Here is a 54,261-nt window from a genome sequence, read left to right as displayed (position 1 = left end):
AAGAATCACCATTACATGAAAGATCCTGTGAATTATCAGTGCTTTCGAAATATAACCATTCCAATAAGCATTGGAATTATCATAAATAACCCTACTGTTAATGTTGGAATTGTAAACTTAGGTGCAAATATCGCACCTATTTCCCCAAGAAAACCAGCAAAAATGAAAGGGATTGCAGTCGTTGCTTTATTCGCCCCTTCCTTGGCATAATACCAAGCATCCCATACGGCATAAGCATAGAAACCAGGATAAAAAAGCATAAAATCATAAACAGTTATATCTAACGCCGCTTGATGATATCCATTAAAATCCAAATGAATAGCTTGGTTTATTTTCCCCAAAATATTATCAAGGTGCTCCACTATAACGAAAAAAACACCTTTCATAAAATAACCATTATATATCTGCCCAAACCCGGGCATTAGCAATGAAAATAGTGCCGCAATATTTCTCATAGGTTAATTTCCTTTATTTGTAATTTAACGTTATTATTATATTATGAAATACATTTTATACTTTAAAAGCAAATTCCTTCACACAACATAAAAAAACGACTAGGAATTAACCCAGCCATTACAATTAATCTAAAAATTATTCTTTCAAAATACTTAGTGCATCATCTAAAATTACGGTTGAAAGTTCATGATCGTGTATGACATGAGGTACTTCTGATGGTTCAACCCATATTCGTGTGATCGACTCATGTTCACGTAGAAAAGGGAAACATTCCGTCACATCCATTCTATAGAAAGCTTGATAAGCGACTAGTGGGTATTTTCCATTAGGATCAAAAAATGGATTATCTTCATGACTAACTTTAATCAAACCAATATATTGCAAAGTTCCTATTACATATCCCTCTTCATAAGTCTCGCGAAGTAGAGCATCTTCTATTTTTTCACCAGGATTAATATGTCCACCAGGATAGTTAAATCCCCTGTTTTTTATGTGTGCTAATAATACTTTTTCATCTTTCATGCATATTGCATGAACACTCGTAATCTTAGTAGATTCTGTAATTCTCATACGAGGAATCCAGGTAAGTTTTAATCTGTTTCTTCCCCAATTAGCATATACCGTCTTCATGTTACTCCCCCAACTTTAATTCCTTCTCAAACATCACCATGTCCATAGCTCTAATTCCATTTTCAAAAATAGGTTGTGGGTAATGGAGAAAAAAATCCTTTTTTACCCCAATTATTCTAAAACCAGCTTTTTGATAAAATGCCAAATTTCCAATACTGGAATTCGCTGTGCCAACAACCATTTTATGCATTCCAGCATATTTTTCATATGCTTCTAGTAGAACTATCTTCCCTATTCCACTTCCTCGGAAGTTCCGATCTAAGCCTATATTTTTTAATTCAACAACCTGATTTTGATGTAATGTAAATAACACGACACCTGCTATTCGATTTTCATAATGAATGGAAAACATGTCTCCATCATATACATACTGTTTTACTACTTCCTCGCTTTCATCAGCTAAAAGCAGGTATTTGAAAAAATCCATTCGATTCTCTTTTTCTACCATCTCTAAACGAACCTTCTTCAATTGTCAAAAATCCCCCATCTTACCTTTCTTTGAATATTAATCATTCACTTTTGACTAAGATACAACATATGTTAATGCTCCACCACGAGCGAGACTTTGTGCTACACATAGACCTATTCCCGAAGTACCACCTGTAATGAGAGCTACTTTATTTTCGAAACTCAATGGATAACCTCCCTGAAAATTATTAAATTTTCCTGATCACTCTGTCTCCAGACACTCAACTTTCCGAGGCATTCTTTTTTAGTATCAAGTGGTAAAACATAATTTGTGTACTTTGAACAAATGCGTAAATTGGAAAGGACCAAAACATGTTATACCCTTTGTCATAATGGAAAACGCCAATCTTCACTCCAACCCATTCCATTACAAGAGATAAACAACACCAAATAAAGATATAAAGTAGATTGTAAAATCCATGTATGTTCAACCGAACGTACAGGTATATAAAAAAATAACTAAATGGTCCATACATAGCATAGCTCAAGACATCTATAATTTGATAAGAGGAGTTATCATTAACATCATAAAAATCCCATGGCTTAGTGCTTAACGTATGGTCGAAAAACATTCCCCAAAAAAAACCAAATACAAAGTAAGCGATACTTTCTATAACAGAAAATATTTTTGGAGTAATCCATATAAGAGCAGCCGTAACAACGAAGATAATAATTACAAACCACTCATTTAAGTCAAATGACTCTTCATAAATTACTTTCATGTTGTATTCCTTCCCAATCTCTAATACATAGTAATAACTTACTAATTCCAAATCCTACAATCATGTAGCCAACATTGACAATCAATGCAAAGAATAAATTCCACTGAATCCATTCCACGATATCAAAGTAAATGAAAAAAACATCAATAAATAAAAATGAGCCAATTGCTCCGATAAAAATTATCATTCTTCTGTATCTAAGTTCCGTTTTCATAAACAAATTCAAAAATATGACTACTAACATGGGAATCATGATATCACGATATATTAGAAAGCATACGAATAATGTAGAATCTTCCGTGCTTTTTAAAAGTTTTAGTTCCATAATCATGATTGTAAAATAATTTTTGGTAACAATTGCAATAACCATAAACAATATAGCATTATGCAAAAATGAAAAGTTCTTTTTCATAAAGAACGCAATATATAATGTGAAAATTGTTAGAACAATAGATATTGGTAAAGCCATATTAGAGCTCCCTTGCTTCTTTTAATTTCCCCCCTTGACCTTTATTCATTTAATAAATTTCTTGTAGTATAACAATAAGATTGAAAGCAATATTGGATCAATAACTGCGGAATACCATATATTCCACCATCCATAATTAAAATATCCCCAAGGCTCAGGTAGTAATGTCAGTAACTCATACATGGTTAATGCTATTACCCAAAAAACGAAGTATTGTACTTGTTTTCGTAATGCACCTTGAAAAGGATACCAATTTAAAAACATCATATTTACTGGTGGAATTAATACAGTATGTGTTGGTAAATCTGCCCAACTAATCTCTTTGTTAAAATACCAATAAGCATGATATTTCACATCAATAAAATTATCGAAACTCATTTGGAATGCGATTGTAAATGCCCATATATGTGCAATTTGTTTTGCTGAAAGTTTATTTGTTTTGAATGCTACAAAGTTAAATACAATAATAGCAATAAGAAGTCCAACCATCAGATAGTCCTTTTTCCTTTTAGTATGACCATTTACCGATGGAAAATCCTACTTATTTTGGAAATCAAGACAAAAAATTCGCTACTTCCAGATTCGTTCGTATTTCACTCGAAAGTTTTCACATTTCAATACATATACATCTGGGTTACTTAACTTCTTCCAATCCTCAAATTCGAATTCATTATCAAAATGTTTAAGTAGTAACGACATAATATTTCCATGAGTTACCATTACTGTATTTTCACTACCACTATTAAATATTTCCAAAACAACTTCTACAATTCTGTTCATCGCTTCCTGACTTGACTCTCCACCGGCAAACTTCACATGCACATCCTCATATGTAGTTTGTAGTTTTTCCATCCAATCAGGTAGATTCTGATTGCTAAGTACACGTTCCTTTAATCGATTATCCAGTTCCACTTCTAGATGACTCTGGTTTGCCAATGGCTGTATTGTCTGGATTGCTCGTTGAAATGGACTCGAAACAATCCGGTCAATTTTTACAGAAGAGAAAAAATGACATAATTCCAGTGCTTGTGTTTGGCCCTCTTCTGTAAGTGAAGCTTCGGCTGGCTGCCCCTCTGCTTTACAATGCCTCACAATGTAAATCCTTTTCAACCTAATCACTCCTAGACTACATCTACTATCGTTTCCTCTTTTTCAATCCTAGCTTTTAATTCTGCTAGCAAAGCATTTATTTTTTCACTTCGTTCTTCTTGGGGAATTTTTTTATGTAGAACAGAATATAGCATGATATCTCTAAGCCGGAAAAACAAACCTATTTGGTTCTTCCATTGTTCTGGTGGTTCATTTTCTGTTTTATACCCTTCCATAAATGATTGTATAAATTCGATGGCAAACTCATTTCTTATTTTCCTTTCTCCTTGTGGATAACGATACAAGACGGAATAATATAATGGAATAGCTATATCAGAACAAAACCAATGGTAGCAACAATCATCAAAGTCAAATATGTGAATTTCACTACCATCAAAAAAGAAATTACCTGAATGGATATCTGTATGAAGCAATCCGAAATTCTCTTTCGTTTGTGGTAATTCGATGAGTTGATTGATTAACTGTTTGGTATTTTGAATTACTGTCTCCTCTTCCTTTGAGATGTAATTTTCAATAGGGATCAAATCGTCTTCATGCCAATACGGTCTTCTTGTAACTTTTTCATTTCGCACATACGTTTTTGTTGCATAATGCATTTTTCCAATTGCTTTTCCCCATGCAAAAAACAATTCACTATTAAATCGTTCGTCATTCACACGAATTGGTTCTCCTTTTGCTTTTGAAAATAAACTACAATAAAAAAAGCTTCCATCCTCTGCTGGGATCGTCACAACATGTAATCCGTCTACAGATTCATAAGTTCTTGGCACGTTCACACCTGCTCTGTACAAATAATTCATCCAGTCCAGTTCTGATATAACCTCTTCCTCACTACGATGAGAGCTGTGCGTAATTCGTAAAATATATGGAGTATCTTTCTTGTAAACTTCAAATACATAATTTTCAAAGTCTCCTAGTTTTTTATATTCCTTTTGCACAGAAAATCGATCAATTGCTTGATCCATTACTTCTTTTGTAAATACTTGTTCCACTATTCTTTCCACAGTAAGCGCTCCTTCTAATAATTAATACGTTTTGTTTTACAACATATCCATATACGATAATACATGCTTTTTAATTTCATCTTTCTCATCTTCTGATAGATTTTCTTCGTCTGGTAAGTATTCTTCCTGGAATATTTTGATGGTGTCTTCTTTTATTAGAATAGTTGATGGTTCTTGAATTTCTTCTGTGAGGATGTCCCCTTCCTCAACATGTTCAACTTTTTCCGTATCGCCACATGCACTCAGGGTAACTATTGACAAAGTAAACACACACGTTTTGATAAACATCTCTGTTATGTCAGTACTCATCAATTCCAATAACTCTCCTTTATAACTATTCAAATAAATATTAACATAATATCCCATTGATCGTTATGCAAAATCAAATTTTTCCGAAATAGTAGACAAAAATAAAAGACCGCCTACAAAGACGATCTTCTAATAAATGTATTCACGTTTAATAAGGTTTCGTATACGTTTTTATATGTTTATAGCTAACGACCTCACCACTCGTATTTACAACAATCTCGTCTATTCCATAACTATTATGCGGGCCATAATAAGGAAAGACTTTTAACGTTATCTCATACAATCCACCTACACCATACACCTGTTTGATGTGAAGTAATTCCGTATCATACGCATCCCAATTAAGGTGACTTGGTGCATCCTCATCATCTTTATAAATCTCAGAAATAGCTGTATCCACAGGTTTTCTTAAGCTACTAATCAACGCAAATACTAGTGTATCATTTAGTTCTGTTTCGGCATCGTTTATTGGTTCTGCATATACTGGTATAAAATTAAACAAATAAATTGTAATAGCCAATATTATTGTTATTTTTTTCATATTATCACCCAGTAATAGTTTCGTTAAGAGTGGATAAATTTATTCACTTATTTCCCATACTATCTTTTAGCTTCATACATTTCATACAGTCCAAATCCGTTTAGTTTTTACTAACTCTGTTTTTGCAAATGTTAATGCATAAATATCAGGCATATCAAGTTCTTTCCAAAAATAAAAATCAAAACTAGAGTTAAAATAATTCATCATTAATACCATCAAATTTCCATGTGTCCCGATTACAACGTTTTTCCCTTCGTATGTTTCCAACGTTTCAAAGATTGCCTGTATTCCTCTATTTTGTGCAACAATATTAGATTCTCCACCTGGCCAAGCAAACGTAAAATCTTCCCAAACTTTCGTGATAGCAGCATCGAAATCATCAACCGCTGCTTCTGATAGCCTTCGTTCTTTATAGTCTTCTACATGAATAACGCCTTTTCCAATTGTATTTGCGACTCCCTCAACAGTTTGTACGGCCCTCTTGTAAGGACTCGAAAGAACAACATCTATATTCTCATTTGCTAAAATTTGCGTAACTTTTTTAGCATCAGTTAGACCTCTTTTTGATAAAGGTCTATTCCATTCATCCGGAGTATAAACAGAATGCGCATGCCGCGTTAAATATAATTTTGTTACCATATCTTCTCCCCTTTTAGGTGCCTGTCACCCGTCGAAATTTGTCGGTGACAGGCACCTTGTTATTCTTCGTTCCAGAATAGGGCTAGGGATCCTTCGCCACCGTGGACGATTAGGGATGAGCTGATTTCTCCGATGATGATGTCTAGGTTTGGTACTTGTTGTTCGATGCGTTGCTTTAGATCTTGTGCCTTATGCAGCTCATTTGCATGCATAATTCCAACTTGTTTTACGCTGTTTTCTTCGCAAGATTTTCTAAACAAGCTAACTATTTTAGTCGTCGCTTTTTTTTCTGAACGAATCCGCTCCAATAACCCCAGTTCACCTTCCTCGTTAATCGAAAGGATCGGTTTTATTTTTAAGAAGTTACCTAGTAAAAATTGCGCTCCAGACATTCTTCCACCTTTATACAGTTGTTCTAAGCTACCAAGTAATATCAAATTCCGAGATTGTTTTGCCGCAGCTCGAAGTTCATTGGCTATTTCAGTCAATTGTACGTCCCTTTCAGCTAGTTCCAAGCCTTTTTGGATTAATGTTGTAATCGAAAAGGAAAGAGAGTAGGAATCAATTACTTCCACCTCAAAATCCACTTGATCTTTTCCAGATGTTGAGCTTGAAATGGTTCCACTTAGTTTATTGGATACATGGATTGCAATTGCGGCATCGTAGTTTTCTTTAAGCAATTCATATAAGTCTGTAAATCTACCGACGGAAGGCTGTGAGGTTTTAGGCACTTCTTTCTCGTTACGTATAATTTCATATAGCTGTTCTGAAGATAAGTCGCCCCCATCCTCATACTCTTTTCCGTTCGAAATAATTATAATTGGTACTACATAAACATCCGGATGATTTCTTAATTCCTCCGTTAAAAAAGCCGTACTGTCTGTCACAATTGCAATTTTCTTTTTTACCATGCTACCCCACCATTCTGTTATCCTCTTATTACATATAATTATACAGTTAAATGCAGATTATACCAAGTGTTAGTAATAGGTACTAATCGATGAATGCAAATAATTCATGTAATATACAATTTTGACAATATAATTTATAATTATAAGGAACAAAGTTGAATGAGAAGTATCTAAGGAGAGTAGGTTTACCATGCTTTTGATAATAAAAATAATTAGAACGACCAGTATATTAATCGGTATATTTATCGTGATCGTTGGTTATTTTTTTATCTTCCACAGTTATAATGATGACCAGTATACATCGTACGTTGACAACTCTACACAAATGGAGAACCAATTCTCCTTAACTAGTGATACTAATAAGAATGGGATTACCAATGAAGTAGAAATTACATCAAATGCGAGAGACCTCGTTGGCACGTTGTACGATCCATTGAAAGGAAGTTTCTACGATATCGGTGGAAAAATGGGGTTCATTGTTTGCATCGATGTTCCTCGAATTGTATTTGGGCAAGCAGGAATCTCCCTTGCTCAACTTTTAAGAGATGATTTCGAAGAGTCCCCTGAACATTATGAAACCGATGAAGGCTCTAACACGCCAGATACCCCATTCTTTTACAGACGGGTTAGAAATGTTTATGATTATGCGAAAGGAAACGATTTGTTAATCAGGCAAGCAGATACACCGCAAATAGGAGATATTGTCTTTTATGGAAGGTATCATGCAACACTCGTTACCTACGTTCATGAAGATGGAACATATGATGAAGTCGAGGCACATCCAAAGCTTATCTTTGTAAAGGAACATAAGAAAAAAGAATGGCAGCCACGTGATGTTGCAAGATTATTTAAATAGCAATTCGCAGTTGAATAGCCGGTTTTCTTCCCATAGAAAATAGGCTATTTTTGTTCTATTTTCTAAATATTTACGTATCAGAACTTTTGGCACTACAAGAAAAGAAGGTGTGGGCCATATTATGGAAATAGGTATTATTTTTTGCTTATAGAGAATCACTAATTGAAAATGTTCAAGAATTTGTTATAATAAGGTGTTCTTAAAATTATTAAGGGGGAACTTTCTTGTCAATCGAAGTAGGCAGTAAGGTAAAAGGTAAAGTAACAGGAATAACAAATTTTGGTGCATTCGTAGAATTACCAGGTGGCACAACAGGACTTGTGCACATTAGTGAGGTAGCGGATAGCTATGTAAAGGACGTTAATGACCATCTTAAAGTTGGAGATGAAACCGAAGTAAAGGTTATTAGTGAAAGTGAAGGTAAAATTGCACTTTCTATTAAAAAAGCTATTGAAAAGCCGGAAGGACAAACATCTTCGTTTTCTAAGCGTCCATCACACAAGGGAGATAAACGCTCAAAAGACTTTCGTTCGAAAGGAAATTTTCAAAAGAAGGAAAGCTTTGAAGATAAGATGAATAAATTTTTAAAGTCTAGTGAAGAGAATTTATCAACCTTAAAACGTAATACAGAAGGAAAACGCGGTGGTAGAGGCGGTAGACGTGGGTAATCACTACTGTTTGTTGGTACTTCTTATATAAATGAAGGCAAACCTGGTTAAACAGGCTTGCCTTTTTTGTTGCCTGCACTATCGTTTTTTAGCAATGACCTATATAATAGATTAGAATGTACTTTAGAAGGAAAAGGTGTTTTTTCATGAGTTTACTGACAGTTAAAAACCTAAGCCACGGATTTGGAGATCGTGCAATCTTTGATGACGTGTCTTTTCGGTTATTACAAGGAGAACATATTGGGCTTATTGGTGCCAACGGTGAAGGTAAGTCTACATTTATGAATATTATTACAGGTAAATTAGAACCTGATGCCGGAAATATTACGTGGTCTAAACATACTCGCATTGGTTATTTAGACCAACATTCTAATTTGAAGCAAGGTATGACAATCCGTGATGTTTTACGTACTGCCTTTCAATATTTATACGATATGGAAGAAGAGATGAATCTTTTATTTGCAAAAATGGGAGAAGTAGAACCAGATGAATTAGAAACACTTCTCGAAGAAACAGGACGGATGCAAGATTCTTTAACCAACAATGATTTCTATACAATTGATGCTAAAGTAGAGGAAGTTGCCAATGGACTCGGTTTGGATGACTTTGGATTAGATCGTGATGTACATGACTTAAGTGGTGGTCAACGTACAAAAGTATTGCTTGCTAAGTTACTTCTAGAAAAACCAGATATATTATTACTAGATGAACCAACAAACTATTTAGATGTAGACCACATTGAATGGTTAAAAAATTATTTATTAGTATATGAACATGCGTTTATTCTTGTCTCTCATGATATACCATTTTTAAATAGCGTCGTTAATTTGATTTATCATATGGAAAATCAAGAACTAACCCGCTATCCAGGGGACTATAATGAATTTCTTCGTGTGTATGATATGAAAAAGCAACAGCTAGCAGCAGCTTACAAAAAACAACAAAAAGAAATCGCCAACTTAAAAGACTTTGTAGCTAGAAATAAAGCCAATGCTGCAACGAGTAAAATGGCAATGTCCCGTCAGAAAAAGTTGGATAAGATGGACGTTATTGAATTAGATGCGGAAAAGCCAAAGCCGGAATTTCGATTTAAACAAGCGAGAACACCAGGAAAATATCTTTTTGAAACTACAGATCTCGTTATTGGTTATGATGAGCCCCTTGCCAAACCGCTCCATTTATCAATGGAACGAGGACAAAAAATTGCTTTATACGGAGCAAATGGTATTGGTAAGACAACACTACTTCGAAGTATACTTGGTGAGATTCCAGCATTATCCGGTACTGTTCAGCTTGGAGAGCACTTGCACATCGGATATTTCGAACAAGAAATTAAAGTATCAAATCAAAATACGTGTATTGATGAAGTTTGGGATGAATTTCCTCATCTGACTCAATATGAAGTTCGTGCTTCCTTGGCGAAATGCGGTCTTACGACGAAACATATTGAAAGTAAAGTCCAAGTATTAAGTGGTGGTGAAAAGGCGAAGGTCCGACTCTGTAAGCTAATCAATCAAGAAACGAACTTACTTGTCCTTGATGAACCCACCAACCACTTAGACCAAGACGCAAAAAAAGAACTAAAACAAGCACTAAAAGAATACAAAGGTAGCGTTCTCCTCATCTCACACGAACCAGACTTCTACGAAGAAATCGTAACAGATACTTGGAACTGTGAAAACTGGACCACAAAAGCCTTTTAAACTTCTTCCTGGTGCCTGTCACCTGTCGAATTTTGTCGGTGACAGGCACCTTCTTTTTTCTCTTGTCCGTGCATATACATTAATACGAGCTTGTGATGGAAAGGGGGAAGAATGATGAGAGCGTCTTTGTCTTTACTTGGTTTACTAGGCATTTTTGTTCTCGTTGGATTTCTAGAAGCGCCTACTGTATCTGATCGTGATGAGAAATCAAATTATTATACGATACATGATGAGACAGAAAGTGTGAGTTCCATAGTAGACGAACCTTCTCTTCCCGATTCTACCCAATATGTATTGGAAGAAACGAGAGAAGAAAAAGGTGAGATCTTAGAAATTTACCGCGAATATGAAATTTACAAAGATGAAAATGGAATTGTTACAAATAGAGTGCCGACTTCAAACTATGAATATCTCCGTTACAATACAGAGGAAAATGATAACAACGTAGCGGATTTTGAATATGATACGGAATAATCATCACTTATTTACTAAAATAACCCAGTTCCTTGAACTGAGTTATTTTTACATTACATACAATTATTTTTCACTATATTATCTATACGGTTGTTGCAAACATTGCTTTGACAAAATTAGTAACCTTATCAACTAACCGCTTCTTCAATTTCCCTAGCAATCATCCATCTTCCATTGGTATATAGCCAGTTTTCTATCGTAAAGAGTCTTGCTAATGTCTTTCCTTCTTTTTCTATTACCTGTTCATAGAACACTACCGCATTTCCATCATCTCTTAAACGAATAACCCTATTTTCAAATTTCTTCTTAGCACCTAATAATTGATGGACAGATTGTTTCATCCCACTAACAGCCTCTTCCCTTTGAAACATAGTAGGTTGATCATGTACACCCCTAAAAAAAGCAACATAATAATTTTCAGTCATTCTCTCTAATGTACAGGTTTCTCCAGAATTCATTGCTTCATTCCAATTACGAGTAAATTGATCATGCATAATTGTAAACTTTTCTAATTGATTATTAGACTCCATTAGCTACATCCACCTCCTATTTTTGTAAGCTATCCAGTTGAAAAACGCATTACTTAGAAATTGCTTTAATGATTAAAAATTGGGGGTTTTTTAAAAGGTGTTCATATTTTTCGGGTGCTCGTTCCTTAAAATTCAAGGTTGGTTGAGGTTCTATGACTTTTTCGATCGAAAAATACTTCAGAGTTGTATTTAATATAGTGTGAAGTGGTCTTCGGTAAAAGGGAACCTCATATGTTTTCCCATCTTTTTTCCATACATCAGTAATTAGTTCGGTTGAAAAATAACTTGCATTTTGAAGTAATCTAAGATCTGTAAAGGGATGATGAACAGAAAACAATAACATTCCATTTGGTTTTAATATTCTTTTAAATTCATTAAAGGTTACCTCCCAATCCTTAACATAGTGAAGGGTAAGAGAACTTATTATAATATCAAACGAATTTTCTTCAAATGCCATTTCTCCTTCTAAATCCATGCATATAACCTTAGCTTTATCCCCAACACGTCTTTGAGTAGTACGAATCATCTCTGGACTAACGTCAGTTGCAATGACCTTTGCTCCTCTATTGACTAATTGATGGGTATACCACCCTGCGGCACATCCGGCGTCAAGAACATCTTTATGCAACAAATCTTTAGGTAATTGTTCTAACATAGTAGGTCTTTCATATTCACTGTTATATAAACCTTCCGTATCTATCGATTTTTCATACACGATAGCAAGCTGATTAAAGGTATCTATCACTTTTTCTTTCATAGCTAACCTCTTTTCCATTAATCATAAAATTAGGTTACAGGATCTACCTTCATACGTTCGCACCTATGAACCTATTCCCGGATAGGCTTTCCACATCTTACTAATACGTGCCACAACAATTTCAATTCCTGAAGCACCACCTCATAGCTTCTTCGATCGCTCCAAGAATCAGGATTTTGCTTTAAATCCATAACAGCCGATCCAATTAAACTAGCATTGATATGATTATTAGAAGCATATAACTAAACAGTCACACGAACTAAATAATGCAAAAATGTTAACGGTAACCCTTGCTTGGTAGCATTTCGTTCAAAAATCCTAGATATATCTACTAAATTTTGCTCTTTCAAGAAGTCATATATTTGTGGAGGCTGACCAAAACAACGTAACTTTAATACATCCAAAGGAGACTGGAGGTATTCTGTACTGTTTACAGATTCGATATCTATACTTTTAAATCTACTTAAATCGAGTTTGCGTCTAACCGCATCTAGGATAGGACTGCCATTCGAATCCTCGAAGAGATTTGGAAATAAAATAGGTAATTCTTTCCCTAAATCATCACCAGGATGTAGACCAAGAATATTGCCACCCTTTTTTACTACTTGTTCAAGAAGTGGGTAGGAAGATGTCGGACCTTTACGAATATACGCGCAGTCAAATTCATCTTTTTCAAAAGGGAACCCATATTTGGTACTTCCTTTAACAAAAGTAACATTTGGCTGATTATTTTTTTCTGCCATTATTATGAAATCATCTGTCACATCAAAACCAACTATTTCTTCCGCTAACAAGCTACATTGAATGGTATATTCTCCATGTCCACAACCAACATCTAACACTTTTTTATTTACTATCATTCTAGCAACTTCTTTATCAAATATAGATTCTCCATTGGGGTCTACATAACTAGTGTTCCACGTATATGCGTATTTACCTTGTAACTTACTAAGTTGCTCATACCATTCAATGGAGTGTGGTCTAAGCCATCCTGAAAGCGTCGAAGGGTTTATTAATCCCATGTCTCACCTCTACTCATAAGAACTACAAACCTAAAATTCGATCTATTACCACTTGACTTTCATGACCATCTTCAATAGTCGGTAAGTTCGGATCTTGTTTATGATGAGCAATATAATCATAAACTTTTGATAAATATGGATAAAATGCATGATAATAAGATTGTGCCCTCGATGAAAGTGTTGATGGGCCAGTCTCTTTTTCTGGAACAGTTACTTCTCCTAATTGTTCTGTTGCTTTCCCAAGACTCAATTCTTTATCATTCATTAATGTTATCGTTCCTTCACTACCATAAACCTTCAAACTAGAGCCCGAACCATGATTTACACCAGATAAAAATTGTAGGGAAAAAGTAGAATTTTTCTTAAACACACCATGAATAAAGAATGCATCATCTGCATCTCTTACTTCTCCTCCACCTTCTGGAACATGAGTATGTAATAATCCATTCACGGTCTCTATATCGTCTGTAACAATCCATCTCATATAGTCAATCATATGCGATCCTAATGCGCCTAACATACCTCCATGTTTTTCTTTTTCACCCAACCAACCACGTTTAGTGGACTTTAATCTTTGGTATTGTGGGTTTGACACATGATACTCAAAATGTAAAATATCACCGATTTCATTTTTATCAATTATTTCTTTCACTTTTTGACGACCAGGAACATATCGCCATTCAAAATCTAGTATAACTTTAGCATCGTACTGTTTAGACAGCTTTAATAGTTGTTCCGATTCCACTTGATTACGAGTAAAAGGTTTCTCGCAAACTATATTTTTGATTCCATGTTCCAATGCATACTTAACCATTTCATAATGATAAATTGGCATGGAACTAACAAATAAAAGATCGATTTCTTCATTATTTATCATTTCTGTCCAATTCTTATAATGAACTGGAAGTGTATCCCAACTTGATACTTCCTCTGGTAATCGATGACGTTTCATCGTACTAACTGCCGTAACTGTCATATTAGGGTGTGAATTTATAATAGGTGCTTGTACATTCAATCCAAATCCTCCACCGATTATTCCTACTTTCATCATATATTTCCTCCTCCAAAACTGTTATTAATATATTCTAACATTTTTAACTACTTGAATGACACTTACCTTGCTTTTCTCCCTCTCTTAAACAAAATAATAATTAATCCAATTACTAATACGGCTAATACCGCATATACCACTCGAGAGTAGACTCTTAAGTTATCTACAATCACTTCCCAGGAAGCACCAATTGATGCACCTAAGTAAACTAGAACAACGTTCCATATCAATGTTCCAATAGTAGTGAAAAAAAGAAATAATCCAACATTCATATGGGACATACCAGCGGGAATAGAAATTAAACTACGTATTAGTGGTACGAAACGACAAAAGAATACTGTCCATGGACCATATTTATCAAACCACGCATCTGCTTTATGTATATCCTGTTTTTTCATACGAAGAATGTGACCCCATCTATGAACAATTTTTTCTAACCTCTCAACATCTAATTGTAAGCCAATTATATAGAGAACAATTGCGCCAACTACAGATCCTGCTGTGGAAGATAGCACAACACCAATAATCGTTAAGTTTGAAGTGGTTGTCATATATCCACCAAAAGTTAATATCACTTCCGACGGCACAGGAGGAAAGATATTTTCAATCGCAATAAGTGCCATGATGCCCATATACCCATATTCATTCATAATTTCTATCAACCAATTTTCCATCTTTCACCTCCAAAATAGTCGGACCAATAATTAAAACAGATGCTATTCTCATGTATGAATAGCACCCGTAAGAAATAAATTTAGTTTATACTTTTTCGTTATCTGTTCCCTCATCTTCTGTAACCTCTGGTTGCTCGTTTTCTTCCTTGGTAACGGCAACTTCATACTCTGGTTCTCTTACATTTTTATTCCTTCCACGTGATACATAAGTTTCTAGCATCTCTTTCATATCAATCCCCGTTGCTTCCTTTAATGATTCTTGAATTCCTAGCATCGTAGACGTCACACTATTTGCTATTTTGGCAGAACCTCCCTGTGAATTAGAGCCACCCATATCAATAACCTTCATATCTTTAATTTGTGATAAAGGAGCAGATACTTTTTCAGCGTATTCTGGTAAAACATTGATAAGCATTTCCATAATAGCTGCTTCACCATATTTTTCCATCGCTTGTGCCATACGCTCTTTTGAATCGGCTTCCGCAATACCACGCTGACGAATAACTTCTGCTTCTGACTCCCCTTTGATGCGCTCTTTTTCCGCTTCTGCTTCTGCTTCCTTCGTCGTTTTATATGCTTCCGTATCGGCAATAGAACGGCGACGCTTGTTTTCTTCTTCTTCAAGCTCCACTGCACGACGTTTTTCAATAAATTTAACTTTCAACTCTTCTTCTTTTACTTGCTGAGCTAATTTCTGCCGTTCTAGCTCACCAGCTTGTTCTGCTTGTGCCCTAGCTTTATTCGCTTCTCTTTCAAACTCAGCCTGTTTGATATCTTTTTCATTCTTAGATTCAGCAATCTCAATATGACGAAGGTTTTCTTCCTCTTTCGCTTCCTGTTCATTCTTGGCACGGTAAATCCGCGTTTCTTTTTCTGCATCGGATTCAGCTTTATTTGCTTTTTTCTGAACTTCTGCAATGTGAGGACGACCTAATGCATCGATATAACCATTTTCTTGATCAACATCCTCCACATCGTTCAGTGCAAAGGAAGTTATTTCAAAACCCATTCCTTTTAAATCAGATTCTGCAATCTTTTTCACCTGTGTATTAACTTCTTTAAAATCATTATAAATCTTTTCAATAGGTAGGGAAGCAATAATGGAACGAAGATGTCCGTTAAGTACATCTTTTAATTCATCTTCCCTTTCCTTTTGCTTTTTCCCTAAGAATTTTTCGGCGAAATTTGCCATAATTTCTAACTCACTTCCGATACTTATAACGGCTGTACTCTTAACTCGTACCGGAATACCTTCTTTTGTATATGCTTTGTCCGAGTTTACTTGTAGCTGAAAGGAAGTTAAGTCAATCGGTGTGGACGTTTGGAACATACGAAGGCGATACCCGCCACCACGAATAATTTTAACCGAACGACCGTTTTCATCCTGGAATACATTTCTCTCTTTTTCTGGATCCCCTAGATTAGGTCCAGTAACAATAAGTGCTTCATTAGAACTAGCAGTCTTATAACGGAATCTAAAAATAATTAACGTAATTAAACCTCCAATAAGTACGATTGCACCTACAACAATCAGTATCACTAAGAATAAAGCATCCTGTAACACGTATTAATCCACTCCTCTTTAAAAAATTGACCCCAATTGGTTGGTCTCATTATTACATAACGATTTACACCTGCGAAAAGTTTCATTATTATGAAATTTGTTAATATAGACTTTTAATAAGAAGTTAGTACTAGTTTTAGAAATCGCTAAAAGTAGTAGAAATGTCAGGAGAAATTTATACGATTAATCATTCCTGGAGCGTTATATTTTCCTAAACCAGTCCAAAACATTTTATACTACAACATTAATCCTTATTGTCATTTTTCTCCCCACGTTTCCCCTCCTTTTTGTAAAAATTGACGATATGGATTGTCAATGAAAGTTCCACATTAATCATGTTAACATATTTTACTAGACAATAAATTAAATTTTTCGAATTATATTATTGTACGACATCTCTTTATGTACAATACGGAGATACTCTTTATATTGAAATTATCGCTACTCTATATGGAGGAAAAACAAACATCCATATTTTTTACGAATTATATTTCAATTTCCTTCATAACTTTTGCTGGGTTTCCTCCTACGACTACATTATCAGGTACATCTTTTGTTACTATGGCACCAGAAGCAATAACTACATTGTTTCCAATAGTAATTCCCGGATTTATAACTGCACTTCCACCTATCCAAACATTATTACCAATTGAAACAGGCTTTGTGAATTCAATTCCAGATATACGCTCCTTTGGGTTTAAAGGATGTGTAGCTGTATAAATATGTACACCCGGAGCAAGCATACAATTATCCCCTATTCTTACTTCACAAGCATCCAAAATGACACAATTAAAATGGGCATAAAAGTTATCTCCAACATGGATATTATACCCATAGTCACAACGGAAATCTGGCTCCACGAACAAATTGCTACCAGTAGATCCAAAGAGGTCTTTTAATAATTGTGCACGTCTATCTTCCTCCGTTTCTAACGATTGATTAAACAATCGATTTAACCGTCGTGCTTCTTCACGATCCTTTATTAATTCAGGGTCTGCAGGATAATACAGATCCCCATCTAACATTTTTTCTTTTGCAGTTTTCATCATTAACAACTCCTATTCTGCAACTGTGTTTATCTTCTAAATGACTAAATTGAGGATTTAATATCTGTAGCTTAGTAGGTCATAATGGTATAGCTCCTTAATACCCTTAACACTATTATTCATATCCTCCTTGAGCTTTTGGCAAGTTTTTATATTCTTCTTTACTTCTAACTACCCGATGTATATAGTTCCGTAGCTTATAAAATTCCTTCGCATCATTGGTTGTTTTACAATAACTTCCTGAAATATAATGGTTTATCGTTTCATGATTAATCCTAATTTCCCATTCATCTTCTTCATGAGGTTGTTGCATACAATTTGTATCTGGAATAAGTTCTTTCGATCCAGTGATGTTTATTTCTTTCATTTTAGTATAAATATCCTTCATCTCTTCTGTTGTTAATGACAGTTTAATAGTAGTAGTTCCATCTTCTATTAAATCCTTTGTTACCGTCCCTTCAAACGTATTAATCTCATTTCTTTTATAGAAACCAAACTGAAGTGAAAAATTGAAATCCTTCGGCATTTCATTCGGCATCACTTGTATGTCATCATCCTCAATTGTTATTGTTTCCGATTTACAGCCTGTTACGGATATTACCATAGCCATCATTAAAAATAATGCTTTTATCATCAGCTTCCTCCTTAAGAAAGAGCTTTTTAAAGTAAGAAAAAAGATAAATTTAAAGTGTTCCAATATTTATAGACTGTAATAACTATTTTTTATTTTTAGTATCCGTCATATACTTGGCAAACAGCATTCCTATAACTATAAAAATACTAACAATGATTAAAGTAAACCAAAGTGGATGATCTGTTGCTCTTACCCATAATGGTGTTGTTAATATACCATTTGTCCAACCATTTTCTCCACTATAAGCAAATCCTTCTGTTCGATATAGAATAGCCTAACTTTGATAGACTTTAACCACGATGATTCCAATCACAAAACCGCCTAATCCACCCCAAAGCATATCATTTTCTCTTTTCATGCAATCCTCCTTAAGACTATTTTTGCCTGCCTTTTAATCAAGAAAATAAGGATAAATATTACTGAATAGGCAGTACCTATTTTATAAGAACTAAATATCCAGCAACACACATCGTTTCTCCTCCCATATTGCGAAAGCTTCATCATGCCATCGAATGATATATCTCACCAATAATGCCCTTCAGTTGATGTACACCTAAATCTGTATTTGTCATAATGACCATTCCACTACCTTTAAAGGGATACGCTACCATCAGGCATTGAAAGCCTACACCCCATCCTAGAGAAGAGATTTCAAGTTCTTGTTTCGAACGTTCCAGAAACAAACCAAGTCCAGTCCATACCATACTACCTTGTGATGTAATAATTTCCCTTGCACTTTCAGGAGAGAGTCCAAGTCTACCCTTGCCATTTAGTGCATCCATTAACTCAATTACTAAGCAGGCGATATCTGTAGGTGTGCTCCACAACCCAGAAGCAGCTGGATACGGGTAGATCGGATATTTTCCTTTTACAACTAATCCTTGTTTATTGTGACCACAGGCAAGATTTCCCTTCTCTCTGCCTAACTCCTCCTGTCCAAATATACTATTCTTTATGTCTAAAGGCGTAAATACTCTCTCGTTCATGACATCTGTAAATGATCGTCCCATAACATCTTCAATTAATTGTTGAATCACACAAAAACCCGCGTCTGAATATTGAAAGTCACTTTCCGGTTCATAGGTAACTTTAATAGATTCAGTACAATACGGTGTTTTACCTTCTAGTAAGTCAGTTATAGTTGGAATCCCATGAATGGAAGTCAGTTCCGTAAAACTATTGTTAGGATCAGTAATGCCAGATTGATGGCTTAAAAGTGTCCGTAATGTCACTTTACTTTTGGTCATAAATGGATAATCAGGCACTTTCCAAGATATTAATCTATTATTTACATCTTGATCTAAATCAAGGACGCCTTGTTCCGTTAATGACATGACTAAAATTGCCGTTACAAACTTACTTATCGAACAAGCATTAAATATCGAATTCCTATTTACTATATTATTTAATCCTAATTCAAGTACACCATATTCTCCCGTCGTACTAATTTGACCATCATCAATCCTAGCCATGCTTAAGCCAGCTACATTATAATGCTCCATCCGTTTACTGATGTTCATGTTATCTAGGTTCATAATTACCTCCAAGCTATTCCCTTAAATAATCATACTAAAGTCATTTTTGTAGTCACTGTTTTATAGCTCTTATGTCGTCCCAACCATATACAAGTTCATGTAGTCTCTTCTCATAGATTTTTATCTCTTCTATTCCTATTACTCTTGCTCCTAACGACTCATAAAATAACCTCGATCTATTTTCTTCTAATACTAATACCACCATGGTAAAGATACCCTGTTTTATAAGTTCGTCAATGATAGGCTTTAACAACAGTTTTCCTAGCCCTTTTCTTTGGTATTTAGCTAATATGTATATAGCAAATAACTCCCCTTTATAAGATGGATATTTGCCAGATCTTTCTATTCCACCATTTGAAAATCCAACGACTTCACCCTCATCACTTTCTGCCAAAAAAACAGATTGTTTGGAAATAATATTTGCCCATTTTTGTTCTCTACTTTTATAGGTCATTTGATTTAGATACTCGTCTGGAATGATATTCCGATATGTAGTCTTCCAACTATCAACCTGAACCTTAGCAATGGCATTGGCATCTGTTGACGTTGCTTTCCTTATCTTCATAGTTCACCTCTTATATAGATTTTTACACAATTATTGAACTGCAGCTTATAAGAATATTTTACCATAATACAACAGATTTGAATCGATGATTTATAATTTTCAAAAAAGTATAACAAAACTTCATTCTGTGGGGATTTTCTTCATCTTCCATTGATAACACTGCGAAAATATCTTCAGCGGAGCAAGTAATCACAACCCCAGGACATCGCGTCTTTGTTGCCCTTGTCGTTACATGTGGGATAAATGTTGCATATCATTTTGGAACTTTTATACGATTACATGCGTAATACTAATATCAATACTTTACAGATTTTAGTAAAGCGAGGGTATTCTTATGACAGAGATTTTGTTTATAATCACTGCTTTAGGTGGATTATTTATTCTATTTAGGCTTTTCTTTACCCGTGGAAGTATTTTATTGGAATTGGAAAAACGGTACACCGATCTGAGGGAATATGTAGTTGCCGTAGAAAAAGAGTTAAAGACACAAGGTCGGAAAGTTTCGTACAAAGGAAACCGAGAATTTATTATTGACGGAGAGCTATATTATATACAGGATTGGAATATGCCGGCTAGCGGTTTTCCTGTGCAACGTACCGTTCTTAGAAAAGTTAAGTAGATGAAGAAAAATGAAAACACATAGCCCCATTATCCAAAGGAAGCTATGTGTTTTCATTTAAAACAAGGTTATCAAAATGACTGTTCTTCTTTTGTTGGTCCCAACACTCCTGGGACTGGTAATCCAGCTTGACGAAGTAGAACTGTCATCTGGCCACGATGGTGTGTTTGATGATCGATCAGCAGCCGTAGCAGTGCACCACGTGGAATTTGTTTCCCAAAGCTATCTACAGACTCTACCATTTGTTCATCAGTTAATGATTGTTCGACCTCATGTTTAACATTTTCAAAAATATTTCTATAGGCTGTCACGATTTCGCTTGCTTGAGCAGGGATATCGTCTGCTCCACCTGATGGAGTAACGTTTAACCCAACCTGTCCGGCGAAGAATGCTGGACTTGTTGCTAAATGCCATCCTAGCCACCCCAGTGTGCTATGACCTTCCACGATTGCTTGATCTAACTTATCATCTGTGAGTGATTCAAGGACACGAATCGTCCCTTCTGCTGCAACCATCCAATCTGCTAAAAAATCCTGTTTTGTACGATACATTTAATCTACCTCTTTTCCTTAATACCTTTGCTATTATTCATTGTAATCATTTATGTTTAGGGCAACAAGTAAAACAACACGCAGAAAAAGTGTACCGTTGTTCCAGCTATCACAAATAAATGCCAAACCATATGATGATACTTGAATCCTCGCCAAACATAAAAAACAGCTCCTATTGTATAACAAAGACCACCGATCACGAGAAGAACGATACCATTAAAATTTAGGTTATCGGTAATTTGTCGCCATCCCATTACGACCATCCACCCCATTACGATGTACAAGAATGTGGAAGTAAACAAATACTTTTTGACGAAAAACGATTTAAAAATAGTTCCCGCAATCGCTAACCCCCACACGATACCAAACATTGTCCAGCCTAATGCTCCTTGGATCACAATAAACGTAAATGGCGTATATGTTCCAGCAATGAATAAGTAAATGGAAGAATGATCAAATATCTCAAAAAGATCTTTCGCTTTACCTGGTGGCATTGCATGGACCAATGTGGATGACATATACAAAATAAACATAGTTGATCCAAATATCGTAAAACTTACTACATGCCAAGCAGTGCCATGGATGGATGAAAAAACAATTAAAATAACCAATCCAGCCAAACTTAATACAGCCCCAATTCCATGAGTAATTGCATTAGCAATTTCCTCACCTTTCGAAAAAACATGCGTATCCGCCAAACCAATCATCCTTACTTAGTATAGTACGTGCCTGTAGTAGGTGCCTGTCACCTGTCGAATCTTGTCGGTGACAGGCACCTGTTACATTTTTTCCAAATATTCATCTAGACGGTTGTATTGGGAAGCGGTACCTTCAACTACTCCCATATCAACAATCTTTTGAGCTTCTTCAGGAGATGGGAATTCACTATGAGTAATCAGTTTCGTTTTTCCATCTTCTTCAACAAAATTTAATGTTATCAGTGTTTCAGGCATTCCTTCAACCGCATTTCCATTTTCATCTGCGAAAACATCCGTAAAAACGATTTTTTCTGGTACAACAATTTCATGATACACACCTTTTCCCCAAGATTCTTGACCATAAAATTCTCCCTGATTCTTATCTACACAACGCATACAATAATGCCACACGCCATTAGGCTTAAACTCAAACTCATAATTCTCTGTTTGCCAGCCAGCTGGTCCCCACCAGTTTGCTAAGTGTTCTGCCTCAGAAAATGTTTTAAATACGAGTTCTCTTGGAGCATTGAAGATCCTTTCCAATATAAGAACTTTACCCTCTACTTTAGATTGTACACCAAAAGCGGTTTTGAATTCTGACATGATAATTCCTCCTTATTTTATAATAAAAATAATAATAAAATAAAACGAATAGTCCTCCTTCCTGAAAAAATTACTTACTAATCATCTGTTTTCCTGTTGATATTCACCTGTTGTTTCTCCTCTCCTTGTAGTTCTCGTAGATAATCATCCAAACGATCCAATCTTCCATCCCAGAGTTGGCGAAAAGAATCCAGCCAATTATCTAGTTCTTTAAATGGTTCAGACCTAAGTTTATATATTCTTCGATTGGCGACCGCTTGCACTTCAACAAGACCTACACCATGAAGGACTCGGAGATGTTTGGAAACTTGAGGCTGACGAAATTGTAGTTGCTCGGCGATTTCACCTACTGTCATTGGTCCATCGCGCAGTAATTCGATAATCTGTTTGCGATTCGGTTCAGCAATAGCACTCAATATATTTTCCATAATACGAATATACCATATAAGGAATATTCCTGTAAAGGTATATTTAGAATAAATTTAAAACGCGGTAAAAAGTGGTGCCTGTCACTTGTGAAAATTTTACAAGTGACAGGCACCAACATTTTCTATACAATAAATTAGAATTATTCTGTTTTTTAGAGGAGGATTTTAGTGGGGATACGTAATTTATAATTTGGTACCTTACGAAGGAACATAGAAAAAAATCGTAAGGAGGATTTCCAAATGGAATGGGTTGAAGATTTTTATAGCAAGCAATATTCATGGTCTAAAACACATACAAATTATGATATGGAAGAATTACGTGATGATTTAGTAGGTAAACTGGAACGACTCGCGGATCCTAAACCGAAGAAAATTCTTGAACTAGGTGGTGGAAATGGTCAATTCGCAGTTGCAGCAGCTCGACAAGGCTATGAAGTGACCGTAATAGAAATAGTTCCTGCGTGTATAACACATACAATTAAACTCGCCAAAAAACATCACGTAGAAAAGAACATAACTGTGATTCAAGGAGATTTCCATCATGTTAAATTAAATGAACAATTCGATTTAATCTGCTATTGGGATGGATTCGGTGTTGGTACCGATTCAGATCAACAATTACTAGTAAATCGAATAGATAATTGGCTAGCACCGATGGGAACTGTACTTGTAGATATCTACACACCGTGGTACTGGGCGAATACTGCAGGTCAAGAAATGAATATTGATGGTATTTCAAGAAGATATGATTTTGATGCACATGAATGTAGAATGCTAGATACATGGTGGCAGAATCAAGAACCTGATCATAAAATAACTCAATCTTTACGCTGTTATTCTCCTGCAGATCTACGAGTACTGCTTAAGAATACAGAATTAGAATTGGTAGATCTAGAGCCAGGCGGCGCTATGGATTATAAAAATTGGCAATACAAAAATGATGTACCATTGGTTCAAGCCATGGGATATACGGCGAAATTTAAAAAAATGGACTAATAAACGTAAGATGCACCGTTTCGAGATGGTGCATCTTTTCTTAGAAGCTATGTATTTTTTCGAAACTCTATTATATTTCCGATAACTCCTATAAATCCTCCCCCAGCATATAGAACATAAACAAATCTAGGTCCTTGGTCTACGAGGAAGTACAATCCTAACAAAAATAAAGCAATACAACTTATCAAACCTATAATATTCCTAGTGTTTGCCATTATTCTTCAACATTCCTTTGAAAATTTTAATTCCATTCACAAAACATAGTTACCCCGACAACAAAATCCAAATCCGTCCCTCCTATGTCTAACATCCAATTTACTTCTTCTTACGATCCTTTTGTAACAAAGCCCCTGCAATCGATGCAAATACATCTCCGATCAATGATAAAATCATAACTAAAAAATCCCCCTTAGTAAAAATTACCCATTAAAGATTTCCCAGGAAATATGGAACTTTGTTTTACTACCTTGTAATACGTATATTATCAATTATTGGTTTCATATTTAGGGAATCAATGCCAAAATATGTTGTTAAAGGTACTTTTCTTCCTTCTTTATCCCAGTTGTGATACTGTTCAAATATTTTCATAATATTGTTAGAGGCAACCTCCTCGACTAAGAATTTTACTGTAAGAAAGCTACGCCAATAATCAAACATAATTCGAGATAAACATCCTTGATAAGAACCAATACCAAACTCATCTAACGTTCGATCACCGTATTTATCTTGAAATGCTTCCACTAGCTCTGACTCTATTAATGCTATTTCTAGGAATTCAGATTTGTTAAGACAAGTTTTTCTAGCTAAATAATCACACATTCCTTCTTCAAACCAAATACTATCCTCCCGTTCATCAGCAAATTCATCTAAAAATAAATCGGAATGATGTGTTAACTCATGGGCCAAAATAGTAAACAACATATTTTCCGAATAGTTCTCAAAAAAATGTTGAACTTGTGGGATGTCCAATCCATCAAGTTGTTCCATGAATAACTTTCTCCAAGCATCCAAATCGGGAGTTATGTAAATAATATCTTTACTGGTATAAGCAGGAATCGCTACTGTAGAAAACACCGATGTTGCAAGTTCTTCTGTTGTCCAAACAATCGCTTTTGGCATACTGGTTAATGAATAATTTCTCTCTAAAACCTTCTGGTATTCTGTTAATCTTTCCATAAGATCTGCAGCAATATGTTTATATTTTTCATATTCTAAATTATTCTCGAAAGCGTAAATGTGTTTCAAGATTATACCCCTCCCATAAATGTTGGTGCCTGTCACTTGTCGAATTTTGTCGGTGACAGGCACCTTAAAAAATCTTTCTTCTCAATTACGTTTAATACACAGGGGGATTGTACTTCTTCTTCTAGTTTTCTATGTTCTTCTGGAAATTGCATTTCCACATCAATTCGAACATAGGGGAGCTTTTCTTGTGACTTTTGGGAACGGATATTTTCTGTTTTTGCACCTGCAAATACACGCTCTAATCCTAGTTCAGTGAAAGCTGTATATAATATGTTTTCTTTCGCTAACACATTATAACCTTTTCCCCAGTACGGATAACCGATCCATGTACCTATATGACAAGTATTGGTACGTCTATCAATATTTTTTAAAGTAATAACTCCAATAAGATCTTCTGTTTCATTTAGAATAACACGGGAAAATTGTCTCCCTAGCTTTTCCTCTTCCAAAATGAATTCGATAAAACCTCGCGTTCCCTCTATAGATGTTTGTTCATCAGTTAATCCTAATGCAGCTTTAATATAAGGATCTGATGATAAAGAAGACATTCGCTCCGCATGTTTTAGGTTGTGTGAAACTAAGGACACTTTCTTCACGATAATGATCTCCTTTCAATTTTCTTGTTCACCATCAAGTCCGATTCTTATTCATCCACTCAACTGCATAGTCTACCATTTTTCTCATTGGTATTAAGTATGTTTTTGCCTCTCCAACTTTCCCCTCTCTAACTTCCCTTATATTTTCCTACAAAGATACACCATTTGATCACTACTTTTTGTCAGAGGATTTGCCTCCCAATCGCTATAAATATTCACAATCTCTAGTCCATAGGGTGATAATAAACGTTCCATTTCTTTCGGAAAAACATATCTCAGCCTTATACTTGTTGTTTTTTCATTTATAATTTCCTTGTGTTTATCTAGTAATCTTCTTATTGTAGTGTAATGCTGAATTTGGCTCAGTGCATCATACTCACTCTTTGTATAAACATCAACCTGCTGTGATGTTGCTCGGTCTATGTAACTTCTCCAAAACTCCTCCCCACTTGGTTGTAGCAATTCCTCTTCTTTTGGAAATCTAGTGTCAAAAATAAATAACCCACCTACTTCTAAATGTCGACTTACAGATCTTATTAATCCATCTTGTGCCTCATTTGTAAGAAAATGCTGAAAGGAATTTCCAACCGAGAATATAAAACTGCTTTTTACATTCAGATTGAGAGCAGTACAATCTTGCAAAACAAAATCAATTGGCAATGTAAGATTAGTAGATTTTCTCCTTGCTTCTTCTAACATTCCTTTATGTACATCTACTCCAATCATTTGATGCCCATTACGTGCCAAAGGAATTGTTGCTCTACCTGTACCACAAGCTAAATCAATAATTTTTCCTCTTGTTCGCTTAGCCCATTTTTTCAAAAAAACAATGTCATCGATAATACTATCGTTTTCTCGATCGTATAAAACTGGGTCATCATATTCCTCAAAATTATACATACTGTACGCCCTTTCTAAATTCATTAATCACCTTCTGATCTGGAGGACTTATATTCGGTGGAAGCCTTTCCATTTCAAAAAAGCGTAAATCCTTTACTTCGTTAGGATCTCTCACAAGGTCACCCTCATATTCCTTACAAATATAAGCAGTAATTACGTTATACACTTCATCCCCATGGGGATATTTATAGTAGAAGTCTGCTCCAGAGAAAACCTTAAAAAAATCTAGATTTGTGGCCTGCAAACCCGTTTCTTCAACTAATTCTCGTCTTGCAACTTCTTCAATTGTCTCTCCTGGCTCTAATGAACCTCCAGCAAGCCCCCAGCAGTTATTATCTTTGCGTAATTGAAGTAATAACCGATTATCTTTATCCAGTAAAAGGACACTAGCACCAGTAATAACTAGTGGACGAGCTCCAACTATTTTTCTTAAATCCATAACATACCCCATTCATATACTCCTCCTTTTTTTCCATACTACTAATGACTTAGTCACTTTCTACAGCTGGAGCAACAATGACTTCTACTCCCTGACCTTCTAATTCATCAATCATTTTCTCCGAAGCCTTTTCATCCGTAATAACTAGATCAACTTCCTTTAATGATACTGCCCTTGCAAACATATCAATCGATAGTTTTTCATGAGGAGCTAAGCATATTTTTTTTCGTGAAACATCACTTACTGCACGTGTAAATCTAGCTCCTTCTGTTGTGGCAGTACTAATTCCCTTCGTTGAGATACCCCCACCAGTAAGAAAACCTGTGTCTAATGAGAACTGACTAATAAGGTCGACAGCAACTGTATCAATAATGTTTCCGGAAGATGGAAGTGGACGAAGTTTTCCACCTATTATATAAACAGTCAGGTTATCCCTTTGTCTAATGGTCTCTGCTACCTTCATCGAATTGGTTACAACAGTGAATGAAATATCACTCGGTAGATACTTAATCATTCCATAATGAATTCCTGCTCCCCCAATAAACACCGTTTCATTTTCTTGAATGTAGGAAATAGCTAATTTAGATATTCCATTATGATGTACTGTTCCCTCTCCATACCGTATCTTTTCTGGAAGTGGCAACTTCCTAACCTCCGGTGCAATAATCGCACCTCCATAAGCCTTTTTCAACATTCCTTGATCTTCTAATATGGACAGATCTCTTCTAATCGAATCAATCGAAATATGAAACAAGTCTGCAAGATCCTTGGCAATTACTTTTCTTTCTTTTTTTAATATCTCTACTATCTTACTTCTACGTTCTTCTGCTAGCATAAAAAATCTCCTCTTCTAATGCTACTTATTCCATTATTATACCTCATTTTTTCATTATTGTTCATTATTTTTCATGTTTATACCAGTTAATGTTGCCTCCTTCTTCATATAACTGTATAATATCATGTAACAAATCGAAATAACATCAATGAAAATAGATAAAAACGAATAACAAAACCGCAAAGGGTGAGCAAAAGTGAAATGGCTAGAAGTGAATAAATCTGGACCGTTAAATGGATCCGTATCAATTACCGGATCTAAAAATAGTGCATTAGCACTCTTATCAGCAACACTACTTTCCGATGAAGTTGTAACGCTTAATCAAATACCCAATATTGAAGATATGCGCGTTATATGTGAGATTTTTAATGAATTGGGAGCAACAAGCAGTTGGGAAGATGACAAATTAGTGATCGATCCTACAAATATCTACACCGGTGTCATTGATCCTATGAAAAGTTCTTCATATCGAGCTTCGTACTACTTAGTAGGTGCCTTATTGCAAAAAATGAAAAAGATACGGATAGGTTACCCAGGTGGAGATAATTTTTTGTCTCGACCAATAGATCAGCATATTAAAGGATGGCAAGCACTTGGTGCGAAGGTAACACTTTTAGAAAATGAATATATCGTTGAGGCTGATAGATTAGTAGGTGCTGATATATATTTTGACACCATTACGTCAGGTGCGACGATGAATATGATGATGACAGCAGTATTGGCAGATGGCAAAACAACGCTTAAAAATACTGCAAAAGATCCAGAAGTAGTTGATTTAGCAAATTTATTAAATACAATGGGAGCAAACGTAATAGGAGCAGGAACTAGCCAAATTATTATTCATGGCGTAAAGGAACTAAGTGGTTGCACCTATCGAGTAATACCCGATAGGTTAGTTGCTGGCTCTTTTCTTATGTCGGTCGGACTAAATGGTGGAACAATCACAGTTAACAATGTCATTCCTGAACACCTTCGCTCTTGTATAGCGAAACTTACTGAAACTGGGATTGAAATCTATGAAGAAGGCTCAAGTATTACTGCAATAGGCGGAGAAAATTTAAAAGCGATTCGAATACGAACTGGAATGTATCCACAGTTTCCAACCGACTTGCAGCAACCTTTTACAAGTTTGTTATTGAATGCAAATGGAAGAAGTATAATTACTGAAAAAGTATACCCACATCGCTACAGTCATATTCAACAGTTATTGCAAATGGGTGCTAATATAAAAACACGTCAAGGAACTGCTTTCATACAAGGTAAAAGTAAGCTTTCCGGAAGTTTAGTAAAAGCAACCGATGTAAGAGCTGGAATTTGTCTTATTATGGCAGGGATGATAGCAGAAGGAACGACCATTATTACTGGATTAAACCATATAGAAAGAGGTTATGAAAACATTGTTTCACTTTATCAATCGTTAGGTGCTAACATTGAGTTCTATGAGGGCAAATACCTTTTTGATAAAAGACTGGAACAATTAAGTGATCTCGGACAGTAATATTAATTATCGAAAGAGGGCCAACAACTTTAACGGGTTCCATTCTGGGGATGCAATATGTTAAATCGTAATAGATAAAATGAAGCATTTTACAAAAAAACTATATTATAATCACCAAAAGAGAATAGAGCTTGGAAATCCAAGCTCTTTTTAAGGTTCGTAATATTTTTCTTCTTTCACTAAAGCACCCTGATCTTACTAATCACTTATGGTTATCCATTGAAGTTTGCACTGTATAAATACCCCAAGAACATAAATATAAAGAAACTGAGAGTCATAATTACATTAGAAATAATACCAAACTTACTTTTCCCAAATACTCCAAATACGATGCCAATGGGGTTAATAATAAATGTCAGCATCCAATAACCATATCCGTAATCCAATATAAAGTTAGGCAACCATACGATTATACCTAAAAGAAAACAAATAATGGACAACATAACCCATCGCTTATGTATTTTCACATTATACCCCCATCTTAACTTTAAATAATATTGTGCCATTGTTTTAGGATCAATATTTCACAAGTATCCGCCTTTATTCCAACATTAGTGAATTGGAGTATGAATTATAGTGGATGCACTTCCATTAAACGGAAGCCTTATAAAAACATATCCCTTCCTTCATTTATTAGTTATCCACCTTTATGAACTCATCTTTCAAGACACCCATTAAGATAGAGTCGTGGTATTGTCCGTTATAAAAGAGTTCATCCCTGATGATTCCTTCTTGTTTGAAGCCTAATTTTTCATAAGCTTTGATTCCTCGTTTATTAAAAGAAAATACATCCAGACCGATTCGGTGTAAGTTATAGATTTCAAATCCAAATTCGATAAGCAAGGACAGTGCTTCAGTACCGTAACCGTTCCCCCAATAATCCTTTTCAAAAATGGATATTCGAACGATCGCATTACGGTTAATATGATTAATATCTAGCATTGCCATCTCACCAATTGGTTGATCGTTTTTCTGCAGGCAAATAATAAGATCTATCCTACCGCTATCTTCTACTGCATTTTCGAACCAGTTTTGTAGCCCTGAACGGCTAAAAACTGCTTGTGTACCTGTTAATCTTCTTCCTTCATTTTCCCAAAGTGCCTTGTGGTAAAACCAATCTAAATCTTCCTTTTCAATAGGTCTTACATAAACTCTTTTTCCTTCTAAAAACTTTATTGGGTCATGTGTATTATTCATATTTAAATCTCCTAACTTAAACGTGATACGATTGATGGTCCGATAATCGGTTGATATGTAACTGCTCTACTTCTGGAATAAGATCTAAATCTTCCATATTCACCCCTTACTTCCAAACCTCATCTAGCTTATCTGCATAAAAGTCGATTGCCTTTTTATAATTCAAAATATCTTCGTTAGATGTTGTTTCGATCAAGCATTTTAACAATAATTCCATCGATTCATTATGGTTCTTTAGATTGTATAATGTCATAGCAAAAAACACTTGGATTGCACGGTTATTCGGGAATAAATCCATGCCCTTTTGAAAGGTATGTTTAGATTTCTCATATTCACCCAAGGTTCTATAAGTACTTCCTAATCCTATTAATGCTCCTTCTAAATCACGGTTATCTAACCCTAAACGAATAGCTTTTTCATAGAAAGGAACCGCTTTTAATTCTTCTCCCAATATATCAAAGCTCCAGGCACATTGATAATTTAAGTGGGCATCATTTTGAAACTCAGCTACTAATTGCAAAAGTAACTCATTGGATTTTTTATAATTACCCTCTTTCCGTAATGATATTGCTTCTTCGAGATTCATTATTTTCCCCTCCCTATTAATTATGAATCAAAACTCCGTAGCCTCGGGACTTAAATTCCTTACTTTTTCCAGATACTCTCTCATTTTCATTTCATATTCCAGTGGATAGTCAAAATCTAGATCATCAGCTACCATTTGACTTAATCTACGAAATAATGTACACGTCTTAAATAATGCGTCCCAATTCTCTTCTAAGTCCGATCCTACATAAGTGGATACTAGCTCCTGCCACGTTTCCTTGTCCAAGTATCGCTTAAACCATCTGCCACATTTATTCGGATTAATTTTCCAATCGTATTGTACCCCCAAATACCACTCAATCACTTTTTGCAAATAGTTAAATCGGATTATATTATCTAGCATAAATTTAACGAAATACAATTCCTCACGCCACAAGCTATTTGCTACATATGCCGTATCCCCCCAAAAGCTATTCATAATCTCTGCAAATTCTTCTTCTGTTGGTTTTTGCGTTACATACGCCTCATAGGAAGGTTGCTTGATATCTTTTGTAATACTATCCCTTATCCAGTAGGACTTTATAACCGTTATCATACTCCGGCGGTAATTCGCTAGTATTTGTTATTTTTTTAAAAGAAGCAATCGTTGAAATCTGGAAATCAATTTTTGTCCCATCTTCGTAAAGAACTAGTCGAGTTATCCAGTTGTTATTTTTAGTAGTCTTCAGTGGCACTCGCTTGATAACTATACCGAATTGATCTAACCAGCTATCACTTGCTAAAAAAGGAAGCAAATCCGTTACGAAAAGTTCAAAATCATAATCTGTAAATAGGTCTGTAAAAGCATGCGGGTTAGCACGTGAACTAGTTAGAAGAATACTTCGGATATTTTCATTGTTACGAGCCCAACTAAGTAACTCTTCAAACATTTTATTTTCTTTCTTCATCTTATCACCTCAAAGATTTTGCTAATTCATCCAATTTGTTAACGGTTCTCCAATTACGTATCGTAGCTTGTACATGTAACTTCTTAAGCTGGATGGTGAGTTTTGAATTTCTATGTTTATATATTTTTTAAAGCAAATGTCAACTTAATTATTGCTCATTCAATTTATTTTCTATTTTCAAATAAATAGAAATGATGTATTCATTTTAGCATATATACCCCGTAATCAGTCATCCTATATAAAGTTTTTCTCCACTCTAGAACATTGCGATATTTACGTGTATTGACTTTTCCGTATTATCCAATCATAAGGCAAGGAGGTGATGTAATGACTAACGATCGAGACTATGGAGAGCAGGACCCACATTTTGACGGAGTCCGAGAAGGAATTATTGCAGATTCACAAGGCAAAACAATCGGAGTACGAGCCGACACCAAAAAAAACCCAAAAAATCCATACAACATAACCCTTAAAAATGACAAAAAATAACAGGTGCCTGTCACTGTCAAAATTCGACAAGTGACAGGCACCTAAATATGATATAGTTGAAGTAGCCATCGCAAAAGATAGGGGGAGAATTCATTGCATTTTATTATTAGGCTTGGTTTGAATTTAATTCGGATGAGGAACCTTACGCTATTTCTTTCTACTATAATATTTGTCATCCTTTGTACTTTAGTGATTTATTTTCTTGAACCAAGCAACTTTGAAAATCTATTAAATTCATTTTATTTCGTTATGACGACGTTCACGACAGTTGGATACGGTGATTATTCGCCAGTTACCGATGCAGGTAAACTTTTTTCCATTGTCATGTATTTAATTGGAATTGGGCTTTTAGGTATCGTTATCGGTAAAATAATCGATGTCTTTTCAATTTTCAGAAGGAAAAGGGAGGAAGGAAAAATGGACTACACGAAAGAAAACCATATTATTATCATCGGCTGGGGAAGAAAGACTGATTCAGCAATTAAAGAATTGCTAAAGTCGAACCAAACAATAGAAATTGTATTAATTGACTCATTGCCAAAATCACCTGTAGATGTCTCTAATAATCGTGTTCATTACATCCAAGGAAGTTCCACGGAAGAAGGAACATTCGAAAAAGCCAATATTTCTAAAGCAAAGTCCGTAATCATTTTCTCAGATGATTCCATTCAGGATCCTTCTTTACGTGATGCTAAAACATTAACTGTTGCGATCGTGGTAGAGAGATTAGCACCAGAAGTACATACTACAGTTGAGATTTTAGACGAAGATCACATTTCAAACTTTTCCCATGTAAAGGTGGATGAATTTATATTATCACAAGAAACAATATCTAGCTTGGCTGTTCGTTCTGCAATGTACCAAGGTGTTAGCAAAGTCTACTCACAGTTAATAAGTAGACAACATGGAGACGACCTGTTTAAGGTTTCCAATAATAAGTGGGAAACCTATAAAGACGCCTTTGAAGAGTTATTAGCTCAAGGGGCTACCTTAATAGCTGATCGGGACCACCTGGACATCAATCGTAGACTAAACGACAAAATCCCAGCAAACGCCGAACTCTACATCATCTGTGACAAAGAAACTTATCAAAAAATAGACAAATAGGTGCCAGGCACTTGTCAATAATTGACAAGTGCCTGGCACCTATAATTATTTTCCAGCCTTCCATATTGTCCAGCGGTCTTTTTCTATAATATTTTGGTCATTGGTAAGCGCTTTATTGATATATTTAATGAGTAAGTTTAATTCATGATTGTCTAACTCATGTAAAATGCTTCTTCCAGTTCTTGCACGTAAATCTTGAAGTAACTGTTCTTTGGTTTCGTATATCTGTCGCGTTTCCCATAGTTTTACTTCTTCAACTTTGGTAAACCCAACTTGCAGCAGTGTCTCTTTCACTTGTTCACTCGTATATCTCCGAGCCGTTTCCTTCGTTAAAAGTCTTGGAAATAGCTCAAAAAAGTAACCTCTTATGTGTGTTTGATCTCCCTGTAACATACAATCTTCTGGAGTCCGATCCTGAACAACAATATATCCATTTTCTCTTAATAGCCTATAAGCCTCCGTAAAACATTGGTGCAAATCAGAAATATGGTGGATCAATGCTCTTTCAAGAACGAGATCATATTTCTCACTTTTCAATCCAGTTTCAAGTGCTGTACCATTATGAAACGATATATTCCTATGCTCCTTGCAATTTTCCTTCGCTCCCTCCAACATAGCAGAAGAAAAATCTACACCTGTAACGGACTTAACTCCCATATCTGAAAGTGCTTTAGCATATATTCCGCCTCCACAACCAATATCTACAGCTTTGGAAATTGTGTTAATTTGAAGTAGTGAATCTATGGTGTCAGTCCATGATTTATTAGCTTTTCGAGTAGAATAAGCAGTGCGATTTTTATCATTATGAAAATCCATTCCCACTTTACATCCCCTCTTTTCTAGTTAATCAATTTCTGCAAACAGTCCAACTCCCACAGGGTCAACATCATCCCTACGATCCTCGATTTGAAAACGAACAGCTTCTAATAAGGTAGTTTCCGCATCCTTAAATAACATTGCAAAGTTTTCACTTTCCAATTTAATTTCCGATTTTTTTTCCTGCGTAATTTCCCATCCAAATAGCTCTGCTAATCCTTTAGGATGACTTGTCTTAAATGGCAATTGAATTTTCATTGCATCAATAAATGGATACGAATCTTCCGTCACGGCATCATTTCTTTGTTGCAATTCTATTCTGAATTTCCATGGCGTAGAAATAAATGTCCTTCTTTCCCCTTCACTAACAAGTAAACCATGAACTACTGCCCTTTTCACGATTTCCATATACTCGAGACTATCTACAAGAAATCCGATGTGATCAAACCTATCAGTTTTTCCGTTCCCAAAAGTAACATTGATTTGACCTTTTCGCATCTCTATAATACGAAAAAAAATCGTTTCTTCTCTAAAATCTTCCCAGGTTAATGGAGAATTAAATGTCTGCATTTCTCCTTTATATCTACCAACTCGCTGACTTACTTCAAAACCTCTATTAGCATAAAAATTTTCCAATTCTTCTACTTTATTTGTCCACCAATGGTAGTGAAATAGTTGCATAGAATCACTTCCTATTCAAATGTTCTTCACTTCAATCTTCCCTTGATCATTGATGATAATTTGTTGTTCGTTATCTACATATATGGTAAGCGGATATATCTTGGAATAAGTGTTGGAAAAAAACCACCGACGATTCTCTGGAGTTAAGAGTAAAAATGCTCCCCCATCTCGATCGCCCAAAAAATTTAACCCATCCGATATGAGTTGTTCATTATCCCTGACAGGAATTCTATGCTCTACAAGTGACTTGCCAACCGGTATAACTTCATTCGTCGTGATACTTATTTCCCCTATATTTAACAAATTTTTAATGGAAAAGCTTTCCGAATCTGTTGCTTGTGGTGAAGATTTTCTAGCAATAAGCTCCACGATATTACCTGAAGGGTCATGGAAATAAATAGAATGAGCATCGATAAACTGAAAATAGACCTCATCTTCTCCATTCTCTTCATCTAAAGCTACCTTACTCTTAGTCCATTCCTTTGCTTGCTTAAATACATTCGGTGGAATATTAAAGGCGAAATGATAAAATGGGGCGTGCATATCTTTACTTTCAATAATCTCAAGAACACTATTCCCAATTTCAATTGCAAATCGATCCTCTACATCCCGTAAAATAGTAAAACCAAACCTATTCACATAGAAATCCTTCAACACGGATAAATCATTGCAATATAATATTACTTTATTAATTTGCATGAAATTCCTCCCCTCATAAAAATATTACCAACAAAAACCAATTATTAAAAATACAACATAATTATCATTATGTATAACCAATAATTATAAGGCGCCTGTCACTTGTCAATTTTTGACAAGTGACAGGCGCCTTTTTTAAAATGTATTATATACATTTTCACATTCTTCTGCTGTTGGTTCATAAAAGCAATGTAATTTAAATCTCCCAACAAGTGGCTGATCATACCATGTAGGAGGACAGTCTCCTGGTGGTCTGAAATACCATAAGCTAAATTTGGCCGGCCATTGTCTTTCCCCTTTCACTACCCGACGTGCTAACCGCCTTTCTTTTTCTCTTGCTCCTTGATAAAAGTATCCTTTTTGAATAGCTTCAAATGCATGAGGTTGATAAATCATTTCAGGAATTGTTCTTAAGCCCTCGAAATCAGAACAGTTTGCTCTAATTCGGTTAATTCCAACATTCCCTACTAACAACATTCCTTGGACTCCCTCGCCCTCTGCTTCAGCTCTTAGTAAACGTGCCAAAAGATTAATATCAGCTTCCGTAGCCTTTACTACAGCCATCAAGTCACCCCCAATGTCATATCTTTACTAGTATATTTATCACAACCAAGAACGTGCTGATCTCCAATGTCGGTGCCTGTCACCCGTCGGTTATTGTTGTATTTTGTCGAATTACTGACAGATACCTCTTCTGGATGTATAATAAAAGTGAATATTTGGAGGAGAGTGATACAAATGGCAAAATCTAATGCGCAAAAGAAACGTCAGAAGTTAATTCAAGAAGGCAGATTAAACCCTGAAATTAATCGCAGTCCATTCACACAATTGGATCTACGAACTCGAAAAACAAAAAATAAGAAAGATCATTTATATCGTACAAAACATAAAAAGAATCGTCGACCACAGTCATGGGAAAACGATTCTTTTTATGTTTTAACCTCACTATAAATTTATAAAACATCTCATAACTACTAATCCAATTAATACAATCAAAAACCAATGTTACAAATTCTTATAAAATGGTTTTTCTTCCCATCCATAAATAATGCTTCCCCATTCTGTAATGAATTCTATGTAAAATAGCATTTTTGAAGATGCTTTACGGTTATTATTTCCGAAGGCGATTTACATTCCCTTCTACTCACCACGACATACGGCTGCAGAACTTCAGTTGTATCTTTAACAGCTTTTTCATTCGGTGCAGAAACAATAATTCGCAAATACGTCAAACAAACGTTATAAACCTATCATCTAACTCCAGCTGATTCCAAGGAAATATCAAACTCTCCTAAAGAATGATCAATCCCCTAGGTGCCTGGCACCGACATTTTTCGACAGGTGACAGGCACCTATTTTAAAGCTTCTTCTGTAACGCGTTCCATAAATTCTTGTACGACTGCATTATTACTTTTGCTACTTGCAAGTTTGAGCATTGCTCTTCCAACAAAATTAACACCTTTGTTATGTCCCTTATAAATGAATTTTGTTTGTGTTTCACCCATTTTCAGCAATGTAAACGTAAGATTTACTTCAAATGCCTTTCCAATCACAAAACGAATTTGCTTCTTTTTTCTTTCTACTTCATCCTCATAGGCTAATGTTTCAACAATATAAGTCTCCAGTCGTTTCCCCTCGCGATATGTTTGCCTATGCTTTGCTCCAATTTCATGTTCTTCCTTTTCAATTAACTTATGGTCCTCCACCTTAGGCATAATTCTTTTAATATTTATATCCCGAAACAAATCCCATATTTTCTCAATATTTTCATCGATTGTTATTTCTTCTCTCCACTGAATCATTCTTCTTCCTCCCTCCCAGATGCTAGAAAATTATCTATCTCTTCCATTTGTAAATGAAGTTCCTCTATTTGTATTTGTATGTTCTCCTTCTTCTTGATCAACAATAATTCTAAATTTGCAAATGACTCGTCCGACATTACAGAAATCATTTCCTGAATCGTAAAACCAAACCGCCTTAACTTCGCAAGTAAAAGAGCTAAAAAATAGCTTCCATCATCGTAATATCGATACATATTCGTTGGATCAATAAAAGCAGGCTCTAATAATTTCACTTCTGCATAATAACGTAGGGTTTCTTTACTTAAACCAGTCATTTCAGCAAATTCACTAATTTTGTACATCCTTCACCTCCTATTTATATAATAAACTGTGGGGTGCACTACAGAGTCAACACGCCTTTTCATCTTTTTATATCTTATCGTAATTAATCAGTTTATTCTATATCTCATCTTTTCTTATCCCATATATTAGAGCTAGCTTCGCATTTGCATACTGAACATATGGTTTATCATACGTCATATATTTCGAATAAAAGTTTGTCACATCCAAAGTATCTAGATAAGCATCCTGTACCTTCCAAGGTATATGATGGATTCCTCCTCGATATAAAGTTCCCTTTTTAAACGTCCACAAAAAATACCGCTCTAATAACCAGTATGAAAGACTTCCCTTTTCCACCTGTGACAATTTGTCATTTCCAACGTGATAGCTTAATTTAAGCAGAGAAGATTCCCTTCTTACACTCTGAAAACTTACATGTCTATTCTGCTTCTCCAAAAACATACTTGCGAAATAATATGGGAGCCCTAGCATTCTTGCACCAATAACAGCAAACAACTTATCCACATCGATACTTAAAAAATATACGCCACGAACTCCTTTTCTTTTTACATACGTACGAACATTTAATTGTAAGCAATGATTAAGATAGAAAGGTAATCTGATTTTACGTATACGTATTTCACCGACTCGAAATGCAACAAAGGAAACCCATGCCTGCCTTTCAAATGTATCCACTTCAAGTCCTGGAGGAAGGAGTGATTGAATAACATCGGGCTTAATTGGCCAGTGGATAAAAAGTAGATGCTCCCATTTCTGCATCATTAACCATGGACCACTAGGAACTGGATACTCTCTATGGGTTGTACAGTGTAAAATTTCCTCAAACATCTTCTTCCTCCTTTTTACCAAATTTTCATCTTCTAGCATTATTTTATTCCCTTTTTGGACATTCTATTATTAGGTGATTAATGATGAAATCGAATGAATTGGAAAGAAAAAAATTTGATAAAGCATTGGATGACATACTCGATCTATTTAACAACTTAGAAGATGATGTTCCAATCATTAAATTTGGTGAGGATGTTATTGAGAATATAGAACTTGCTAAGAAAAAATATGGAGATGATACTGTCGATGAAAAGATAAATGCACTTGTACGTGAAATGCTTTCTTGGCTAGATCTCGAAGATGCTGATTCTGATGAACCCGAAGAAAAAAATGAAGATGATGAAAAATAATATTGCCGATTATTTACTGTTTATGATAAAATAAGAACATATATTCTAGAACATTTGTTCCTGGTGGTGAGAGAAATGAATTCATGGTTTCTACGTTCTAAAGACCAAAAAATGAAAATCATGATCTTTTATATGGATCGAAATAATCGCGTGACACAGAGAATTATACGTGTAGTGGAGATTAAAGAAGATTCCATTGTTGCTTTTTGCTTCTTCCGAAAAAAAGTTCGAACCTTTAAACTAAGTAATATCCTATCTGTTGGAGCAATAAGGAGGAGGGCAGGTGCATAACTCTATCACTAATCATCTCTCCTTTTATTAAAAATTCCTTTTCTACTTCTGCATACACTACCGTTGTTTTCAAATATGCGAATCATATGTTCATTATGTATATCCGTACTACCAACATAATAAGTTGCTTCCAGAATTCTTTTTAATATGGATAACGATATTTCATGAATTTTAGTCCCCATGCCATAACCTCTCATTTCAGGGATAACACCAAAATAAAACAATCTCCCTTCATCAAGCGTTCCTATTTCAATATGAGGAATACTTATCCCGATTACTTCCTTGTTCATCAAAAAATAATAACAGTTCTTTCTCCATTCTTTACCTAGTTCGTTTTCCAAAGAATACATGATCTGGTCGGCTGATTGCTTTTCATTTTTGTTCGCTGATCCACTTCTACAATACTCATATAATTCTCCAAACTCCTTATCCGTCATAAAACCTTCATCTAACGAATAACAATCGTATTTTTCGACAGCTACTTCCCGTAAATCTTCCAGTGTTCTCGTATACTCTACAATACTAGAAATTTTACGAAATCCATTATCTATCAACCAATTTTCATATCGTTCATCCATTAACACAGATATAAATTGTATTTCTTCCTTACTCCATTCATCTATCACGCGCTTCAATTGTTCTTGATATTGTTTGCCAGGGATATCATCTCTTTCTATCTGGTCAACAAGCCAATATTCCTTTTTACCTTTAATTATATTAAAGAACTTCATATATACCCGCCTTTGCCAAAAAACTCGAATACCCGTTTTTTGTTTATTCCCATCACCTTTGGTAACAATAACCACATAATCATTATATAGAAGGAGAGAGAAAATGACACTTTCCGATAACTTTCGTATCGAAAAAGACACACTAGGAACTATTAAAGTTCCTAAAAATGCTTATTACGGAGCTCAAACGCAACGTGCGATAGAAAATTTTCAAATTAGTGGGAAGAGAATGCCTCGCTCTATTATTCGGGCACAAGGAATTGTAAAAGCTGCAGCTGCCACAACAAATATGGATTTAGAATTATTACCACATTCGATTGGGGATGCTATTATACAAGCTTCTAAGGAAGTGATCAATGGAAAATGGGATGATCAATTTGTCGTAGATATATATCAAGCAGGTGCAGGTACTTCCCAAAACATGAACACGAATGAAGTGGTTGCCAACCGAGCTACCGAATTATTAGATCCTAGTTTAGATCTCGGAAGAATCCATCCCAATGATCACGTAAACATGAATCAATCTACAAACGACACGTTCCATGCATCCATGCAAATTGCAGCAATGGAAAATCTCGTACATAAACTCTTACCCGCATTACGAATCTTATACAAAGAACTTGATAAGAAAGCGACGGAATTCATGCCCATTGTAAAAGCTGGTCGCACCCATTTGCATGATGCGGTACCGATGCGGCTAGGACAAGAATTTGCTGGTTATGCTGAAACAATTCAATCACTTATCCAACAATTGGAACACTCTTCGGATAAATTATACGAAATTGGTTTAGGCGGAACTGCCATCGGAACAAAAGCTAATACACATCCTGATTACCCATTAAAAGTAATTACAGAAGTTTGTAACCAAACAAGTCTACCTTTTCGACAACCAAATAACATCTTTGAGTTCATGCAAAATACTGGTGCACCAATACGAGTAATGACGACATTAAAGGAGTTATCAGTCCACCTTATCAAAATTACAAGTGATCTGCGCCTACTCGCATCAGGGCCTCGCACTGGGTTAGCAGAAATCACATTGCCATCCGTTCAGCCTGGTTCAACAATCATGCCTGGTAAGGTTAATCCAGCCATATTAGAAATGACTCATATGGTTTGCTGCCAGGTGATCGGGTTTGAAGCTGCTGTATCAACTGCTGGAACAGCAAGTCAGTTAGAAATCAATGTCATGATGCCAATGATTGCTTATACCTTAATTGAATCCATCGATATCATGTATAATGCTGTTTCCACACTCACAACAAAATGTATCATCGGAATTCAAGGAAACGAAAAAATATGTAAGCAGAGGATGGAATCCAGCCTCGCCCTTGTTACTGCCCTCAGCCCAATCATGGGATATGATCGCGCATCCCAAATTGGCAAGGAAGCAGACGATAAAGACATAACCATCAAAGAAGTCCTAAAACAAAAAAACTTACTCACACCAGAAATCGAAAAAGCAATGGAACCAAAAGGATTGATCTAACAGAGTGCCTAGCATCGTTCCGACAGACTGAGATCCCATCTAAAATTTAGATGGGATCTCATCTTTTAAGACCATATTATTTCTTCTATGCAAAATGAATAACCCAAAACCAAGAAAGATTATTACTTCACCGATTAATAGTATTTCGTACATACTTTAGTGCCTGGCACCGACAAATTTCGACAGGTGACAGGCACCCTTCCATGTAATATGGTCGAAATATATGTTAAACAACATCCTCTAGCTTCCTTCAAAACCAAATGATGGTAAATTTTAATTAATGGATTATTTTACCACCATTGAAATTGAGCTTTGATATATCTAGGGTTCATAGATTCATAGTTAGGAAGGAAATATTTGGGTACTGAAAAACTATATTACATCTAGTAATCTCTTAGTTGAGCAATAAATAACTAGGAGGTTATGACATTGAATAAACTAAAAAAACTCTTATTAATTTCAACTTTATCTTTAAGCGTACTGGCACTTCCTACAGGTGCTGATGCAGCTTCATATAACGTACAAAAAGGTGATTCTTTCTGGTCAATCGCCAATAAATCAGGTGTTTCTGTATTAAATCTACAAAGTGCAAATAATCGTTCAAGTAGTCTATTATTTGCTGGTGAAACTATTAACATTCCAAATGTTTCTATAACTCAGGCAGAAAAAGAACTTATGGCAAAATTAATTCATGCGGAAGCAAAAGGTGAACCTTATGCAGGTAAAGTAGCAGTTGGAACTGTCATTCTTAATCGTGTAGATCATGAAGATTTTCCGAACTCAATTAATAATGTTATCTACGAACGTTCTGGAGGACATTATGCATTTTCACCTGTTCAAGATGGAGCAATCAACGGCGGTTATACGGATGAAGACATGAAAGCAGTAAACGAAGCTATTGCATTCCGTGGACAAGGAAAAGGATCTATCTACTTCTACAATCCAAATACGGCACAAAGCAATTGGATCACAACAAGAGACGAAACAATCACAATCGGAAATCACGTATTCGCAAAATAAAAAACGAGGTGCCTGTCACTGTCAAATTTCGACAAGTGACAGGCACCTTCAATTTTTTTCCAGGTGCCAGGCACCAAGCAAGTATCATTTAATGAATTTGATAGCTAGAGGAATTCGATATCTTTCTCCTTGATAAGCTTTGATAAGTGCAATGATTGTTAGGATAAATGCCAGAATCGCAAGAACAATAAGTAATACAAAGCCAATTAATACAAGTACCAATATACCACTTACGAACGTATATATAGTAAAAGAAATAAGAAAGTTGAAGTATTCTTTACCATGATAATCAACAAATTCAGATTCATCTCGTTTTAACAACCATATTATTAATGGCCCTAAAACAGGAAAGAATATACTAACTAGGTAAATAAGCATCGCAAATAAGCGTTCATCATTCGTCGTCATATAATTCACCTCTTTCTCCTATGTAGATACTATTACATATTATACATGAATTTCAACGAATAGAATGAAAAAATCATAGGAAAATACGAGTTTCCAGTAACCAAAAAGAGAATCCAATATGCAATAGAACGGATTCTCTTTATTTTGGCTATTAGATTGTCTCTTTACCTTCTACTCCGTTTATTGAGTAGCTAACCTTAATATCTGCACTTAAAGAATGTGATACCGAACAGTATTTATCTTTAGATAACTGAATAGCACGTACGACTTTGTCTTCCGGTAATTCTCCGTCCAGTGCATAATGAATGTTAATTGTCGTGAATTTTTTCGGATGATCATCCGCACGATCTCCATGTACATCCATTTGAAAAGCAGTAGGCTCTAATCGCATTTTGTTCAATATCGAAATAATATCTATACCTGTACAACCAGCTACTGCACTCATTAATAATTCCGTTGGTCTTGCTCCTGTATTCTCTCCACCTACCTGTTCAGATGCATCCATCTTTATTTCATGTCCGGAAGGTGTGGTACTTGAAAATGCCATTTTATCGTTCCATTTTACAGTAAAGTCCATAATGTAACCATCTCCTATAAGAATTTTTCCATCTTACTATATATTTTCTCGTTATCTCTCCATTATGACAAGAAAAACAACTTCCCTATATTCTCGGCCTATTTTAAGTAAGGTAAGATTGTATCAAGTGTTTCCTGAAGTTTAGATGCATGTTGCGTATACATTTGCTTCGCTACTGGATTATCGGTTTGCAGAGAAAAGCTTTCTAAATCTGCCTGCGCTTTTTTTAGTGCACTAGCCACCATCGGCTTTTGCTCTGTAACATATTGTTTCTTCATTTCATTATAAAAATCAACATAAATTTCTCCATTTGAATCTATTTGAGCTAAAAATACATCTTTTATATCAGCTGCACCTTGTTTTTGTATTTCCCTTAACAACCAATCATTCGAATACCCCAACTTCGATAAACTTTCTTTTAAAGGCTGACCATCCATAATCAATATAGTTGGCCCGTCCTCTTTTTCAACCGTAATACCTAAGGTTTTCGGTGTCACTGGTTGTACATTTGATTTTTTCATTACACTTAATTTTCCATTGGTTTCTAAAACCGCCATTTCTACTTCGGAAACTTTAAAAATATCTTTCTCCCGTAACAGCAACATAAGCTCATTGATCGACATTTGGCTTTTTTTCATCGCTTTTTCTAAGACTTCCCCATTTTTGATTAATATTGTTGCTTTACCATCTGTAATTTTTGAAAAAACTCTTGACTTCAACCCAAAATAAGCTACAACTACAGGAAATATCCCCCAAATGAATAGAGCCGCTAAACCATTTATTATTTTTATATTCTGATCGACTGACATTGTTGCGGCAATGGAACCAATTGTTATTCCAACACAGTAATCGAAAAAAGTAAGCTGTGAAATTTGCTTCTTGCCCATAATACGCGCCATTACTAATAACAAAACAAATGCCCCTATCGATCGGATAAATATTAATACAAATTCCGGCACAACTTTCACCTCTAAACATCAACATATGATAGCTTCTTTTATTATTGGACAACATAACAAGAACCATTCAGCTAATTGGATGCCTTAATGTGGTACGGGAAATTCTGTTGCTTATATGTCTTTTCATAATATCAGGCTGTACATACAGGTCCTTATATGGAAAATCAAATTATTTAGAAGATATTTTTTTGCGCCTACATCTAAACTGTATACAAGAGGGTTCAACATGAAGGAAACCATTATTAATTCAATAAAACAAATCGAATTTTTGCATGAAATAAAAATTTTGTATGTATGTGAGGCTGGCAGTCGTGCTTGGGGAATAGCTTCTGAAGAGAGTGACTATGATATTCGCTTTATTTACATCCATCCAGCTGAACATTATCTAAGCATAGATCCAGTTGGCATAGGGAGAAAGCATGATGTAATTGAGAAAAAAATAGATGAGAAACTGGACATTACAGGCTGGGAGCTATCGAAAACACTACGATTGTATCGAAATTCCAATCCCTCATTACTCGAATGGCTACATTCATCCATCATCTACTATCAAAGCTTTTCAACTATCGATAAAATGCGGAAGATGCACGCTTCTGTCTTTGTTCCGAAAACATGTATACTGCACTACATGAATATGGCAAAAGCAAATTTCAAAAAAATCAGAGCGGGGCACCATGTTCATGTTAAAAATTATATTAATGTCATTCGACCGATTCTTGCTACACGGTGGATTTCTGTCTATCAAACCTTTCCTCCAGTCGACTTGTATTTTCTTGTAAAATGTTTACTTCCTGAAGGGGAACTAAAAGATAGTATCATGAAGATGATAGATGAAAAATCTGCAGGAAAAGAATATGCTGAACATGTCGAGGCAGCGGCTATCCAATTATTTATACAAAAGGAAATCGATAAAACCTTTACTTCCGAGAAAATAATTCCTCCAAAAATAACAGATCCTACGGAGGAATTAAATAAACTCTTTCGAATGACTTTAAAAGAAGTATGGGAATTGTATGATTTTGAATGAAAATAATCAACCTCATCTAATTTAAACAAGTTTTAAGACTCTTATTCCTCATCTCTATATAGTTACAAGTAAGGTTTTATGTTAGAATATCCTTCTAAAAATTGGACATTCTATTCATGAAATATATAATAAGGAGTTTTTTTAAATGGAAACTGAGCACAATATCCCTCTAACTTCTGCAGAACTGGCAACATTATGGTCAACATATTTGCTCGACTCGATGTCAATTTGTATGTTTACTCATTTTATTGAAAAAGTAAATGATAAGGAAATAAAACCAATCCTAGAAAAGGCAGATAGATTATCTCATAGTCATATTAAAATCATTGAAAAGATATTCTATAATGAAGGAATACCAATTCCTAAAGGTTTTAATAAAGAAGATGTTAATCCGAATGCCCCTCGGTTGTTTCAAGATTCATTTTTCTTAAATTATATAAAACACATGACCAAAGGGGGATTATCTACTTATGGCGCAATACTTCCAAACATGGTTCGAAAGGACATTAGAGAGTTTTTTTCTAGCTCGCTTGTATCTACAACGGAATTATATAATGAAGCAACATCCCTACTTTTATCGAAAGGAATTGAGATTCGTCCCCCATATATCCCATACCCTAAAGACATCGATTTTGTGAAAAGTCAAAGCTTTCTAGCAGGGTGGTTTGGGGAGCAACGCCCACTTACGGGTCATGAGATAATGAATCTATATGCCAATGTGCAGACAAACAAGATAGGTGAAGCAATCTCATTAGGTTTTGCACAAGTTGCAAAATCAAAAGAAGTGCGTGCATACATGCAACGAGGAAAAGAAATTGCAAAGAAACATACAGATGTTTTTGCTAATTACTTACGACAATACGACCTCCCTGTTCCAATGACGTGGGATCATGAAGTAACCGAATTAACAGAGTCACCATTTTCAGATAAGCTAATGATGTTTCAAATTAGCATTCTAAGTGCAAACGGAATAGGGAATTATGGATTTTCTATCGGAACAAGTCAACGGAAAGATTTAACAACAAATTATGCAAGACTCACGGCAGAAGTTGGGTTATTTGCTGAAGACGGAATGAATATCATGATTGACAATGGATGGATAGAACGCCCACCTCATGCCTCTGATCGTGGATCGTTAATCAAGCATAAGAAAAATTAATGGTTTGAACAAATGCATGTTTAATTCAATGCTATTTTTCTCATTTCCTTGATTTTGTTTTTGTTTTCATTAAAGTAGAACAAGGAATATAATTGAATATGGAAGTATTTCGCAATGAGGAGGATTTTACGTGCAAAAGCTACTATTCGAGGATGCATGGGATCGAACGATTTCTGATGGAGACCGTAAATGGATTCAGCATGTATTTGAAAATACGAAGTTACCATTAGACCAGGTTCTTTTTACATCATTACGTCAAGCAATTAATCATAGAGGAGATTTATTAGTCAGTGTAATTGTTCACAATACCAAGAATACAGAGATAGCCCCTGTACAACAGCATTTTTCCTATGTCGTAGATCATAAACTAATAGCAGAACATACTTTTTCAATCCCAACAATTAAATCTAAAACAAGCATGCCCTGGACATTCATATTCCCAAAAGGAAGCTACAAAGAAAACGAAGAACTATTAGGCGGAGAAATAGAACGAAAATGAGTGCCTGTCACCTCCCGAATTATGTCGAAATTCGTTGGTGGCTTATTCTACTTTTATTCCTTCCATTTCTAATCTCTTATAAATTTGGTTTTTAAGTGGTAGGATAAGGCCATTTTCAGTTATTTTTATTTGATTTCCATCACTAAAATAAAATACATAATCTGAATATCCTTCTTCAATAGGAATTTGATTATAAACAGTACTTTCAATTTCATCCCAACCATACGTATGCTTCTCCGTGTGAATATGGGTCTGAAAAGAAATCGAATCTGTTGCTAAAGACGTAAAAGGTTTTGCTGCCAGGGTAAAAGTTACTCCACTTAATATGACACAAACAATACTTATCAAAATTGAGGATTTACTTATGTTTAGTAGAAACGGAAATAATGCTGCTAGAAATAACAATACGAGACCTATTCCGTAGATAAGGTAACTAACCCCAGGTACAATTACTAACCAACTACCAGTAGTGTTATGAACACTATTGGCAACAAATGAAGGGATCAGCAGTAGTAATATCGGTCCAATAAACAAGATGCTAATTGAAATAGCCATAAAAATATGTCGAACTGTATAGGATTGATACATAAATCCTCCCCCTTTGGAATCATCTTTTTTAATTCTACGAATAATAAGTAGGGAAAGTTTCATATTTTTCAAAATCCGACTAATAACAACGATAAATAATGAAGTCCCATTGTTACAATACTACAATGGGACTTCGCTTTCATTCATCCAGTTCAATTACACTTGATATTTCAATTTCATTCATTGCCTGAGAAGCTAAATGATCTGCTTCACGATTTTTCTTTCGTGAAATAAGCTCATATTCAGGTTGAATTCCCAGTTCCTCTAGCTTAGCTTCGATTCGATCCGCCCAATTGGATAACTGTTCTTCATATGCTGGCCATTCACCATTTAATTGATTGATTACTACCTGTGAATCACCGATAAATGTAACTGGCAAATGATGTACACCTAATAATTCTATCTCTTGTAAACCAAAATAAAATGCAGCATATTCTGCCTCATTATTCGTATCAAGTTCTTCAACTAAAGCATTTTTTCGTAAACGTAACGATTTTCCATTTTGTTCATAATAAATAGCGCAGCCCAATCCAGACCGTTTAGTTTTCAAATCAAAACCACCATCGAAATAAATTTTCACATCATGTGGTTCTGTTTGAATTTCCTCCAAATGCTTCTTTAACTCCTTTAGTGACCAGATATTTTCAAGATGATCAGTAAAGGATATTTTCTTTAAACGCCCTGACTTTTCTAAGTCTTGAGCAATTAATAGTGCCTTACTTGCCCTCATTTCATCTGATGTAAAACTAGCTTCCGTTCCTTTCGGGGTTCGATAGGTCAATTCAATCCTTATATTCATGGGTAATGCTCATCCTTCATCGTGTGAATTTTTACATCTGTACTATTTCATTTTCACCAAGTTTTATCTCATTAAACAAAAAAAGAAAACCCGTATCAAATAGAATGACACGAGTTCTTCATCAAATTATGACTACATTCCATCTACTGCAGCGTCCATTACCTCTTGAGGTACTGTGATTGGTGAAGTTGAATTGATATTTTTATAATCTGTATCAATTTGTTGCACAATACTAATTTCTTCTCCTTCAACATTCATCTTCATAGACATATCCATATTGTAGTGTCTTAAATCATAAGTCTTCTTATCAAGAACCATTTCCACATTCAAATAGTCTATCTCCATGTTCTCTAATACTTCACTAATTGTACCATCTAGTTGAGCTGTAAGTTCTTCCGGCATATATTCATGAATCATTTCTTCTGTAAATTCTTTAAAACCTTCACTATCTGCTGAAAGTTTATAAATATATTCACTATCCGTTTCCTCAAAATCTAGGTCATCCACATATTGCTCTAACATTTCAAACTGTGCACTTACATCAAGCTGCTGGCTAGTTGCCGAATCCATTAGTTCACTAGGAACCATCGACGTATCCATTTTCACCCATTGTCCCATCATCGATTCATATACATACATTTCATTATCGACTAAGTAGATTTCCGTATCCATATCCATTGGAAACATATTATCCATACTGTCACCTTGCATCGTCACGGAAACATTACCTTTCTGATACATTGCAACTGGATCGACAGTCATGGAACCATTCATTTCACTTTCCATTACCATTTCCGTGTTATCCGGTAAAACCATTTCTTGATTCATTGTTATCACAAATTCTGCACTCTCCATTTTATCAGCTGATTCCATGGCATTCTTATAAACCTCTTGTGCCCCTTCACCACCGCACGCAACAAGACCTGTTGCAAGCATTACCATCATAATAGTTATCATCCACTTCTTCATAAAAACACATCCCCATTGATTGATATATTATTTATTTACGTATGTATTCTATATAAAGTTTCATCGTTTTGTGAATTAACTTTTCCATGCAAAAGCTCCCATTACCGCAGCCATCATCCAAGAAAGTGAACTAAAATTGTCAGTTCACTCCTTCATGAAAGCTCTCCTTCAACCAAATTGCCAAATAATTATGGGCATACACATCATTTGGATACTCGATAAACCCTGTATCACCCTCTTCAACTAGAAATTGCAGGAATTCATTTAACGCACCCATGTATTCCCCATATAGAAATTCAAAACTAATTGTTTCTTTTGGCATTACATCTTGTTCACACACTTTGGGATCGGTGTAATTCATATATGTTCTGCAAGGTATTGGTCGAATTTCGTAGGCCATACATTTATTTGTATCTGTGTTTAACAGAGGGCATGGCACGAGACTCTTACGATATTTATATTTAAAGTTTTCATCTTCTTCAAAATTAATAGCGGTGATTTGATCCAGTTTTTCTCCATATTTTTCGTAATATCTGGATAAATGCTGTTGTATTTTACGTTTTCTTTCAGCAGGAAAATTAGCTATAGATTTTTGCATTAATTTCGCTTCCATCTCATTAATAATAATAGGGAAGTAACAACAAAATGCACAGCCCATTCTACAGGTTGCCTGCATATCAACGGACTCTTCCATACTAGTAATCTCATCACTTACTTGCTGAAGCAACTCCGAAAAGCTAGCGACTAATTTTTGTTCAATTGTTGTTTTTTCGTTTGCCCACTTTTCTACAATGTGATAAAATTTCTCCTCATCTATCTCATAAACATCCTGTAGTTTTTCACACTTTTCTTGTATCTCCTCAAAAGTAAGATAATTTACCAAGGCTTTCTACTCCCCTATCTTGCTTATAGCTGTATCTATTGTTAACTATTTATCGAAAAATGTAAATAGGAAGAGAAATCCATTCTAGAGGTTAATTAATCAATTATGGAGAACTCTGCAGCTAATACTGCCATGACATCGTGACCATCAGTACGAACTTCTTTTATAATCCGATAGTCTCCTTCAGTTAGTTCACTTATTTCAAATGATTGTTCGTATTCTTTTTCTATATCTAAATAAAGCGCAATATCTTCAAAAGCTAGTGTAAGTGGGACAATTCGCCACGTTCCATTAACCTTTTTTTCTATAGTATAATATTTATCTAGGGAAAGAATGGTCGGTCCATAATTTTTCACGATTAGTTTCGCCGTCGATTTCGTCTTATTATAGTTTTGTTTGTCTGTTTGAAGAACAACATTCATTTCCTCAGCAGGCACATAGATAAATGAAACCCTTGTGTCCTCAACCAATCCATGTTTATTAAGAATTTCAGAGCTTAGGTAGTAGGAAACATTTTCGATATCGGGAAGGTTACTCTCATAAACCAACTCCTCATCTAAAACAGTATCCACATGAATCGTCTCATCAATTATTCGTTCTTTCTCCTCCCCTTGCTCATCTAGTAATGTCAATTGAACCCGAATGTCTCGATCCATATACAAGCCTTCTTCTTCATGACCAATTAGTTTCACGATAAAATCTTCCCCAGGTTTTTGGGATCCTGACGTTAAACCATAGCCCAAATGCCCTTCCCCTTCATGAAAAAACCAATTCCCCGTCGGTTCATCATAGTCTGTTCGTTTCCATAATTCCGTATCATTAAAGAATATGGACTTGGAAATATTATTCGTTTTGTTTAACTCCTCACCAACGTGATTTTGCAGTTCCCCTTGCCCAATCGGCCAATCAGTTTCATCCTCTGCAATTTGACTACATCCAGCTAACATACAGAAAATGATACTTCCTATCCCAATCAAGTAAAGTTTTCCTGAAAATAACATGTTCATCCATTTTAACTTCATTAGCATTCACCCCGATCATCAATAGGACGGTTTGGAAAAGTATTATGTTGCAAAAAAATGCCTGCCTCCCTTTGGAGTACAGGCATTTTTCTAACGCATTCTTTTATTTTTCTTACCATCTAAATTTAAATATTCACTTTCTCTAGCGAATTCAACATCTTCTTTTCCGTGTTCAGGTTCCGTATTATATTTAATCACGTTTCTCTGATTACCTTTGTCTTTATTCTTGTTTTTGTTTTCCTCAGACATGAAACCATCCTCCTAAAATAGAAAATTTAATTCCGTTCTATTATGTCCATCTGAATTATTCTTATTTGACATTGATTAAGTCGAATACATTATTTCTCATGATTCAGTCAAACTAACTCCTAAGGAGGAGGATAACATGAGCAAAGGCAAAAAGAAAAAAAACAAAAACAAAGAAGAACTAAACGAAATGAAAGGCGGCAAAGAAAGACACCGCCGCAACCGCTCCTAAACCTGTTGGTGCCTGTCACCTGTCGAATTTTGTCGGTGCCAGGCACCAAAATTATTTATTTCTTACTTTGTCCAATTCGATAAGGAATTTGTCATTTAATACTTTGATATATGTTCCTTTCATGCCTAGTGATCGGGAATCGATAACTCCGGCACTTTCAAGTTTCCTTAATGCATTTACAATTACAGAACGTGTAATTCCAACACGGTCAGCAACTTTTGAAGCTACTAGTAAGCCTTCTTTACTATCTAACTCTTCAAAAATATGATCCACTGCTTCGAGTTCACTAAATGAAAGGGAACTCATAGCCATTTGAACGACAGTACTACTACGAACTTCCTTTTCTCTTTCTTCTGCTTTTTCACGTAGGATCTCCATCCCAACAACTGTTGCTCCATATTCAGCTAGTAGTAGGTCATCGCTTTGAAAATCTTGTTCTAGCCTAGATAATATTAATGTCCCAAGTCGTTCGCCACCACCAACAATTGGCACTAGTGTCGTCAGACCATTTTTAAATAACTCTCTGTTTTCGACAGGAAATGCTGTAAACTTACTTTCAATATCAAGGTTAGCTGTTGTCTCATATATTCTAGATAGTCCTTCCGTATATTCCTCTGGAAAATGTTTTTCTTCTAACATGTTCTTCATACGGACATTATCAATTTCCTCCACAATCGCATAGCCAGGTAAATCACCTTCACTGTTTACGATAAATATGTTAGCATGGATAACTTCACGTAATGTTTCTGCAAGTTCTTTATAGTCAACTGAATCACCTGTTGTATTTTGTAAAGTCGCGTTTATTCTTCTTGCTTTCGTTAATAAATTCAAAACTTTTTCCTCCTAAAATGCTTCCGATTTTCTATATTAGACACTAATTTACACATTAGCCAAAACCAATAATAAATTAATAAACAACATACTTCAACAAAAGCCACAGAATTTACACATTTTTTTAACATTTAAGTAATAATGTATTTTTCTTCCAGGTGCCTGTCACCCGTCGAATTTTGTCGGTGCCAGGCACCTATGTATAAAACTGTTCGTTCTGTCTCATCTTAAGTTTGAGGTGACTTTATGTTAAATCGAGCGATTTCAACTGCTTTATTAGGTATAGGGACTGCACAGTTTCTGAAGGTACCTATACATTATCTGGAGACTGGAATATGGGATTGGAAGAAGCTGGCGGGATCAGGCGACATGCCAAGTTCTCACTCAGCAGCGGTCACGTCACTTACAACTTATATAGCGTTAAAGAAAGGTGTTCCCTCTATTGATTTTGGAGTCAGTAGTATCTTTAGCATGATTGTTATGTATGACGCCATGGGGATACGGTGGCAAGCTGGCCAAACAGCAATAGCTGTAAACGATATGTATGAACACTTAGAGAAGTTAGCTGATAACCACCCAGATATAAAGTACAAAAGACGTGAAAAAGAATTAAAAGAAATGCTAGGGCACATGCCGATAGAAGTAATTGGTGGTGCAGCATTAGGGATTGCCATAGGTTCTCTCAGTTACTTAATTGAAAAAAACCCAAAAAAAATCCGAAATAAAAAACAGGCTCCGACATGATAGGAGCCTACACACCCTTTGCTAATAGCCTATTTTGCTTTACTACATACCTCCTTCAATTGCCGATAAATGGATTCCAAATGTTGGCGATCTAAATCTTGAAGACAATCCCAATCAATAGTATGGATAATATAATAATGAAACGCCCATATTTTTCTTTTCATGACCTTATCACTCGTTAACGCCATTTTGTATAACACCTCTAATAAGCTATAGCAAATAGACACATCTGTTTTT

At 35.3% G+C, this 54,261-nt stretch carries 74 protein-coding genes and 2 pseudogenes (1 of these 76 cut by a window edge); 18 read left to right on the top strand and 58 right to left on the bottom strand.

Annotation, left to right across the window (positions count from 1 at the left end):
• Positions 1-35: 35 nt before the first annotated feature.
• The 12 genes from ACFSTA_RS17435 to ACFSTA_RS17380 all read right to left on the bottom strand — a co-directional run bounded on the left by ACFSTA_RS17435 (position 36) and on the right by ACFSTA_RS17380 (position 7,259).
• Entirely contained in the window at positions 36-455 is a 420-nt protein-coding gene (locus ACFSTA_RS17435) for a hypothetical protein (RefSeq protein WP_377558109.1), read from the bottom strand.
• Between the two features lie 136 nt (positions 456-591).
• Entirely contained in the window at positions 592-1,086 is a 495-nt protein-coding gene (locus ACFSTA_RS17430) for an NUDIX domain-containing protein (protein ID WP_377558108.1), read from the bottom strand.
• Between the two features lies 1 nt (position 1,087).
• On the bottom strand, positions 1,088-1,555 hold the full coding sequence (locus tag ACFSTA_RS17425; RefSeq protein WP_377558107.1) for a GNAT family N-acetyltransferase: 468 nt from the start codon (positions 1,553-1,555) through the stop codon (positions 1,088-1,090).
• Between the two features lie 220 nt (positions 1,556-1,775).
• Entirely contained in the window at positions 1,776-2,276 is a 501-nt protein-coding gene (locus ACFSTA_RS17420) for a hypothetical protein (protein ID WP_377558106.1), read from the bottom strand.
• The gene (locus ACFSTA_RS17415) at positions 2,260-2,745 is read right to left on the bottom strand and encodes a hypothetical protein (protein ID WP_377558105.1); all 486 of its coding nucleotides are present in this window, start codon (positions 2,743-2,745) and stop codon (positions 2,260-2,262) included. Before ACFSTA_RS17415 ends, ACFSTA_RS17420 begins: the two co-directional genes overlap by 17 nt.
• Positions 2,746-2,790: 45 nt before the next feature.
• Positions 2,791-3,234, bottom strand: coding sequence for a hypothetical protein (locus ACFSTA_RS17410; protein ID WP_377558104.1), 444 nt, complete (start codon positions 3,232-3,234; stop codon positions 2,791-2,793).
• A gap of 81 nt (positions 3,235-3,315) precedes the next feature.
• Positions 3,316-3,855 (bottom strand): histidine phosphatase family protein, encoded by a 540-nt coding sequence (locus ACFSTA_RS17405; RefSeq protein WP_377558103.1) that lies wholly within the window; start codon positions 3,853-3,855, stop codon positions 3,316-3,318.
• 11 nt (positions 3,856-3,866) lie between these two features.
• Positions 3,867-4,859, bottom strand: a complete 993-nt coding sequence (locus ACFSTA_RS17400) for a phosphotransferase enzyme family protein (RefSeq protein WP_377558102.1) — start codon at positions 4,857-4,859, stop codon at positions 3,867-3,869.
• 36 nt (positions 4,860-4,895) lie between these two features.
• The gene (locus tag ACFSTA_RS17395; protein ID WP_377558101.1) at positions 4,896-5,168 is read right to left on the bottom strand and encodes a hypothetical protein; all 273 of its coding nucleotides are present in this window, start codon (positions 5,166-5,168) and stop codon (positions 4,896-4,898) included.
• Between the two features lie 148 nt (positions 5,169-5,316).
• Positions 5,317-5,709, bottom strand: coding sequence for a DUF3888 domain-containing protein (locus ACFSTA_RS17390; RefSeq protein WP_377558100.1), 393 nt, complete (start codon positions 5,707-5,709; stop codon positions 5,317-5,319).
• An 81-nt stretch (positions 5,710-5,790) separates the two neighbouring features.
• Positions 5,791-6,348 (bottom strand): histidine phosphatase family protein, encoded by a 558-nt coding sequence (locus ACFSTA_RS17385; protein ID WP_377558099.1) that lies wholly within the window; start codon positions 6,346-6,348, stop codon positions 5,791-5,793.
• A 59-nt stretch (positions 6,349-6,407) separates the two neighbouring features.
• Positions 6,408-7,259: a DegV family protein gene (locus ACFSTA_RS17380; protein ID WP_377558098.1), complete on the bottom strand. Its 852-nt coding sequence runs from the start codon at positions 7,257-7,259 to the stop codon at positions 6,408-6,410.
• Positions 7,260-7,449: 190 nt separating this feature from the next.
• Between ACFSTA_RS17380 and ACFSTA_RS17375 the strand changes: the two genes are divergently transcribed.
• The 4 genes from ACFSTA_RS17375 (at position 7,450) to ACFSTA_RS17360 (ending at position 10,960) form a co-directional block, all read left to right on the top strand.
• Positions 7,450-8,115, top strand: a complete 666-nt coding sequence (locus ACFSTA_RS17375) for a DUF1287 domain-containing protein (protein ID WP_377558097.1) — start codon at positions 7,450-7,452, stop codon at positions 8,113-8,115.
• Positions 8,116-8,339: 224 nt separating this feature from the next.
• Positions 8,340-8,783, top strand: coding sequence for a S1 domain-containing RNA-binding protein (locus ACFSTA_RS17370; protein WP_377558096.1), 444 nt, complete (start codon positions 8,340-8,342; stop codon positions 8,781-8,783).
• 146 nt (positions 8,784-8,929) lie between these two features.
• A complete protein-coding gene (locus ACFSTA_RS17365) occupies positions 8,930-10,486 on the top strand; it encodes an ABC-F family ATP-binding cassette domain-containing protein (RefSeq protein ID WP_377558095.1) in 1,557 nt (518 codons plus the stop codon).
• 114 nt (positions 10,487-10,600) lie between these two features.
• Entirely contained in the window at positions 10,601-10,960 is a 360-nt protein-coding gene (locus ACFSTA_RS17360) for a hypothetical protein (RefSeq protein WP_377558094.1), read from the top strand.
• Between the two features lie 128 nt (positions 10,961-11,088).
• Here the strand turns inward: ACFSTA_RS17360 and ACFSTA_RS17355 are convergent, their stop codons facing one another.
• The 11 genes and pseudogenes from ACFSTA_RS17355 to ACFSTA_RS17305 form a co-directional block, all read right to left on the bottom strand.
• The gene (locus ACFSTA_RS17355) at positions 11,089-11,490 is read right to left on the bottom strand and encodes a hypothetical protein (protein WP_377558093.1); all 402 of its coding nucleotides are present in this window, start codon (positions 11,488-11,490) and stop codon (positions 11,089-11,091) included.
• A 49-nt stretch (positions 11,491-11,539) separates the two neighbouring features.
• A complete protein-coding gene (locus ACFSTA_RS17350) occupies positions 11,540-12,247 on the bottom strand; it encodes a class I SAM-dependent methyltransferase (RefSeq protein ID WP_377558092.1) in 708 nt (235 codons plus the stop codon).
• 71 nt (positions 12,248-12,318) lie between these two features.
• A pseudogene (locus ACFSTA_RS17345) lies at positions 12,319-12,477 on the bottom strand (DUF3626 domain-containing protein); the annotation flags it as partial.
• Between the two features lie 12 nt (positions 12,478-12,489).
• Positions 12,490-13,269 carry a class I SAM-dependent methyltransferase gene (locus ACFSTA_RS17340; protein ID WP_377558090.1) on the bottom strand — a complete coding sequence of 260 codons (780 nt, stop codon included), beginning with the start codon at positions 13,267-13,269 and terminating at the stop codon, positions 12,490-12,492.
• Between the two features lie 22 nt (positions 13,270-13,291).
• Entirely contained in the window at positions 13,292-14,320 is a 1,029-nt protein-coding gene (locus ACFSTA_RS17335) for a Gfo/Idh/MocA family protein (RefSeq protein WP_377558089.1), read from the bottom strand.
• A 62-nt stretch (positions 14,321-14,382) separates the two neighbouring features.
• Positions 14,383-14,994 carry a DedA family protein gene (locus tag ACFSTA_RS17330; protein WP_377558088.1) on the bottom strand — a complete coding sequence of 204 codons (612 nt, stop codon included), beginning with the start codon at positions 14,992-14,994 and terminating at the stop codon, positions 14,383-14,385.
• 85 nt (positions 14,995-15,079) lie between these two features.
• Positions 15,080-16,558 carry a flotillin family protein gene (locus tag ACFSTA_RS17325; protein WP_377558087.1) on the bottom strand — a complete coding sequence of 493 codons (1,479 nt, stop codon included), beginning with the start codon at positions 16,556-16,558 and terminating at the stop codon, positions 15,080-15,082.
• Between the two features lie 485 nt (positions 16,559-17,043).
• Positions 17,044-17,604: a sugar O-acetyltransferase gene (locus ACFSTA_RS17320; protein WP_377558086.1), complete on the bottom strand. Its 561-nt coding sequence runs from the start codon at positions 17,602-17,604 to the stop codon at positions 17,044-17,046.
• 115 nt (positions 17,605-17,719) lie between these two features.
• Positions 17,720-18,238: a hypothetical protein gene (locus ACFSTA_RS17315; RefSeq protein WP_377558085.1), complete on the bottom strand. Its 519-nt coding sequence runs from the start codon at positions 18,236-18,238 to the stop codon at positions 17,720-17,722.
• A 500-nt stretch (positions 18,239-18,738) separates the two neighbouring features.
• Positions 18,739-19,773 carry a serine hydrolase domain-containing protein gene (locus ACFSTA_RS17310; RefSeq protein WP_377558084.1) on the bottom strand — a complete coding sequence of 345 codons (1,035 nt, stop codon included), beginning with the start codon at positions 19,771-19,773 and terminating at the stop codon, positions 18,739-18,741.
• Positions 19,774-19,825: 52 nt separating this feature from the next.
• Positions 19,826-20,338: a GNAT family N-acetyltransferase gene (locus tag ACFSTA_RS17305; RefSeq protein WP_377558083.1), complete on the bottom strand. Its 513-nt coding sequence runs from the start codon at positions 20,336-20,338 to the stop codon at positions 19,826-19,828.
• A 334-nt stretch (positions 20,339-20,672) separates the two neighbouring features.
• Here ACFSTA_RS17305 and ACFSTA_RS17300 point away from each other — a divergent pair, with 334 nt between their 5' ends.
• The gene (locus ACFSTA_RS17300; protein ID WP_377558082.1) at positions 20,673-20,957 is read left to right on the top strand and encodes a hypothetical protein; all 285 of its coding nucleotides are present in this window, start codon (positions 20,673-20,675) and stop codon (positions 20,955-20,957) included.
• Between the two features lie 71 nt (positions 20,958-21,028).
• Here ACFSTA_RS17300 and ACFSTA_RS17295 read toward each other — a convergent pair whose 3' ends face one another.
• The 4 genes from ACFSTA_RS17295 to ACFSTA_RS17280 all read right to left on the bottom strand — a co-directional run bounded on the left by ACFSTA_RS17295 (position 21,029) and on the right by ACFSTA_RS17280 (position 23,237).
• Positions 21,029-21,508 carry a DinB family protein gene (locus tag ACFSTA_RS17295; protein WP_377558081.1) on the bottom strand — a complete coding sequence of 160 codons (480 nt, stop codon included), beginning with the start codon at positions 21,506-21,508 and terminating at the stop codon, positions 21,029-21,031.
• A 56-nt stretch (positions 21,509-21,564) separates the two neighbouring features.
• On the bottom strand, positions 21,565-22,206 hold the full coding sequence (gene trhA, locus ACFSTA_RS17290; RefSeq protein ID WP_377558080.1) for a PAQR family membrane homeostasis protein TrhA: 642 nt from the start codon (positions 22,204-22,206) through the stop codon (positions 21,565-21,567).
• Positions 22,207-22,287: 81 nt separating this feature from the next.
• On the bottom strand, positions 22,288-22,809 hold the full coding sequence (locus tag ACFSTA_RS17285) for an SRPBCC domain-containing protein (RefSeq protein ID WP_377558079.1): 522 nt from the start codon (positions 22,807-22,809) through the stop codon (positions 22,288-22,290).
• 77 nt (positions 22,810-22,886) lie between these two features.
• Positions 22,887-23,237, bottom strand: coding sequence for an ArsR/SmtB family transcription factor (locus ACFSTA_RS17280; RefSeq protein ID WP_377558078.1), 351 nt, complete (start codon positions 23,235-23,237; stop codon positions 22,887-22,889).
• Positions 23,238-23,477: 240 nt separating this feature from the next.
• Here ACFSTA_RS17280 and ACFSTA_RS17275 point away from each other — a divergent pair, with 240 nt between their 5' ends.
• Complete coding sequence (locus tag ACFSTA_RS17275) at positions 23,478-24,233, top strand: class I SAM-dependent methyltransferase (RefSeq protein ID WP_377558077.1); 756 nt, start codon at positions 23,478-23,480, stop codon at positions 24,231-24,233.
• A gap of 462 nt (positions 24,234-24,695) precedes the next feature.
• Here the strand turns inward: ACFSTA_RS17275 and ACFSTA_RS17270 are convergent, their stop codons facing one another.
• Genes ACFSTA_RS17270 through ACFSTA_RS17245 form a run of 6 tightly spaced genes read right to left on the bottom strand, consistent with a single transcriptional unit; the run spans position 24,696 to position 28,248 of the window.
• Positions 24,696-25,478 carry a hypothetical protein gene (locus ACFSTA_RS17270; protein ID WP_377558076.1) on the bottom strand — a complete coding sequence of 261 codons (783 nt, stop codon included), beginning with the start codon at positions 25,476-25,478 and terminating at the stop codon, positions 24,696-24,698.
• A gap of 32 nt (positions 25,479-25,510) precedes the next feature.
• Entirely contained in the window at positions 25,511-26,077 is a 567-nt protein-coding gene (locus ACFSTA_RS17265) for a GNAT family N-acetyltransferase (protein WP_377558186.1), read from the bottom strand.
• 31 nt (positions 26,078-26,108) lie between these two features.
• Entirely contained in the window at positions 26,109-26,216 is a 108-nt protein-coding gene (locus ACFSTA_RS17260) for a hypothetical protein (RefSeq protein ID WP_377558185.1), read from the bottom strand.
• Complete coding sequence (locus tag ACFSTA_RS17255) at positions 26,213-26,998, bottom strand: class I SAM-dependent methyltransferase (protein ID WP_377558075.1); 786 nt, start codon at positions 26,996-26,998, stop codon at positions 26,213-26,215. The genes ACFSTA_RS17260 and ACFSTA_RS17255 overlap by 4 nt, the downstream gene beginning before the upstream one ends.
• On the bottom strand, positions 26,967-27,425 hold the full coding sequence (locus tag ACFSTA_RS17250; RefSeq protein WP_377558074.1) for an NUDIX hydrolase: 459 nt from the start codon (positions 27,423-27,425) through the stop codon (positions 26,967-26,969). The genes ACFSTA_RS17255 and ACFSTA_RS17250 overlap by 32 nt, the downstream gene beginning before the upstream one ends.
• Before the next feature lie 37 nt (positions 27,426-27,462).
• Positions 27,463-28,248 (bottom strand): DeoR/GlpR family DNA-binding transcription regulator, encoded by a 786-nt coding sequence (locus tag ACFSTA_RS17245; RefSeq protein ID WP_377558073.1) that lies wholly within the window; start codon positions 28,246-28,248, stop codon positions 27,463-27,465.
• A gap of 196 nt (positions 28,249-28,444) precedes the next feature.
• Between ACFSTA_RS17245 and murA the strand changes: the two genes are divergently transcribed.
• A complete protein-coding gene (murA, locus tag ACFSTA_RS17240; protein ID WP_377558072.1) occupies positions 28,445-29,746 on the top strand; it encodes a UDP-N-acetylglucosamine 1-carboxyvinyltransferase in 1,302 nt (433 codons plus the stop codon).
• Between the two features lie 212 nt (positions 29,747-29,958).
• Here murA and ACFSTA_RS17235 read toward each other — a convergent pair whose 3' ends face one another.
• From ACFSTA_RS17235 to ACFSTA_RS17210, 6 genes and pseudogenes are all read right to left on the bottom strand, one after another.
• Positions 29,959-30,213, bottom strand: a complete 255-nt coding sequence (locus ACFSTA_RS17235; protein ID WP_377558071.1) for a hypothetical protein — start codon at positions 30,211-30,213, stop codon at positions 29,959-29,961.
• Between the two features lie 166 nt (positions 30,214-30,379).
• Positions 30,380-30,943 (bottom strand): GNAT family N-acetyltransferase, encoded by a 564-nt coding sequence (locus ACFSTA_RS17230; RefSeq protein WP_377558070.1) that lies wholly within the window; start codon positions 30,941-30,943, stop codon positions 30,380-30,382.
• A gap of 106 nt (positions 30,944-31,049) precedes the next feature.
• Positions 31,050-31,529 carry a tetratricopeptide repeat protein gene (locus ACFSTA_RS17225; RefSeq protein WP_377558069.1) on the bottom strand — a complete coding sequence of 160 codons (480 nt, stop codon included), beginning with the start codon at positions 31,527-31,529 and terminating at the stop codon, positions 31,050-31,052.
• Positions 31,530-31,556: 27 nt separating this feature from the next.
• On the bottom strand, positions 31,557-32,084 hold the full coding sequence (locus ACFSTA_RS17220) for an aminoglycoside 6-adenylyltransferase (RefSeq protein ID WP_377558068.1): 528 nt from the start codon (positions 32,082-32,084) through the stop codon (positions 31,557-31,559).
• A complete protein-coding gene (locus tag ACFSTA_RS17215; RefSeq protein WP_377558067.1) occupies positions 32,047-32,436 on the bottom strand; it encodes an aminoglycoside 6-adenylyltransferase in 390 nt (129 codons plus the stop codon). The genes ACFSTA_RS17220 and ACFSTA_RS17215 overlap by 38 nt, the downstream gene beginning before the upstream one ends.
• A 4-nt stretch (positions 32,437-32,440) precedes the next feature.
• Positions 32,441-32,548: pseudogene (locus ACFSTA_RS17210) on the bottom strand (DUF1697 domain-containing protein); the annotation flags it as partial.
• 215 nt (positions 32,549-32,763) lie between these two features.
• On the opposite strand from ACFSTA_RS17210, the gene ACFSTA_RS17205 reads away from it, so the two are divergent.
• The gene (locus ACFSTA_RS17205) at positions 32,764-32,925 is read left to right on the top strand and encodes a hypothetical protein (RefSeq protein WP_377558066.1); all 162 of its coding nucleotides are present in this window, start codon (positions 32,764-32,766) and stop codon (positions 32,923-32,925) included.
• Between the two features lie 93 nt (positions 32,926-33,018).
• A complete protein-coding gene (locus ACFSTA_RS17200) occupies positions 33,019-34,032 on the top strand; it encodes a potassium channel family protein (protein WP_377558065.1) in 1,014 nt (337 codons plus the stop codon).
• A 45-nt stretch (positions 34,033-34,077) separates the two neighbouring features.
• Here ACFSTA_RS17200 and ACFSTA_RS17195 read toward each other — a convergent pair whose 3' ends face one another.
• The 4 genes from ACFSTA_RS17195 to ACFSTA_RS17180 form a co-directional block, all read right to left on the bottom strand.
• Positions 34,078-34,854: a class I SAM-dependent methyltransferase gene (locus ACFSTA_RS17195; protein ID WP_377558064.1), complete on the bottom strand. Its 777-nt coding sequence runs from the start codon at positions 34,852-34,854 to the stop codon at positions 34,078-34,080.
• A gap of 21 nt (positions 34,855-34,875) precedes the next feature.
• Entirely contained in the window at positions 34,876-35,529 is a 654-nt protein-coding gene (locus ACFSTA_RS17190) for a hypothetical protein (protein ID WP_377558063.1), read from the bottom strand.
• A 15-nt stretch (positions 35,530-35,544) separates the two neighbouring features.
• Positions 35,545-36,228: a VOC family protein gene (locus tag ACFSTA_RS17185; RefSeq protein WP_377558062.1), complete on the bottom strand. Its 684-nt coding sequence runs from the start codon at positions 36,226-36,228 to the stop codon at positions 35,545-35,547.
• 135 nt (positions 36,229-36,363) lie between these two features.
• Positions 36,364-36,792, bottom strand: a complete 429-nt coding sequence (locus ACFSTA_RS17180; RefSeq protein WP_377558061.1) for a cell wall hydrolase — start codon at positions 36,790-36,792, stop codon at positions 36,364-36,366.
• A gap of 174 nt (positions 36,793-36,966) precedes the next feature.
• Between ACFSTA_RS17180 and ACFSTA_RS17175 the strand changes: the two genes are divergently transcribed.
• Positions 36,967-37,179, top strand: a complete 213-nt coding sequence (locus ACFSTA_RS17175; RefSeq protein WP_377558060.1) for a hypothetical protein — start codon at positions 36,967-36,969, stop codon at positions 37,177-37,179.
• Between the two features lie 401 nt (positions 37,180-37,580).
• Here ACFSTA_RS17175 and ACFSTA_RS17170 read toward each other — a convergent pair whose 3' ends face one another.
• The 3 genes from ACFSTA_RS17170 to ACFSTA_RS17160 all read right to left on the bottom strand — a co-directional run bounded on the left by ACFSTA_RS17170 (position 37,581) and on the right by ACFSTA_RS17160 (position 39,200).
• A complete protein-coding gene (locus tag ACFSTA_RS17170) occupies positions 37,581-38,030 on the bottom strand; it encodes an SRPBCC family protein (protein WP_377558059.1) in 450 nt (149 codons plus the stop codon).
• Positions 38,027-38,371, bottom strand: a complete 345-nt coding sequence (locus tag ACFSTA_RS17165) for a MerR family transcriptional regulator (RefSeq protein WP_377558058.1) — start codon at positions 38,369-38,371, stop codon at positions 38,027-38,029. Before ACFSTA_RS17165 ends, ACFSTA_RS17170 begins: the two co-directional genes overlap by 4 nt.
• 97 nt (positions 38,372-38,468) lie before the next feature.
• Positions 38,469-39,200, bottom strand: coding sequence for a YqjF family protein (locus ACFSTA_RS17160; protein WP_377558057.1), 732 nt, complete (start codon positions 39,198-39,200; stop codon positions 38,469-38,471).
• Between the two features lie 83 nt (positions 39,201-39,283).
• Between ACFSTA_RS17160 and ACFSTA_RS17155 the strand changes: the two genes are divergently transcribed.
• Together ACFSTA_RS17155 and ACFSTA_RS17150 are read left to right on the top strand one after the other, a co-directional pair.
• A complete protein-coding gene (locus tag ACFSTA_RS17155) occupies positions 39,284-39,550 on the top strand; it encodes an atypical membrane-integrating protein (Mistic protein) (protein WP_377558056.1) in 267 nt (88 codons plus the stop codon).
• Between the two features lie 75 nt (positions 39,551-39,625).
• Positions 39,626-39,841: a hypothetical protein gene (locus ACFSTA_RS17150; RefSeq protein WP_377558055.1), complete on the top strand. Its 216-nt coding sequence runs from the start codon at positions 39,626-39,628 to the stop codon at positions 39,839-39,841.
• A gap of 8 nt (positions 39,842-39,849) precedes the next feature.
• Here ACFSTA_RS17150 and ACFSTA_RS17145 read toward each other — a convergent pair whose 3' ends face one another.
• Positions 39,850-40,572, bottom strand: a complete 723-nt coding sequence (locus ACFSTA_RS17145; RefSeq protein ID WP_377558054.1) for a hypothetical protein — start codon at positions 40,570-40,572, stop codon at positions 39,850-39,852.
• 103 nt (positions 40,573-40,675) lie between these two features.
• On the opposite strand from ACFSTA_RS17145, the gene ACFSTA_RS17140 reads away from it, so the two are divergent.
• Entirely contained in the window at positions 40,676-42,061 is a 1,386-nt protein-coding gene (locus ACFSTA_RS17140; protein ID WP_377558053.1) for a class II fumarate hydratase, read from the top strand.
• Positions 42,062-42,490: 429 nt separating this feature from the next.
• On the top strand, positions 42,491-43,081 hold the full coding sequence (locus ACFSTA_RS17135; RefSeq protein ID WP_377558052.1) for a cell wall hydrolase: 591 nt from the start codon (positions 42,491-42,493) through the stop codon (positions 43,079-43,081).
• 84 nt (positions 43,082-43,165) lie between these two features.
• Here ACFSTA_RS17135 and ACFSTA_RS17130 read toward each other — a convergent pair whose 3' ends face one another.
• The 3 genes from ACFSTA_RS17130 to ACFSTA_RS17120 form a co-directional block, all read right to left on the bottom strand.
• Positions 43,166-43,489, bottom strand: a complete 324-nt coding sequence (locus tag ACFSTA_RS17130; RefSeq protein WP_377558051.1) for a DUF4870 domain-containing protein — start codon at positions 43,487-43,489, stop codon at positions 43,166-43,168.
• A 151-nt stretch (positions 43,490-43,640) separates the two neighbouring features.
• Positions 43,641-44,066 (bottom strand): OsmC family protein, encoded by a 426-nt coding sequence (locus tag ACFSTA_RS17125; RefSeq protein ID WP_377558050.1) that lies wholly within the window; start codon positions 44,064-44,066, stop codon positions 43,641-43,643.
• A gap of 98 nt (positions 44,067-44,164) precedes the next feature.
• The gene (locus tag ACFSTA_RS17120; protein ID WP_377558049.1) at positions 44,165-45,025 is read right to left on the bottom strand and encodes a DUF421 domain-containing protein; all 861 of its coding nucleotides are present in this window, start codon (positions 45,023-45,025) and stop codon (positions 44,165-44,167) included.
• A gap of 226 nt (positions 45,026-45,251) precedes the next feature.
• Between ACFSTA_RS17120 and ACFSTA_RS17115 the strand changes: the two genes are divergently transcribed.
• The 3 genes from ACFSTA_RS17115 (at position 45,252) to ACFSTA_RS17105 (ending at position 47,710) form a co-directional block, all read left to right on the top strand.
• Positions 45,252-46,052 carry a nucleotidyltransferase domain-containing protein gene (locus tag ACFSTA_RS17115; protein ID WP_377558048.1) on the top strand — a complete coding sequence of 267 codons (801 nt, stop codon included), beginning with the start codon at positions 45,252-45,254 and terminating at the stop codon, positions 46,050-46,052.
• 145 nt (positions 46,053-46,197) lie between these two features.
• Positions 46,198-47,211 carry a DUF3231 family protein gene (locus ACFSTA_RS17110; RefSeq protein WP_377558047.1) on the top strand — a complete coding sequence of 338 codons (1,014 nt, stop codon included), beginning with the start codon at positions 46,198-46,200 and terminating at the stop codon, positions 47,209-47,211.
• A gap of 130 nt (positions 47,212-47,341) precedes the next feature.
• Positions 47,342-47,710: an SLAP domain-containing protein gene (locus ACFSTA_RS17105; RefSeq protein ID WP_377558046.1), complete on the top strand. Its 369-nt coding sequence runs from the start codon at positions 47,342-47,344 to the stop codon at positions 47,708-47,710.
• A gap of 42 nt (positions 47,711-47,752) precedes the next feature.
• On the opposite strand, the gene ACFSTA_RS17100 is transcribed toward ACFSTA_RS17105, so the two are convergent.
• The 7 genes from ACFSTA_RS17100 to codY all read right to left on the bottom strand — a co-directional run bounded on the left by ACFSTA_RS17100 (position 47,753) and on the right by codY (position 53,280).
• The gene (locus ACFSTA_RS17100) at positions 47,753-48,298 is read right to left on the bottom strand and encodes a hypothetical protein (RefSeq protein ID WP_377558045.1); all 546 of its coding nucleotides are present in this window, start codon (positions 48,296-48,298) and stop codon (positions 47,753-47,755) included.
• 139 nt (positions 48,299-48,437) lie between these two features.
• Positions 48,438-49,097 carry a ribonuclease H family protein gene (locus tag ACFSTA_RS17095; protein ID WP_377558044.1) on the bottom strand — a complete coding sequence of 220 codons (660 nt, stop codon included), beginning with the start codon at positions 49,095-49,097 and terminating at the stop codon, positions 48,438-48,440.
• Positions 49,098-49,229: 132 nt separating this feature from the next.
• A complete protein-coding gene (locus tag ACFSTA_RS17090) occupies positions 49,230-50,066 on the bottom strand; it encodes a DUF6612 family protein (RefSeq protein ID WP_377558043.1) in 837 nt (278 codons plus the stop codon).
• Between the two features lie 139 nt (positions 50,067-50,205).
• Positions 50,206-50,949, bottom strand: coding sequence for a YkgJ family cysteine cluster protein (locus ACFSTA_RS17085; RefSeq protein WP_377558042.1), 744 nt, complete (start codon positions 50,947-50,949; stop codon positions 50,206-50,208).
• Between the two features lie 95 nt (positions 50,950-51,044).
• A complete protein-coding gene (locus ACFSTA_RS17080; protein WP_377558041.1) occupies positions 51,045-51,971 on the bottom strand; it encodes an immunoglobulin-like domain-containing protein in 927 nt (308 codons plus the stop codon).
• A 90-nt stretch (positions 51,972-52,061) separates the two neighbouring features.
• Positions 52,062-52,220 carry a hypothetical protein gene (locus ACFSTA_RS17075; protein ID WP_377558040.1) on the bottom strand — a complete coding sequence of 53 codons (159 nt, stop codon included), beginning with the start codon at positions 52,218-52,220 and terminating at the stop codon, positions 52,062-52,064.
• Between the two features lie 280 nt (positions 52,221-52,500).
• The gene (gene codY / locus ACFSTA_RS17070; protein WP_377558039.1) at positions 52,501-53,280 is read right to left on the bottom strand and encodes a GTP-sensing pleiotropic transcriptional regulator CodY; all 780 of its coding nucleotides are present in this window, start codon (positions 53,278-53,280) and stop codon (positions 52,501-52,503) included.
• Positions 53,281-53,526: 246 nt separating this feature from the next.
• Here codY and ACFSTA_RS17065 point away from each other — a divergent pair, with 246 nt between their 5' ends.
• Entirely contained in the window at positions 53,527-54,024 is a 498-nt protein-coding gene (locus ACFSTA_RS17065; RefSeq protein ID WP_377558038.1) for a divergent PAP2 family protein, read from the top strand.
• 29 nt (positions 54,025-54,053) lie between these two features.
• Here the strand turns inward: ACFSTA_RS17065 and ACFSTA_RS17060 are convergent, their stop codons facing one another.
• Positions 54,054-54,261 carry the 3' end of a DUF2254 domain-containing protein gene (locus ACFSTA_RS17060; protein WP_377558037.1) on the bottom strand. The gene runs 1,088 nt beyond the window's last position, so the window shows 208 of its 1,296 coding nt (coding positions 1,089-1,296); the start codon falls outside the window, past its right edge; it ends in the stop codon at positions 54,054-54,056.

Origin of the sequence: Ornithinibacillus salinisoli (assembly GCF_042684965.1) — a bacterium.
Taxonomy (GTDB): domain Bacteria; phylum Bacillota; class Bacilli; order Bacillales; family Amphibacillaceae; genus Ornithinibacillus; species Ornithinibacillus salinisoli.
This window is presented reverse-complemented; position numbering and strand designations above follow the sequence as displayed.

What these genes read in the sequence shown, in the direction of transcription:
- ACFSTA_RS17435 (WP_377558109.1), bottom strand. Translation starts at nt 455, where the DNA reads ATGAGAAATATTGCGGCACTATTTTCATTGCTAATGCCCGGGTTTGGG.
- ACFSTA_RS17430 (WP_377558108.1), bottom strand. Translation starts at nt 1,086, where the DNA reads ATGAAGACGGTATATGCTAATTGGGGAAGAAACAGATTAAAACTTACC.
- ACFSTA_RS17420 (WP_377558106.1), bottom strand. Translation starts at nt 2,276, where the DNA reads ATGAAAGTAATTTATGAAGAGTCATTTGACTTAAATGAGTGGTTTGTA.
- ACFSTA_RS17415 (WP_377558105.1), bottom strand. Translation starts at nt 2,745, where the DNA reads ATGGCTTTACCAATATCTATTGTTCTAACAATTTTCACATTATATATT.
- ACFSTA_RS17410 (WP_377558104.1), bottom strand. Translation starts at nt 3,234, where the DNA reads ATGGTTGGACTTCTTATTGCTATTATTGTATTTAACTTTGTAGCATTC.
- ACFSTA_RS17395 (WP_377558101.1), bottom strand. Translation starts at nt 5,168, where the DNA reads ATGAGTACTGACATAACAGAGATGTTTATCAAAACGTGTGTGTTTACT.
- ACFSTA_RS17390 (WP_377558100.1), bottom strand. Translation starts at nt 5,709, where the DNA reads ATGAAAAAAATAACAATAATATTGGCTATTACAATTTATTTGTTTAAT.
- ACFSTA_RS17385 (WP_377558099.1), bottom strand. Translation starts at nt 6,348, where the DNA reads ATGGTAACAAAATTATATTTAACGCGGCATGCGCATTCTGTTTATACT.
- ACFSTA_RS17380 (WP_377558098.1), bottom strand. Translation starts at nt 7,259, where the DNA reads ATGGTAAAAAAGAAAATTGCAATTGTGACAGACAGTACGGCTTTTTTA.
- ACFSTA_RS17375 (WP_377558097.1), top strand. Translation starts at nt 7,450, where the DNA reads ATGCTTTTGATAATAAAAATAATTAGAACGACCAGTATATTAATCGGT.
- ACFSTA_RS17365 (WP_377558095.1), top strand. Translation starts at nt 8,930, where the DNA reads ATGAGTTTACTGACAGTTAAAAACCTAAGCCACGGATTTGGAGATCGT.
- ACFSTA_RS17360 (WP_377558094.1), top strand. Translation starts at nt 10,601, where the DNA reads ATGAGAGCGTCTTTGTCTTTACTTGGTTTACTAGGCATTTTTGTTCTC.
- ACFSTA_RS17355 (WP_377558093.1), bottom strand. Translation starts at nt 11,490, where the DNA reads ATGGAGTCTAATAATCAATTAGAAAAGTTTACAATTATGCATGATCAA.
- ACFSTA_RS17350 (WP_377558092.1), bottom strand. Translation starts at nt 12,247, where the DNA reads ATGAAAGAAAAAGTGATAGATACCTTTAATCAGCTTGCTATCGTGTAT.
- ACFSTA_RS17340 (WP_377558090.1), bottom strand. Translation starts at nt 13,269, where the DNA reads ATGGGATTAATAAACCCTTCGACGCTTTCAGGATGGCTTAGACCACAC.
- ACFSTA_RS17335 (WP_377558089.1), bottom strand. Translation starts at nt 14,320, where the DNA reads ATGATGAAAGTAGGAATAATCGGTGGAGGATTTGGATTGAATGTACAA.
- ACFSTA_RS17330 (WP_377558088.1), bottom strand. Translation starts at nt 14,994, where the DNA reads ATGGAAAATTGGTTGATAGAAATTATGAATGAATATGGGTATATGGGC.
- ACFSTA_RS17320 (WP_377558086.1), bottom strand. Translation starts at nt 17,604, where the DNA reads ATGAAAACTGCAAAAGAAAAAATGTTAGATGGGGATCTGTATTATCCT.
- ACFSTA_RS17315 (WP_377558085.1), bottom strand. Translation starts at nt 18,238, where the DNA reads ATGATAAAAGCATTATTTTTAATGATGGCTATGGTAATATCCGTAACA.
- ACFSTA_RS17310 (WP_377558084.1), bottom strand. Translation starts at nt 19,773, where the DNA reads ATGAACCTAGATAACATGAACATCAGTAAACGGATGGAGCATTATAAT.
- ACFSTA_RS17305 (WP_377558083.1), bottom strand. Translation starts at nt 20,338, where the DNA reads ATGAAGATAAGGAAAGCAACGTCAACAGATGCCAATGCCATTGCTAAG.
- ACFSTA_RS17300 (WP_377558082.1), top strand. Translation starts at nt 20,673, where the DNA reads ATGACAGAGATTTTGTTTATAATCACTGCTTTAGGTGGATTATTTATT.
- ACFSTA_RS17295 (WP_377558081.1), bottom strand. Translation starts at nt 21,508, where the DNA reads ATGTATCGTACAAAACAGGATTTTTTAGCAGATTGGATGGTTGCAGCA.
- ACFSTA_RS17285 (WP_377558079.1), bottom strand. Translation starts at nt 22,809, where the DNA reads ATGTCAGAATTCAAAACCGCTTTTGGTGTACAATCTAAAGTAGAGGGT.
- ACFSTA_RS17280 (WP_377558078.1), bottom strand. Translation starts at nt 23,237, where the DNA reads ATGGAAAATATATTGAGTGCTATTGCTGAACCGAATCGCAAACAGATT.
- ACFSTA_RS17275 (WP_377558077.1), top strand. Translation starts at nt 23,478, where the DNA reads ATGGAATGGGTTGAAGATTTTTATAGCAAGCAATATTCATGGTCTAAA.
- ACFSTA_RS17255 (WP_377558075.1), bottom strand. Translation starts at nt 26,998, where the DNA reads ATGAATTTAGAAAGGGCGTACAGTATGTATAATTTTGAGGAATATGAT.
- ACFSTA_RS17250 (WP_377558074.1), bottom strand. Translation starts at nt 27,425, where the DNA reads ATGGGGTATGTTATGGATTTAAGAAAAATAGTTGGAGCTCGTCCACTA.
- ACFSTA_RS17245 (WP_377558073.1), bottom strand. Translation starts at nt 28,248, where the DNA reads ATGCTAGCAGAAGAACGTAGAAGTAAGATAGTAGAGATATTAAAAAAA.
- ACFSTA_RS17230 (WP_377558070.1), bottom strand. Translation starts at nt 30,943, where the DNA reads ATGAATAATACACATGACCCAATAAAGTTTTTAGAAGGAAAAAGAGTT.
- ACFSTA_RS17225 (WP_377558069.1), bottom strand. Translation starts at nt 31,529, where the DNA reads ATGAATCTCGAAGAAGCAATATCATTACGGAAAGAGGGTAATTATAAA.
- ACFSTA_RS17220 (WP_377558068.1), bottom strand. Translation starts at nt 32,084, where the DNA reads ATGATAACGGTTATAAAGTCCTACTGGATAAGGGATAGTATTACAAAA.
- ACFSTA_RS17215 (WP_377558067.1), bottom strand. Translation starts at nt 32,436, where the DNA reads ATGAAGAAAGAAAATAAAATGTTTGAAGAGTTACTTAGTTGGGCTCGT.
- ACFSTA_RS17205 (WP_377558066.1), top strand. Translation starts at nt 32,764, where the DNA reads ATGACTAACGATCGAGACTATGGAGAGCAGGACCCACATTTTGACGGA.
- ACFSTA_RS17190 (WP_377558063.1), bottom strand. Translation starts at nt 35,529, where the DNA reads ATGCAACTATTTCACTACCATTGGTGGACAAATAAAGTAGAAGAATTG.
- ACFSTA_RS17185 (WP_377558062.1), bottom strand. Translation starts at nt 36,228, where the DNA reads ATGCAAATTAATAAAGTAATATTATATTGCAATGATTTATCCGTGTTG.
- ACFSTA_RS17180 (WP_377558061.1), bottom strand. Translation starts at nt 36,792, where the DNA reads ATGGCTGTAGTAAAGGCTACGGAAGCTGATATTAATCTTTTGGCACGT.
- ACFSTA_RS17175 (WP_377558060.1), top strand. Translation starts at nt 36,967, where the DNA reads ATGGCAAAATCTAATGCGCAAAAGAAACGTCAGAAGTTAATTCAAGAA.
- ACFSTA_RS17170 (WP_377558059.1), bottom strand. Translation starts at nt 38,030, where the DNA reads ATGATTCAGTGGAGAGAAGAAATAACAATCGATGAAAATATTGAGAAA.
- ACFSTA_RS17165 (WP_377558058.1), bottom strand. Translation starts at nt 38,371, where the DNA reads ATGTACAAAATTAGTGAATTTGCTGAAATGACTGGTTTAAGTAAAGAA.
- ACFSTA_RS17160 (WP_377558057.1), bottom strand. Translation starts at nt 39,200, where the DNA reads ATGTTTGAGGAAATTTTACACTGTACAACCCATAGAGAGTATCCAGTT.
- ACFSTA_RS17155 (WP_377558056.1), top strand. Translation starts at nt 39,284, where the DNA reads ATGAAATCGAATGAATTGGAAAGAAAAAAATTTGATAAAGCATTGGAT.
- ACFSTA_RS17150 (WP_377558055.1), top strand. Translation starts at nt 39,626, where the DNA reads ATGAATTCATGGTTTCTACGTTCTAAAGACCAAAAAATGAAAATCATG.
- ACFSTA_RS17145 (WP_377558054.1), bottom strand. Translation starts at nt 40,572, where the DNA reads ATGAAGTTCTTTAATATAATTAAAGGTAAAAAGGAATATTGGCTTGTT.
- ACFSTA_RS17140 (WP_377558053.1), top strand. Translation starts at nt 40,676, where the DNA reads ATGACACTTTCCGATAACTTTCGTATCGAAAAAGACACACTAGGAACT.
- ACFSTA_RS17130 (WP_377558051.1), bottom strand. Translation starts at nt 43,489, where the DNA reads ATGACGACGAATGATGAACGCTTATTTGCGATGCTTATTTACCTAGTT.
- ACFSTA_RS17125 (WP_377558050.1), bottom strand. Translation starts at nt 44,066, where the DNA reads ATGGACTTTACTGTAAAATGGAACGATAAAATGGCATTTTCAAGTACC.
- ACFSTA_RS17115 (WP_377558048.1), top strand. Translation starts at nt 45,252, where the DNA reads ATGAAGGAAACCATTATTAATTCAATAAAACAAATCGAATTTTTGCAT.
- ACFSTA_RS17110 (WP_377558047.1), top strand. Translation starts at nt 46,198, where the DNA reads ATGGAAACTGAGCACAATATCCCTCTAACTTCTGCAGAACTGGCAACA.
- ACFSTA_RS17100 (WP_377558045.1), bottom strand. Translation starts at nt 48,298, where the DNA reads ATGTATCAATCCTATACAGTTCGACATATTTTTATGGCTATTTCAATT.
- ACFSTA_RS17095 (WP_377558044.1), bottom strand. Translation starts at nt 49,097, where the DNA reads ATGAATATAAGGATTGAATTGACCTATCGAACCCCGAAAGGAACGGAA.
- ACFSTA_RS17090 (WP_377558043.1), bottom strand. Translation starts at nt 50,066, where the DNA reads ATGAAGAAGTGGATGATAACTATTATGATGGTAATGCTTGCAACAGGT.
- ACFSTA_RS17080 (WP_377558041.1), bottom strand. Translation starts at nt 51,971, where the DNA reads ATGAAGTTAAAATGGATGAACATGTTATTTTCAGGAAAACTTTACTTG.
- ACFSTA_RS17075 (WP_377558040.1), bottom strand. Translation starts at nt 52,220, where the DNA reads ATGTCTGAGGAAAACAAAAACAAGAATAAAGACAAAGGTAATCAGAGA.
- ACFSTA_RS17065 (WP_377558038.1), top strand. Translation starts at nt 53,527, where the DNA reads ATGTTAAATCGAGCGATTTCAACTGCTTTATTAGGTATAGGGACTGCA.